This is a genomic window from Mucilaginibacter agri, assembly GCF_009928685.1.
Taxonomy (GTDB): domain Bacteria; phylum Bacteroidota; class Bacteroidia; order Sphingobacteriales; family Sphingobacteriaceae; genus Mucilaginibacter; species Mucilaginibacter agri.
The window spans coordinates 346029-403699 of the sequence record NZ_WWEO01000041.1 but is presented as its reverse complement, the minus strand read 5'-3'; the positions used below and the strand labels follow the sequence as shown (position 1 = coordinate 403699).

Sequence of the window (57671 nt, the reverse complement as noted above, 5' to 3'; positions counted from 1 at the left end):
GATTCATCCCGTAACTTGCCGTGCCCGGATTGTTGAAATAGTCGATACCCTGCGCAACGGTTGCACCGGTTAAACTGGTTTCCGGGTCAATGCCCTTATAGGGTGTCCAAATGATAATGTTTCGGGCAAATGCACCGAAGGTGAAGCTCTTAAGCGCCTTGCTTCCCTTTCCAAAGAGTAGGTCTTTGAAATCGTAACTAAGCGAAACCTCACGCAGCTTAACAAATGAACCATTTTCTATAAAGGCTTCATTTAAGTTACCGAAACCACCACCATCGCCCTGATACCAGGCTTGGTCTAAAACTACACTTGTATTATTTATGCCGCCTGGGCCGGCAACTTCGTTGCCGCTGCCATCATAGTGAGCTAAATTCCCGTTAGCATCAATGTGGCCATTAACACCCTTAAATACAGTGCTGGTACCGCGGTTATTGGTAATATCTGATGTACCGATAGCGGCTAATGAGCCTCTTGTACCATTCCAGATATCGCCTTTAAATTTCCAATCGACCAAGCCGTATAATGATATTTTTTGATAGGTAAACGTGTTACCGAAACCCATTCTAAACTTAGGGTTGGTATCTCCGATTTTTTCCTGAACGTTTGGATTGGCTAACGGATAGCCTTTTGACGCGGCATCATCTATTACGATGTTACCACTAGCATCTCTGGTATAACCAAAGCCATAAATCACCCCGGCTGGCTGACCCGGAAGCTCTGCAATTACAGTACCTGTAAAGCCATTGAGTGTGATTTGGTTTACGCCCTCGGCTAATGCTAAAACTTTGTTTCTGTTTAAAGCGAAGTTTACAAAGCTATTCCAGGTAAAGTTGGTGCTTTTGACCGGGGTGCCCGAAAGCTGGATTTCTAAACCTTTGTTACGCAACGAGCCCGAATTTAAGGTTAACGAATTATAACCTGACGACCCCGCAATCGGCGCCGGAACAATCAGATCTGTTCCTTTGCTATAATACGCAGTAACATCTAACCCTAACCTATTTCTGAAAAACTGCAATTGGGTACCAATCTCGTACGAGGTGGTTTTCTCCGGTTTCAAATTGGCGTTACCTAAATTAGAGTTAAGACCATAACTTGCTAAGCCGTTTGCCGGGAAACTGATACCCGTTGTTGCACCATCGGCAAAAGCTGTTGGCACAAAAAATGATTGGGTTTGATATGGTGGCGGCGCATTACCCACTTGTGTGGCCGAAAAGCGGATTTTACCAAAACTTAAAACGTTGCTGTTTTTAAGTTCCCCTAATTCAGAGAATACAAAGCTTAAATTCGCTGATGGGTAAAAGAAGCTGTTTTTACCAGACGGCAGCGAAGAAACCCAGTCGTTTCTACCTGTTGTTTCGAAATATAACATAGAGCGGTAGCTCAAGTTTAAATCGTAATAAACAGATGCAGTTCTGTAATTTACAATAGGATTGGTTACGATAAGAGAGCTCGCATTAGCGACGTTATCAAATCCCGGTGCAACCAAACCGTCGCCCTGACTTGCCAGATTGTCAAGCTTCCTACCATAGAAGTTATTACCAATCTTTCCATCAAACTGGAAATCACTCGATATTTTCTTGGTATAATTCAAGATCAAGTCCGAGTTTAAGCTCTTGTAGGTGTAGCGGTCATCAATGATACGGCCTCCGAGAAATGTACTCGATCCAATTTCATAGTATTGATGCCGATTATCCTGATAGGTATCAGTACCTAACCTATACATAGCACTAAAGCCGCTGCCAATATTATAGTCTAACTGTATGTTACCTAAAATACGCGATATATTGGTAGTGAACGGTGCGTTGTTAATAATAAAATAAGGGTTATCATAGGTGGCACTATTTCGGTAATCGCGCTGGGTAGTACCGCTTAGATTGGTTTGCCCGGCGGGTAATGTGTAAGACAACGGATTGTTTGCCGGATCCTTTAAACCGTTTGAGTTGTCGAATGAGATAGGTGTCCGGGTTAAGGCTAGCATCAAACCAGAAGTATTACTACCCTGTTGAGGTAATTTACCGTCACTAGCGGTATACGTTAAGCTGGTAGACGCCTTTAACCTTTTAGAAATCTCTAACTGGCCAGAAAATGCAATAGACGTACGCTGGTAGTATTGCGTTGGCACAATAGAGTTTTGGTAATTGTTACTTACAGATGTACGATAAACTGCCTTTTCGTTACCACCGCTAACGGATACTGAGTTGGTGAAACTGGTACCGGTTTGGTAAAAATTGTTCAGGTTATCATACCCCTGAAACGGAATTTTAGCCAAAGAGCTCGATTTGCCAACAATATCACCGTGCAAATCATATCCGTTAGGTACACCAGTCCACGCCAGTGTATCAGCTTTTGCACCCCATGAATACCTGCTGGTGCTGTTTCTGCCTGCAATTGATCCGTTTTCACCCCGTACCCATTGATTTTGCAATTTCGGCATCCTGTTGACCACGTCGAAAGAAACACCCGTACTAAAATCAACCTGAGTTTTACCGGCTACACCTTTTTTTGTAGTAATAACAATCGCACCATTGGCTGCCTGAATACCGTACAAGGCCGCCGCCGCCGGGCCTTTCAAGATCGAAACGCTTTCAACGTCATCCGGATTAACGTCCATAGCCCGGTTACCATTGCCAACGCTTGCCAGCGGATCCATAGTTTGATTTTGGGAGTTATCAATCGGCACACCATCAATTACAAATAGCGGGCTATTGTTACCCGTTAAAGAGTTGATACCACGCAACTGGATGTTAGTAGATGCACCTGGCGTACCAGATGAAATAGTAATTGATGCACCGGCTACCTTACCCGCCAATGCCCTCACCGGGTCTGTTTGGGCACCCGCGGTTAATTCGTCCGATTTAACGTCCTGCACAGCATAACCCAAAGCCTTTTTTTCGCGCCGAACGCCTAAGGCGGTTACAACAACCTCGCCAAGCTGCTGATTATTGCTTAGCAACACCGCATTAATTTCGGTTCTGCCACCAACCGGTATTTCTAATGTAGTGTAGCCAATAAAAGAGAAGGTTAGTGTAGATCCGCCTGGGACTTTTAGAGAATAGGTACCGTTTGCGTTGGTTTGCGTTCCGATGCTGGAACCCTTAACCTTTACGGTAGCGCCTGGGATTGGCAATCCATCCTCCTTGGCAGTAACGGTTCCTGTAACCGTACTGCTTTGCGCGTAAATTTGTGTAATAGAGCACACAAAAAAGCACAAATACGCAAGTAAATGTTTTTTCATTTTTTTCGAGAAATAATATCAGTTAATAGTTAATTACTTAAAAATAGGTTGTAAAACTGAAATATTAGTTAAATGAGAGAAAATGAATAAGGATTTATCAAAAAAACATACGAATAAGTCATTTTAATAAAAATTAATTCAGTACTATGTATTGCATAATACAATCTAAAACATATATCTTTGTATTATGATAATCGAGAACACCCAAACCCAAATGCGGAAAGGTATACTGGAGTACTGTATACTTTCTATCATAGCCAAGGGGGAGATATATGCATCTGACATTATCGCAGAGTTGCGGAAAGCACAATTACTTGTGGTTGAAGGCACTTTGTACCCCCTGCTAACCCGGCTTAAGAATAACGGCCTGCTCACATACACCTGGGTAGAATCAACCTCAGGGCCACCTCGCAAATACTATCTTCTTTCCGAAGAAGGCAAGATAGTTTTAGCTCAATTAGATAAAACCTGGCAAGAACTCGCCTTTGCGGTACAAACATCTATCGAGGCACGAAACAAGAACTGACCAAAATCACTATAAATCATGAATAAGACAATCATTATAAATATAAACGGCACCGTGTTTCATATAGAGGAGAACGCCTATGAAATACTGAAGCAATATATGACTGCCGTTAAAAGGCACTTCTTCGATTCGGAGGATAGGCTTGAGATTACAACCGATATTGAAAACCGAATTGCCGAACTGTTTACAGAAATACTTCAGCGCGAAGGCCGTCAGGCTGTGATTGACCAGGATGTAAACTTTGTAATTGAACAAATGGGCGCGGTTGAAGATTTTGATAATACAGCTGCCGAGGGTGCCGAAACAGGTTACACCTACAGTAACCGCGAGACCAAGCGTCGCCTTTTCCGCGATCCGGACGACCATCTGGTAGCTGGAGTCTGCTCTGGCATTGCCAATTATTTTGACACGCAGGCCGTTTGGATCAGGCTCGCTTTCGCTGTAGCGCTTGTATTTGCAGGCACAGGCCTGTTCTTATACATTGTGCTTTGGCTGGTATTACCTAAAGCAGTAACCCGTGCTGATCGTATGGCCATGAAAGGCGAAAAACTAGACCTGCAGGGCTTTAAGCGTAATTTTGAAGAAGAACTGGTAACCGTTCGTGGTCGTTTGGCTGATGCACACGAGGGAGCACAACCTTTTATTTATCGCTTCCGCGATTTTGTGCGTGAATTTGTCACCTTCACGGCCTCATTTATCCGCCAGTTTGGCAAGATCATATTAAAGATTATAGGCATAGCTATTATGCTGGGCTTTTTTGGTGCAGCGATAGGCCTTATTATCGCCTTTGTTGCTGCCGTTGCATTCGGGCAAGATCTTCATCTCATATTTCCGTTTAGCATTGCAGGCGAGCGCTACGGCACATGGTTGTACCTGTCGGCCTTTACCGTGCTAATTGTGCCGCTTTTGGCGTTGATACTCGGCCTGGCAACATTCGTATTTAATACCCGTGGCATAAACCGTTCAACCGCTTCTACACTTTTAATTATATGGGTTTGCGCGTTGAGTACGCTTATTTACTTTACAACAAGGGTGATGTCGGGCTTTAAATCATCGGCTAGTTTTGATCAAACCATCAGTTTAGCTCCGTCCAGCATCAATACCTATCATCTTAAATTAGACAAAACACGTTTTTTTACTGCCGAAGACAGCGCGCGCCTTGATATTAAAGCACAATTTCACGGCCTGATTGTAACCGACGATGAAGACGATGATGAGCATACCGAACCTCAAAACCTAAATATCAACATCGAGAAAAGCGATGTAACCCAGCCCGTATTGGTTGAGCGTTACCACGCCAAAGGCTCTACTTATGAGAAAGCCCTGGTAAACGCACGCAATACCAAATACAATTTCTCGCAAAAAGATTCGGTTTTAACTTTCGATTATAAGCTGCATCGTTTAAACTCCGATCAGTGGCATGCCGAGGAAATAGAACTAACCCTAAAGGTGCCGTTAAACACCAAACTGGTAATTGACAGGAACCTCGATCGCTATGTGCATTTCAGCATCTATGATTGCGCTAACACTAATAAATTGCCCGATGCTCCATCTGCCAACTTTATTATGACCGACAATGGTTTGCAATGCAAGGTTGATACCTTGGTTGCCGACACTGTAAAGGTTCACGCCAATGCGAAAAAGTTTTAAATGTTTAAGCCCGGTAATAGTTACCGGGCTTATTATTTTCTGTTCATCCTGCGGGCAACATCCCCCCTGCAATGCCGCTAAGTGCCCCTGCGCCAGCACAAATACTATGTGTGCAGATTATACCGTATATGATGATTTCCTCGACTTTCTGATACCGGGAATAAAAAAGTAAAATTTATCTGTAACCTTTCCGTGTTTTTGCACATCTAACTAACAAAACACAACAATCCGGCAAAATATTGCAGTATAGCCGGAAGCACTAAATTTTAATTAACCATTTAAAAAAGAACTAAAAAATCTTTACCTGGAATTCTATTGCCCAAATTTTACACTACCAATCACACATCTCATGAAACCGATCATCAATAAATTTATATGTTTTATATGCCTCGTTACCGGATTTTCCGCAGCGAGGGCCCAAAGCTCCGTATCTGCCGTAAAGGTATCGGGCTCGCTTGTTAACGAACAGGGTAAACCTGCCGACTTTGCTACCGTAAGCCTGCTAAAAGCAAAAGATTCTGTTGTGGTTAAAGGTGGGCTCTCTAATGAAAGCGGCGCTTACAGCTTTGCCGGTATCCGTCCGGGCAACTATGTGATCAAAGCAACCATGGTAGGCTACCAAAAAGGCCTAACACCTATAACCGTTGGTGCGGTAAACGTTATTGTACCCGTTATTAAAATGCTGCCAGCCAGCAAAACCTTAAGTGCAGTTAACATTGTGGCTACCAAACCCTTAATTGAACGCCGCAGCGACCGCACCGTAGTAAACGTAGAAAACAGCGTTTTGGCTGCGGGTAATTCAGCAATGGAAATTCTGGAAAAAGCTCCGGGCGTTAGTGTTGATAAGGACGATAACATCAGCTTAAACGGCAAACAAGGCGTTACCGTAATGATCAATGATAAGCTTACTTATTTGTCGGCAGCCCAATTAGCCACGCTACTGCGCTCTACAGACGGTAATACCATCCAATCATTGGAGATCATCAGCAACCCATCAGCTAAATATGATGCTGCGGGTAATTCTGGTATCATCAACATTAAACTTAAAAAGAACCGCGAAAGTGGTACAAATGGCAATTTAACAGCAACCGCAGCTTTAGGTAAATATTTTCGCGATAATACCAGCTTAACGCTAAATCATAAGCAAGGTAAATTTAGCTTCTTCGGAACATTGAGCCGCGGCGACAACAAACGCGAAAACAACATCCGCATAGATCGCAGCGTACCCGGCGCAGACAGCACTACCTATTTTAGCCAGAAAACTAAAATGTTGGACGACAACCACTACAACAACTATCGTGTGGGCGCAGACTTCGCCATGACTTCAAAAAACACGCTTGGATTTGTTGCCAGTGGTTATTATAATCCAGATGGCAGCAACAACAACAATACTACTTATATCGGTAGCCAACCTTCGGTATTTTCTTCTTATCAAAACACGCTGACAACCATCAGCCAAACTTATAAGAACTTTGCTTTCAACATTAATGATAAATTAGAGATAGACACCGCCGGACAGGCCTTAAGTGTAGATTTGGATTATTCTAAATTTAACAACAACTCCAACGCCCAATACGACACTTACTATTATAATATAAACGGCACCCCGGCAGGCACGCCATCGATGCTAAGAAACCAAACACCATCAACTATCGACATCCGCACAGCTAAGGCAGATTACACACTCCCATTCAACAAAACCACTAAACTGGAATTTGGCGCCAAATACAGTAACGTAAAAACCGACAATGATCTGGAAGCCCAGATTAGCACCCCGACAGGATATGTTAATGACAGTACCCGTACCAACCACTTTATTTATACCGAAAAAATTGGTGCCGGCTACTTAAATTTCAGCAAAAGCTTTAAGAAAACATCTATCCAATTTGGCGTAAGGGCTGAGAATACTACTTCAAATGGAAATTTAGTTAGCAGCCACCAGGTGGTCGACCGCAGTTATCTTAACTTTTTCCCAAGTGCGTTTATTAACCACACCATCAATGATAAAAACGAAATTGGATTTAACTACAGCCGCCGTATCGATCGTCCAAGTTATGAAGATCTTAACCCCTTTGTTTATTACCTCGATCAATACACTTATATGCAAGGTAACCCGTTTTTAAAACCCCAATACACCAATTCTTTCGAGGTTAACTACACCTATAATCATAACATCAACGTAACTTTTGGTTATAGCCATACCACCGATGTAATTACCGAGGTTATTGTAACCGATACTGTTAAAAAAGCAACTTACCAAACAACGTTGAATCTACAGTCGCAAGATTCTTACAATTTAAATCTTAACGTTCCTTATACTTTTACTAAGTGGTGGAGTGGCAACGTTAATTTCACAGGCTTTTACCTGGGCTTTAAATCTGGTAATGATACCCCGCAACCCGGTTCTGTTTACAATGGATACTTAAACGGTGGCAAAGCAGCCTTCCAGCTTAAAACTACCAGCACGTTTAAAATAACCAAAACCTTTAAAGCCGAGTTTATGACTAATTATCAGTCAGAACTACAATACGGTTATTATACCATTAAACCACAATATAATTTTGATGGAGGATTAAGTAAATCATTCGCAGATAAAAAGCTGAACATAAAATTATCTGTAAGCGACATATTTAACACCCGCAAAAACAATGTGATTGCCCGTTCTAATGATAACATTATCGATATACACCAAAAGAACGAAACCCGCGTAGGGCGCTTAACTTTTACCTACAACTTTGGCAACAGCAAAATCAAAAGCCGCGATCATCAAACCGGCGCAGATGATGAAAAGAACCGCGTGAAAAACCAATAAAAGAGAGTCAAGAATCGAGAGACAAGAATCAAGACTTTCTTCAAAAAGAAGAGAATTACAAGAATTAAGATGATCTGTATAAATTAAAAGGGAAGGAAGATTAAATCTTCCTTCCCTTTTGTTTATTCGCCTAACAAAACATCTTGATTCTTGTCTCTCGATTCTTGATTCTGGCAGCTTACTGTCCTACCATAAACACCGCGTTGCTGAACATCAGTTTTCCGTTTTCCCAGAAACTGCGGAATAGTGGATCGTCAACAAAATAAACTACCGAGCCTCGCCCCATGCTTTCAACACCAATCAACATACCATCTACAATTTTGGCTTTTGATTTCTGCCCCACAAAACCCGATACATAATTGTCTTTTTTAACAGTACCCACGTTCCAGCCCTCGTCGCCAAAAAAGTCGTAAACATCGTCACTAAGTTTAAGGGTATAATAGTAGTTAGGGTAACCAAAACCAAGCGGATGGGTATTGTCGAGATTAATCTTATAGATAGCCCCGGGTACGGATGATTTTAAATCGTCTCGATTGCGGGCTTCATAAGTACGTATTGGTTTGCTTTTAGCGTCGTCCTTTTTATCCTCTTTGCGTTTTATGCCGAATGAGCCTTTGCCAACCAACGCACCAACGGCGTCGCCAAGGGCAATTAACCGACCACCATCGCGAATCCAGCCTTGCAGTTTATCCAAAGGCAAATCGTTATAGTTACCGTCGGGGAAGATAGCGACGTCGAAATCACTGATCTTAATCCGGTTCAAATCCTGCACCCGCACCAAGGTAACAGGGTAATTAATCTGTTGCTCAAACAGATGCCAGATCTCGCCCATTTCTTCTGAATTTATCTGATCGCCGGTTAACAACATTACCTTTGGTTGGCGCATGCTGCGGATAGACGACGAACCCAGATCGGCTCCCTTTTCAACAAAACCCGAAGTTAAGGCAACCGGTTTGCGGTTGTTGCGAGCTGCTATATCGGTTACCATTTTATCAAAATCGGCCCGGTTATTCCCGGCACGCTCAACAACCAGCGAACCTGCGCTAAACTTTTTACCACCCGCTTCAAACGGGGTTTCAGAGTAGCGAACTTTTATATGATTCTTATATAACTCGGCTAAAAACTTCACGTCCGTTACCGATTGCCAAGGCAGGGCATAGGCGTAAGCATGCGTAAGAGTTACCTGCGCCGAGGCTGATTCGGGTGTCATACTTTTTGGCGAAGGGTTAGCAAGTGGTTCTTTCAAACCATAGGCTTTTAACCCATACGCGTAGGGTAAAGACCAAGCAGTAATATCATAGGTATTAGAGTCGGGAATAAAAGTTTTAGGCTCCAGCAATACATTTAGCAAAACCGCTTTCGGTTGGTATGCACTGATCACCATGTCCTTCGGCTTAACATCGAAGTTCTCTTGCTTACCGTTAAAATAGTTATAACCAGCGGCAGTATGATTCAAGCCAAAGCTGTATTTGATTCCGTTTTTGGTAAGCAATTCCGCCAGCATATCCATTTTGTCGTCGTTATCATTTTTGATCACGTAGCCTTTGTATTCGCCCGGCGGGTTGGTGCGGCCGTTATCAAAAAACTTTTTGTATTCGGTAAGCAATTTGGTGGCGTAAGCGGAGGCCATTTCGATGGTACTTAAACCTGTAGTATGGTGGTGCTCTATACGGTCGGCCAGGGTTAGCGTATCGCCACTGCGGGTTAGTACAGCCAGACCAGCGCTAATACCGCCCTGCTCAAACGTCATCCCTATGGAGCCGTTGTAAATAGGATAGGTGTCGCCGTAAGATGGGTATAGGAGGTCAAACTCCTCCTTGGTAAAATAAGTCCAACCGTGCTGATCAAAATATTTGGCGTTGTTTTTACCGATGATGGTTTGAAACTCGCGCTGCCAAACGGTGATATCTTTGTGAAAAGGCTCTGCAGCTGGGGCAAAATAGTATGGGTTATTATAACCTTGTTCGTGGTAATCAACGTGAATTTGTGGCAGCCATTGGTTAAATACTACCAAACGGGCCTGAACTTCTTTTTGCGTTTGCCATGCCCAGTCGCGGTTAAGATCGAAGTAATAGTGATTTACCCTACCACCCGGCCAGGGCTCCATGTGTTCGCGAGCCTGGTTATATGGGTCGGGCGTAACGCCGCGTACCGAATTATAGAAGTTAACGTAGCGGTCGCGTCCATCGGGGTTTAAACACGGGTCTATAATGATCACCGTGTTTTTTAGCCACTGTTGTGTTTGTGCGTTGCCGGTATTCACCAAGTCATACAGCGTTTGCATGGCAGCCTCGCTTGATGCCGGCTCATTGCCATGCACATTGTAACTTAACCACAAAACCACCGGTCCGCCGGTCGAGCCGGTGCCGGGTGTAAGGCCGGCAAGTTTCATATTGTTATCGCGGATCTCGTCCAACCGGCCAATGTTTTCGTCGGATGCTATGAAAGCCAGCATCAAAGGGCGACCCTCGTTGGTAGTGCCATATTGCTGCAGCTTAATGTTTTTAGAAACGCCAGCTACATACCTAAAATATTCGGCAATGCGATAGTGAGGGGTAAACTGGTCGCCAAGTTTGTAACCCAGAAATTCGGAAGGCGATTTGATCTGCTGAGCAAGTGCAGCAAGGCTAAAGCTCAGCATTAAAACAAGTGAGTAAAGTTTTTTATGCATAATGTTAAGCTAAAGCTAAATAAAGAATTTAAAAGTTAGTGTATCTGGGTTGAATAGGATTGATTTTTATAGATTTAGCTACATCATAAGATCTAAATGAAAATTATCGGATTGCACATAGCCCACTCTCATTAGTTATAATTGCGTTAACCTAATTTCTAACAAATTTCAAGCTCCATAACTCTGGTTTTGTTTCCATTTCGTTGTATACAGCATTTATAAGCTTATTCTCCTTGATATCCAATACTAATGTGGCCTGTCTTTGTTCAAACATCAATTGATTAATAATTTCAGGCTGATTTAACGTTTTGTACTGAATTACGTTAGCATGTTTAAGATAACTATTAATCAAAGAGAATCTCATTTTATTAGACCCTATAAATAATCCATTCCCAACAAGACGCTTTTTTAATGTGTCATTTTTAAGAATATCGATATCCATAAAAAAAGCATTATTATTATTCGTGATAAACGCAGTCCCTATCTTTTTGCTGCCCCTCCATATTACCCAGCTTCCAGAATTAAAGTTGATATTCATCTTATTATTAAAATAATCATAGGTAAGCCTTAAACGTCTGATATGATCATATTTTCTGGAGTTAAACTCCTGCAATTTTTGCGCATAAAACATCGCGCTATCTATCAAGCTGTTAGCAAATTTCTTGTTATTAAAGTTGTTATACTCGTCACCTGCCCAGATTTCGAAAGACGACATAGTGTTTTCAATACCATACTCCCCTAAATATGATTTGGTAAGTTTCAATGCGGCATTTCGATAAAACCTACTTTTGATCAAACTTTGGCTATCCCCTGGTAAACTATATAAATTTCCCAACGACCGCATTACAGTAACCTGAGTATATTTTTCTTTGTCTTTTTTAGAGGTTTGACTTTTAGGACTTAATTTGTTATAGGCCAAAAGATTCATATCAATAGCATCTCCAATTTGACCAATTGATGCTAAATACCTTGCATAATCATTTAAAGCTGTTGGCTCCAACATTGCTGCAATTTTATCAGTCATTTTTTTTGATATATCAAAAGTTACCTGATTAATCTTAGAATAATAAATCCCTGAAAGGCTTGCTTTTATATTATTGTCTACGTAAGCATTTGACATCTGTTGATAATACTCCTTCTCAGCATTTTTCAGATCATTTATCTCATTTCTTATACTACTTGCCGCAGAACTGATAGCTGTTTCCTGCTTCTCTTTTTTATTAGAATAAACTGTATAAAGGGAGTTAGCAGCCGTAAATAAGAAGGCAATAACACTTAAGATAAACGGATAGTTTTTATACCACTTTTTACTATCTTGTAGCTTTTCGACTTTGGCCTGAACCTCATTTAGTTCATTTTTTAAATCTCGCAACCCTTCTTCATTGTTGTGTCCATTGGGCGTATTTTCAGAAATATCCATTGTGGCAACTTTAGGTAATTAAATATCTATCAATTAAATATAGTGTTTTTTGCTCCCCATGTACTTGTTCAATCTCAAGTATTTAAAAGAAAGTTCTATTTGGAAATAAAGCTTAATCAGCCCAATAAAACACCCACTTAATTAACCATTATTTACCTTTGTATAATGACACCCCAACAGGCCTTACACAAATATTTTGGTTATACCGAATTCCGACACGAGCAGGAAGCTATTGTTCAGCAGATACTCGATGGCGGAGATGCCCTGGTACTCATGCCGACGGGTGGGGGTAAGTCGCTATGCTATCAGTTACCTGCGGTTTTGCTTAGTGGCCTAACCATCGTAATATCACCGCTGATAGCCTTGATGAAAGACCAGGTGGATGCGCTGAATATTAACGGCATACCTGCAGCTTATTTAAATTCCACTCAGAACCCAAACGAGCAACAACAGATTGTTAGTCGGCTGCAGTCGGGCGAAATCAAATTACTTTATCTGGCTCCCGAACGTTTGTTTGGATCAGAAAGCCGGTTGGTATCATTTCTGAAAACATTGAATGTAAGCCTTATCGCTATAGACGAGGCACACTGTATCTCGCATTGGGGGCACGATTTCCGGCCGGAATATCTGATGCTGGCCAACTTTAAAACAGAGTTTCCGCAAACGCCCGTTATTGCGCTAACTGCTACCGCCGATGATCTGACCCGGAAAGATATTCGCGAAAAATTAGCACTGCGTAAGCCCCGGGAATTTGTATCCTCATTTAACCGGCCGAACATCAGCTACAAGGTAGCGCCTAAACGCGATGCCTACAATCAGTTACTCGACTTCCTGGATGAGCACAAAGAAGATTCGGGCATTATCTATTGCCTGAGCCGCCAGAATACCGAAGACCTTGCCGCTGACCTGCAAAAGCAAGGCTACGCGGCTAAGGCATACCATGCTGGTCTCGATAATGAAACCAAGGCCCGCAACCAGGATCAGTTTCTACGCGACGAGGTTAAAATTATGGTAGCTACGATTGCCTTCGGCATGGGCATCAATAAATCTAACGTGCGCTATGTGGTGCATTACGATCTGCCTAAAAATATAGAAGGTTATTACCAGGAAACCGGTCGCGCCGGTCGTGATGGCTTACCCTCCGAAGCCTTGTTATTTTACTCGGGTGGCGATGCATTTAAATTGCAACGCTTCGCGAAAGTCGACGGTAACGAAGAGCAAAGCCGCATTATGCTGAAAAAGCTGGACGATATGGTAAAGTATTGCCAACTACAAACCTGCCGTCGCCAGTATCTGATGCATTATTTTAACGAGCAGTTTCCCGACCATTGCGGCTCGTGCGATGTTTGTTTAACCGAATTCAAGAAGGTCGACGGAACTGTAATTGCCCAAAAAGCACTCTCGGCTGTATATAGGCTTAATCAGCGTTTCGGTACCGGTTACGTGATCGATTTTTTGCGCGGGTCGCGGAGTGAGAAAATTCGCGAAGAATTTAAACAACTCAAAACTTACGGTATTGGGGCCGATATGAGCAAAGCAGAATGGCAGCGTTATATTGGTCAGTTAGTTATACAAGGTTATTTACAGGTTACCGACGATGCCTATCCAATACTTAAACTCACCGCCGCAAGCGAGCCAGTTTTAAAGGGACAGCAAAAGGTAGAATTCTCTATTTCCGAGGCTATGGAGTTAGAAGTTGCCGAAAACCAGCCGTCGGTTTACGAAGCGGGTTTATTGCACCAATTAAAAACTACCCGTTTTAACCTGGCCATGAATGAGAATGTGCCGGCTTACATTATCTTGTCCGACGCTACATTACAGGAAATGGCAACTTACCTGCCGCAAAGTTTGCAGGAGTTGAGCCGCATTTCAGGCTTCGGTGAGGTAAAACTGCAGCGTTACGGCGATGCTTTTCTAAAAGATATATTAGCCTACTGCCACCAACATGGACTGGCATCTAAGATCAGCACCAGGAAGGTTAAGGCAACCAAGACTAAAGCTAAAAGTCCACGGGCTTCATCCGGAGGTACACAACGCGAAAGCCTGGACATGTATAAATCGGGCATGGATATAGTGGAAATTGCAGGTATCCGCAACTTATCGCCCATGACCATCGAAGGCCATTTATGTTCCTTTATTCAGTCAGGTGAAATTGAAGTGACCGAGTTTGTAGATCAAAAAAAGATCCCAGTCATAAAAGATGCCGTAGAAAGCTATGGCGGAGATCGATTAGCACCCCTAAAAGAAGTATTAGGCGACAATTATAGTTACACAGAGATCAAAGCCGTGGTAAGCTGGCTGAAGCGGGAAGCATAATGTAAAGAACCTTTTTACGGGATGTTTTCAAAATAATCCTTATATATGCCCCAATTTTAAATAAGCTGTTATGGTTATAGAACCCAAAATACGTGGATTTATCTGTTTAACTGCCCACCCTGCGGGATGCGAGCAAAACGTGATCAACCAAATCAATTATATCAAATCTAAAAAAGCGATAGACGGTGGTCCGGCTAAAGTATTGGTTATCGGCGCTTCTACCGGTTTCGGGCTGGCTTCGCGCATTACCAGTGCCTTTGGTTCTGATGCGGCTACTGTTGGTGTATATTTCGAAAAACCTCCTGCTCCGGGTAAACCGGGTTCAGCTGGCTGGTATAATACTGCTGCATTCGAAAAGCAAGCTCACGATGCTGGCCTGTACGCCAAAAGCATCAACGGCGACGCTTTCTCTGACGAGATCAAAGAAAAAACTATCGCCCTGATCAAAAAAGAACTCGGTCAGGTTGATTTAGTAATATATAGCCTGGCATCGCCACGCCGCACCAACCCAAAAACCGGTGTTGCACACAACTCGGTTATTAAACCAATTGGCGAGGTTTTTACCAATAAAACGGTTGATTTTCATACCGGCGTAGTTTCCGAAATTTCGATCAACCCGGCTACGGAAGAAGAAATTGCCAACACGGTTGAAGTTATGGGTGGCGAAGATTGGGCAATGTGGATTGATGCCATGAAAGAAGCTAATGTTTTAGCTAACGGTGTAGTTACTGTTGCTTACTCTTACATAGGCCCAGCTTTAACCGAAAAAGTATACCGTAAAGGAACCATTGGCCGTGCAAAAGACCATCTGGAAGCTACTGCTTTCGAGATCAATGACAGCTTAAAAGCTATCGATGGCAAAGCTTTGATCTCGGTAAACAAAGCATTGGTTACCCAGGCAAGCTCGGCAATTCCGGTTATTCCATTGTATATCTCCCTGCTTTACAAAACCATGAAAGCAGAAGGAATTCACGAAGGTTGCATAGAGCAGATCCAGCGTTTATTCGAACAGCGTTTATACAATGGTAGCACCATCCCTACAGATGATAAAGGCCGTATCCGTATAGACGATTGGGAAATGCGCCCGGATGTGCAAGCCAAAGTTGACGAGCTATGGAAAATTGCCGATACGGAGTCGCTTAAATCAATTGGTGACCTGGCTGGCTATCACGGGGACTTTATGAACCTATTCGGGTTCGAAGTTCCGGGTGTTGACTATACTGCAGATGTTAACGAAGTAGTAGAAGTATCAGGCTTAGTTAGCTAAATGCTTCCTGGCGTAAATAATAAAAGAGGTTGTCTCAAGCATATTGAGGCAACCTCTTTTTTGTATAGCTTTGAATATAACCGAAACACGTGAGCACTATAAACACTTCGCAACAGCAAAAGGCAGAAACCTTTAAACTACTCCATCAACGCAGTGGCTTATTTGTAGTGGCAAACGCCTGGGATGCCGGCTCGGCCAAAACATTAACAAGTTTGGGGTTCGAAGCTATTGCTACCACCAGTGCTGGTTTAGCCTTTTCGATGGGCCGGGTTGATGGCGAGGGTTTAGTTTCCCGTGAGGAAACCTTGTTAAATGCACGAAGTGTTGTTGAGGCTACCCACTTACCGGTATCAGCCGATTTAGAAAACTGTTTTGGCGACGATCCAGAGTTTTGTGCAGAAACTATCTTAATGGCAGCCAAGGCGGGTTTGGCCGGAGGTTCGATAGAAGATGCAACAGGCAATCCGGCTGGCCCTATCTATTGTTTCGAACATGCGTTGGCGCGTGTGAAGGCAGCGGTCGCCACAGCCAAAAGTTTGCCTATTCCCTTTACTCTTACGGCCCGTGCCGAGAATTTAATTCATGGCAGTACCGATTTAAAAGACACCATCCGCAGGTTAGAAGCATTTGCCGAAGCAGGCGCCGATGTGGTATTTGCTCCCGGATTCAAAACAATAGAAGATATAACAGCGGCAGTAAAAGCTGTAGCACCATGCCCTATCAACGTAGTTATGGGCATACCTAACACCAATTTTTCGTTAAACATGCTGGCCGACATCGGTGTGAAAAGGGTAAGTGTAGGCGGTGCATTTTTCCGTGCAGCTTATTCATCCTTTCTTACCGCTGCCGAAGAAGTACGTCAGCATGGTACATTTGGCTTTGGCAACATGGCTACGCCAACAACCGAGTTGAACAAGATCTTTAAATAAAAAAAGGTCCCCCTAAAAACAGAAGACCTTTTACCGTATATATAGAAACGCTTACGCGTTGACGAAGAAATTATTTACCCGCCGACTGATATTGCTCAAACTTCATGGCACGCTGCCTATGTGCATAAGCCGACCAAATATGGTACCCGATACCCACCAAGAAGCATTGCGCAGCATAATCCCAGGTTATGGCCTGAGTAGCCAAAAGGTGCCAGTTAACAAAAATGGCGAATGGCAGATACAAAAATACTGCGGTGATCTCGCCGGGCGAATAAGTTTTGGTTCGGCCGCTACCCACGACATGAAAGATGGCGTTTACTGCCAGTATAGATGTAATAGCCAGCAACCAGGATATGCCTTGTGTGCATGTGCCAAAAAACAAGGGTATAAAAGAAGCTATCACTAAAACCAGATTAATCAAGGTTAACCGGCTTGTGGTAATGCTCGATGCTATTTCGGGTTTGTAATCCCGGTACCATTTGATAAAGCCGCCGGGGAAAACAAACTCTTCTATTATATGTGCTATGATGGCGAGCGGTAGTAACCATGCCATTAAAAAAAACCTATCCATCGCTGAGTAATTCTGTATTACTCAACAAAAGTACCCTGCCCGCGCTCCTGCAACAATGGGCTTGCGGTTAGGCTAATTCTATTTGCGGTGAACGGCCTGAAATACTCGGTGAAAAGTTTTTAGTTTTCCCTCAGGGTCCTCTCCGAGAGACGCTGAGTTTTAAACAGCGCAGGGTCCTCTATCGAGAGACCCTGCTGGAACATCAAAAAATATCATTAATCTTTATATCAAAATAACCTTTTTACTTTTAGCCTGTATATTTACCACATGGTTACCGAACAACTTTATGAGCTGTTTTTGCAGCACCCCGTAATTAGTACCGATACCCGCAAAATTGTACCGGGCAGCTTATTCTTTGCGCTTAAGGGCGATAATTTTGATGCCAACAGCTTTGCACAGCAGGCCATTGAGGCCGGCGCTGCCTACGCTATTATTGATAACGCTCATTATCGCTTAAGCGACCAATATATTTTGGTAGATGATGCGCTAACCCAACTTCAGGATCTTGCCCGCTACCACCGCAAGCAATTGCAGATTCCGGTTATTGGCCTTACTGGCACTAACGGTAAAACCACAACAAAAGAGCTGATCAAAGCCGTATTATCGCAGCGCTTTAATACTTACGCCACCCAAGGTAATCTGAACAATCATATTGGTGTTCCGTTGAGCATTCTGTCGGTTACCCCGGAACACGAAATGGCCGTAATTGAAATGGGCGCCAACCATCAGAAAGAAATTGAGATGCTTTGCACTATTTCGCAACCAACACACGGATTAATCACCAACGTCGGTAAAGCGCATCTAGAAGGATTTGGTGGAACCGAGGGAGTAAAAATTGCCAAGGGCGAACTGTACGATTATCTTAAGGCCAACAACAGAACGATATTTATTAACACCGACAGCCCGGTTTTAGCCGAAATGGCGGCTGCCCGGGATCTGCACGGAACCATTGGCTACGGCACTAAAAACGCAGGGAATTTAATCAGCGGCCACGTAACCAAAAACGCCCCTTACGTTTCTTTGGAGTGGATTAGCCCATCCGGAAAAAGTCACGAGGTCGACTCGCATTTAACGGGTGCTTACAACCTGGATAACATGCTCGTAGCTATCTGCATTGGCACTCATTTTAAAATGGAAGATGCAGAGATCAACGCCGGTATTGCCGGTTATCAGCCAACCAACAACCGTTCGCAAATTATGCAAACGGCCGATAATACGTTAATCTGCGATTACTACAACGCCAACCCGAGCAGCATGGCGGTGGCGATAGACAATATCAGCACCATGGATGCTAAAGACAAAGTTTTGGTTTTGGGTGATATGTTTGAACTAGGTGATGAGTCTGCCGCCGAGCATAAGGCCATTATTCAAAAAGCTATCGCCGCGCCGGTTAACCATCGCATATTTATAGGAAAGGCTTTTTTCGAACAGAAAAATGGATTTACTGCCGATTTTTATGAGACTACAGAGGAAGCTATTAATGCGCTGAAAGAAAATCCTATTAAACATGCTACGGTGTTAATCAAGGGTTCGCGAGGCATGGCTTTAGAGCGATTGACGCAGTTGTTTTAAGGATTGGGGCCTCTTACAGATTATCGAGGGTGTCCCACTGAGGCACTCGAAGTGTATCGCGTAGAGGCCAACCCACTATGTTTCGAGTGCCTCAACATGACACCCTAATTGATTAGTTATTGTCAGCAAAATGACTTTTAAGTAGGAGCATTGTAGTGCATTTGAATCCCTCTACGAAGGCACACGTTCTACAATTAATTATATACCAATCAGATATATAATTAATTTAGTCGAAAATGACTTTTAAGCAGGAACACAGTGGTGCATGTGGTGCTTTGCACCACGCACCACTTACTTAGCTCTTCAATACCAAATCCGCCACTTCTTCGCCAACCAAACTGCCCATGGCTACACCCATGCCATTGCATCGTACGGCACAAAAAACATTGGGTTCAAGTTCCTTAATTATAGGGCTAAGCTCTTCACCAAAACCCATAATGCCGCTCCACCAATAATCTATTTCAACATCTTGATTGGGCAGGATCATTTCGTGAAGATATTTTAGTAAGTGATTTTTGATTTGCTCGGTATTTCCGAAATCGATAGTTTCTTCGGCCTTAAAATTGAGGTTACGGCCACCGCCGAAAAGAATACGGCCATCTATGTTGCGGAAATAATAGTAGCCTTCGTTAAAATGGTAAGTGCCTTTCAGTTTTAAACCGTCTATAGGTTTGGTTACTAATACCTGGCCACGGCCTGGCACTACATCTAGATCAGAGTAAAGCTGTTTGGCGAAGGCATTGTTAGCTACGATAACCTTCTTTGCTCTGAAATTTCCCTGCGAGGTACTTAAACATATGTAATTATTGTTCGTTTCAATTCTATCAACCACACAATTATTCAGCACTAAAACTCCGGTCTCGTAAGCTCTGAGAAGGAGCGTGCGCATCATATATCCTGTATGGATCTGTCCTTCGTATTTATTAACCACCATTCGGTTAACTCCCTGAAAACCAAAGCCTGCAATTTTAGCATCCGCAACTGCATAAATGTCAGTATCACCAATAACTGTACTTAAAATTTTATTTAGGTACGAAATGTTGTCCGCAGCCATTTCCGCTTCCTGCTTTTCTTCGCGGGTAAATAACTCGTAACCGCCATTTTGCTCGTAGCGAATATTGGCATCTCCAAGATTTTTCCGCAGGCGTTGCAATCCCCGGTATTTGTAGTCAACCATGCGCAGCATCTCAACCTCCGACGAGCGACTGATATAAGCCAACTGCTCCGAAACGGTACCAAGACAGGCAAAACCCGCATTTTTTGTGCTTGCACCGCTTGGTAAAAAACCACGATCTAAAACTGTAACTTTAATAGCAGGTTGTTGCTGTTTCAGATGCAGTGCAGCACTTAGACCAACCAGTCCGCTGCCTATAATTAGCACACCGGCCTCGTCAATAAATGCGGTGCGTTCCCAATAAGAAAATGCCTGATCTGCGACTGTCATTTTTTAAAATGCGGAATACTTTTTGAATCACTTATTATAAACATATAAAGATGATACATTTCTCATTTATTACTGCATACATAGGCTACTCTTCTGCCTGGGTCTTGATGATCGGCGTGGCATTGGTGAGTTTTATTGTACAATCGCGTTTCAGGAACAAGTTTCAGAAATATGCTGAAGTGCCGCTTTCGTCTGGATTAACAGGTGCCGAAGTAGCTCAAAAGATGCTGCGCGATAACTACATTATGGATGTGCAGGTGATTTCTGTGGAAGGCCAACTAACCGACCATTACAACCCCGAAGATAAAACGGTAAACTTAAGCCCGGACGTATTTTACAGCCGAAGCGTGGCCGCTGCTGCTGTTGCAGCACACGAGTGTGGGCACGCGGTTCAACATGCCAAGGCTTACAGCTGGTTAAGTTTGCGCACAGCAATTGTGCCTGTAATTAGTGTGGCTTCCAAATTAGTACAATGGACGCTGATGATCGGTGTTATGCTGATGATTTTCTCCAACAGTCCCTATATATTAATGATAGGCATTGCGGCGCTGGCATTGGTTACCTTATTTAGCTTTATTACGCTGCCGGTTGAGTTTGATGCCAGTCAGCGTGCATTGGCTTGGCTAAACAATAACTATAGCGTAATGCAAACCAGCGAAGAGCACGAACAAGCTAAAGACGCCCTCTGGTGGGCCGCCATGACTTACGTTGTTGCAGCACTTGGTTCACTAGCCACACTGTTATATTACGTTTCGTTTTTAAATAACAGGCGCAATTAACCTATAGCTGCAATTAATTATATAAAATCCCTGGCCGATAATCCCGGTTGGGGATTTTTATTTTCCCCGTTTTTGGGCTACCTGGTGCGAAAACCGTATCAATTATTCCACAATTTTCTACACAAAAAACTACACAACTTAAGGGAATATGTATAAATGACTGAAATACAGCCATTTGGTTCAATTTTCAATTTTTGGAGTTTTTTTTGCCTTAACCGAAATCTCAAAAGAGAGATATTACGATAGGTTAAAACGTTATGAAAAAATTATTTACAATTTGTGCTTTGGCTTCTGTTGCAGCCTTTACATCATGTAAAAAAGACAACAATTCGGGAACAACTCCCGAAACAGGTTTAAACAAAATTGCTCCGGACGGTTTCAATTTTTCAACCACTAAAACTGTTAATTTAAATGTTAGCTTAAAAGACAATGTTGGTGGTGCCGTATCTGGCGTTATCGTTAGCGTTTATCTTCCAGGTAACACAGATGCTTCATCATCTATATTTAAAGGCGTTACCGATAAATCTGGTAACCTTACTGCAAAAGTAACTGTTGCTTCTTCAGTAGATAAATTAGTTATCGACCCTGCTTATGTAGGTTTAATGCGTAACGCGACTGCTGCGATTAACAATGGTTCAATAACGGCAGTTATTGGCGGTAAAGACGGCTATAGCGGCGATATTATTCCTGATGCCATTAATACTGTTGCGATTTCTGCAAACTCAACAAAAGCTGTAAATGGTACTACACAGGTAGATGTTGGTTACCCTACCGGTTACACATCTTCAAATGCATTTACCAGCCCAACCAATTTAGGCCGCCCAGCTTACCTTGAGGCTACAGGCGATGTTATCGATGCCTCTTTATTATCTTACATCAACGCATCATTGCCAGAAGGTAAATCAGTTCCGTCTACTCACCCTGAATATTTAGCATCAAGCGCGGTACATACCATAAACCTTACTGCAAAATCTGATGTATGGGTTACGTTCGTTGCAGAAGGTGCTGGCTACCAAAATACCCTGGCTTATTATACCTATAAAACAAGTAATCCTCCAAAACAGGTTACTAGTGGTACCAATTCTAACGGTATCGATAAGGTTACTTATATTTTCCCTAACGCATCTGGCTCGGGTTCGGGCGGCGGTTTAAAAGCTGGCGATAAAGTTAAATTAGGAACGTTTGATGCAGGTACATCAGTAGGCTTCATCTTGATTCAAAATGCATGGACCGGCAGTGGAGTTAACACCAGCAACCAGGCATTCTTTAGCCAGGACGACTTTAACCCAGAAAACACCAGCGCATTAAGAAAGCACAATGTGATGTTATATGATGATGTTCACAAGCTGTACCTATTCGGCTTTGAAGATCAAAACAGACAAAATGGTGGTTCTGATAACGACTTTAACGACTTAGTTATCTACGCTACTTCGAATCCTGTTACTGCAATCTCTAACAATGGCGTAGCTACAATTGATAAAGGTGGCGATACTGACGGCGATGGTGTTCCAGACGAATTAGATGCTTTCCCTAACGATGCTACTAAAGCTTACATCAGCTACTATCCATCAGCAAGCACTTATTCTACTTTGGCTTTCGAAGACAACTTCCCATCTAAAGGCGATTACGACCTGAACGACTTGTTAGTTAAATTCCGTTATACTTTCTACAGCAATGCTTCGAACGCAGTTGTTGAAATGAAAGGTGATTATACTATCGGTGCAGCAGGTGCTTCATTCCACAATGGTTTTGGTGTACAGTTACCAGTTGCTGCCTCTGCGGTATCATCTGTAACCGGTCAAAAATTCATCAGCAATTATATTACGCTTGCCTCTAACGGTGTTGAAGCCGGACAAACTAAAGCAGTTATTGTTCCTTTCGACAACCACGAAGCATTGATCAAAAATGCTGACGGTTCTTACCTGATCAATACGCTGACCAGCAAGGATAAAGTAACCAGCCAAACAGCTACTGTTGATGTAATGTTCAGCACTCCGGTTGCGGCTTCTACTTTAACTCCAACGGCATTCAATCCATTCCTGATCAGCAACCTGAGAAGGGGTTATGAAATTCACTTGCCAGGTTACCTGCCAACTGATAAAGCAGATACCAAACTGTTCGGTACTTATGATGATAACTCATCTGCATCTGCAAACCGTTACTACCTGAGCAAAGAGAACTGGCCATGGGCTATCGGCTTCACCGGCGACTTTGCATACCCTATAGAAGGTATTAACATTAACCAGGCTTATCCTCACTTTGCAGACTGGGCAAGTGGTGGCGGTGTTAGCTTCCTTGACTGGTACAGCAATACAGCTACAGGTTACCGCAATACAAGCAATATCTACAGCAAATAATTTTAACTATCTAATATATCCAGAAAGCCATCCTTTACCCGGGGTGGCTTTTCTTGTATTAAAGCACCTAAGGGTTTTTCACAAGAGAGCTATAACCCCAACAAACACTATAGACAAATTCTATAGCCTATCAAAACATTCAATTTAAGCCCTTGGGCTTTTTAGGCTATATTTGCAATACAATTAACAGATAATACATTATGATAACAATCGGTCAAAAATTCCCCGCTTTTAATAAAAAAGCTGTAGTTAGTATAGAAAAAGGTAAAGAGTTTGAAGATATTTCTTCTGACTATTTAGTTAATGACGATAACGTTTGGACTGTAATGTTCTGGTGGCCAAAAGATTTCACTTTTGTGTGCCCTACAGAAATTGCCGAGTTCAACAAAGCTTATGGCGAATTCCGCGACCGCGATGCACGCTTAATCGGTGCTTCTACAGATTCTGAGTTTGTTCACGCTGCATGGAGAAGAGATCACGACGATTTGCGCGATCTTAAATTCCCTATGTTAGCTGATACTTCAAAATCATTGGCTGAAGAGCTGGGTATTTTAGAGCCAACAGAAAAAATTGCTTACCGTGCTACTTTCATCGTTGATCCAACCGGTATCGTTCGTTGGGTTAGCGTTAACGATTTAAACGTTGGCCGTAACGTTAAAGAAGTTTTACGCGTACTGGACGGCTTACAAACCGACGAGCTTTGCCCTTGCAACTGGGAAAAAGGCCAGGAAACTCTAACTGTATAATTAACCCAATATGATCCCCGTGAGCAAACCTTACGGGGATTCTTATTTCCTGTCTACAAAAAAATTAAAAAAATGAGCGAAACTACCGAAGTAATCCAGGAACTGCTGGAAAGCGTAGCCTTAGATAAATCTTATCGTACCGAAGCCCTTACTTTGTTAGAGAATGGCGAATCGCGCTACGTACGTGACCTTAAATTGAATTTTAACAGCACTCTTACCTCTGAGCATCTTAGTACTAAAGAGTGCGCCCTGCTTGGCCTAAGCACCGCTGTTAACAACAACAATAAGGCACTTACAAACTACTATACGAAATATGCAGAAGAACAAGGCGCTACAGCGGCCGATATTGCCGAAGCTGTTGGCTGTGCTTCTTTACTGGCATCAAACAATATATTTTACCGTTTCAGACACTTCACTCAAAAAGAGAAGTACACACAAATACCTGCACGTATCCGCATGCAGTTAATGATGAAACCTGTAACAGGTAAAGAATTTTTTGAATTAATGAGCCTTGCCATTTCTGCTGTTAACGGCTGCGAAATGTGCGTTAATGCACACGAAGACTCTTTAATTAAATTAGGAACTACCGAAGAGCGCATCTTCGATGCGGTGCGAATTGCATCTTTAGTGACAGCCACAGGCAAGGTGGTTTATTAACACTTGTTAACAAAGCGCACGGCAAAGGCCTCTGTATATTCATACAGAGGCCTTTGCATTTTAATTACCTGTTAATAATTTTTTGTTTTTAACGGAATAAAATATTTAATTTTATAGAAGATTAAGCAACCTTCGTTTCCATTATACAAGTCGTGTGTGCTCGGGGGAAGACTATTTTTAATTGTATTTTTTTGATAAGCCGCTCAGAGGTCAACTGAGCGGCTTTTCTGTTTCTATACCTCGGTCGGTTTTTAACAAAAAATCCCGGCTACTTAGAGCAACCGGGATTTCGAAAATTTATTATCAATTTTTAGTGAGCATCTGCAACAGCCTTTAATTTCTTGAACGGCTGCAAGTACAGAAGCGGTATCGAGAACAGCATCACCAGGCCCGATAACCAATAAGCGTCATCATAAGTTAGCAGCAACGACTGCCGGGTTACAACGCCTTCCATGGCATGGTAGGCCATAGCTGTGGCATCCAGCATCGAACTTCCTTTTGCCATAAATGCATGTACGTAACCATTAAAACGCTCGGTGAAAGCCGGGTTGTATTGGTTAATGTTAACCAGCAGATTGTTTCTGTGTAAACCTTGACGAGTGTGGATGATGGTTGTTAATACCGCGATACCGAAAGAACCGCCTAACTGGCGCATCATATTATTTAAACCCGAACCCTGACCAATTTCTGCACCTTTAAGGTCGGCCATAGCCAATGTAGTTAAAGGTACAAATAGTAAGGCCATACCAACGCCGCGAATAAGCAATGGTATCAACACATCCTTTTCGCCGGTTGCCAGTGTAGAGTGGCTAAGCATATTGGTGAACACAAAGAACAAGAACATGCCTATTGTAGCCATAAACTGGGCAGGTATACCCTTGTTAAGCATTTTACCAATAAATGGCATCATGGCAATGGTACACAAACCACCAGGGAACAATAGCTCTCCTGTTTGCTGCGCATTAAAGCCTAACAAGTTCTGGCAAAATACCGGAAACACAAACACAGATCCATACAAGCCAAAGCCCAATATGAAAGATGTAAACATACCCACCGAAAAACTTCGGTGACGCATAATGCTAAAGTTTACAACAGGGTGATCCGTGCTTAACTCGCGCCATAAGAACAATAAGAACCCTATAACCGCTGCAATGGTAAGTACTAAGATGTAGGTTTTAGCAAACCAGTCTTCACTCTCACCTTTTTCTAATATTGTTTGTAAGCTACCTACAGTAATAGCCAGTAGGATAATACCCCACCAGTCTACCGGTTTACTCGTATCCTTAGGCGTATCTCGAATAAACGTTATAGTACAGAAGGCGGCCAATGCACCTACAGGAATGTTTACATAAAAAATCCATGGCCATGAGTAATTCTCTACGATCCAGCCACCAATGGTTGGGCCCACCGTAGGGCCTACTACCGCACCTAAACCAAATAAGGCAGTAGCGGTGCCTATCTGCTCACGCGGCCAGGTTTCTATCAGAATTGCCTGAGCGGTCGAAATCAAACCACCACCTGCAAAACCCTGCAATACCCTGAAAAGGATTAGCTCATCCATAGTATGCGCATTACCGCACAGGAATGATACGATGGTAAATACGATAATAGATGTCAGGAAGTATTGCTTACGCCCAAACCGGCTTCCCAGCCAGCCAGACATAGGTAATATAATAACGTTGGCAACCGCATACCCAGTCACCACCCAGGCTACGTCTTCGAGGGTAGCACCTAAGTTACCCTGTATGTGGGGTAGTGCTACGTTTACGATCGTGGTATCAATCAGCTCTAAAAGAGAAGCCGTGATAACGGTGATCGTAATGATCCATTTTTTAAAGCCGGTTTCAGCCATAGTTAATTGTAATTATTCTTTGATGTTAACAGAAACGTTTACACTCATGCCCGGACGCAGTTTATCCAAAGTAGCTTTGTCTGCGTTTAATTTAATTTTAACCGGTACACGTTGTACTACCTTCACAAAGTTACCGGTAGCGTTATCTGGTGGCAATAATGAAAACTTAGCACCTGTTGCAGGCGAAAAATTGTAAACAGTACCTTCAATTTTCATATCAGGGAACGCATCGACTTCTACATCTACTTTCTGACCATTTTTAATGTCAGTAAGCTGCGTTTCTTTAAAGTTTGCAGTAATGTAAAGGCTGTTATCATTAACAATAGAAAATAAGGTTTGACCTGCCTGAACTAACTGACCCAACTGAATGCTCTTTTTAGATGTTACGCCAGTAGCGGGTGCAGAGATAGTGGTGTATGATAATTGCAGTTTTGCAAAGTCAACATCAGCCTGACGTTGGTCTGCACTAGTATTGGTAACCTTTAACTGGTCGCGGGTTGTACCAATTTGCACTAATGCTGCATTGTATTGATCTTTTGCTGCCTGGTAGTTCGCTTTAGCAACATCTAAATCAGCTTTAGCCTGATCGTATTGTTGTTGGGTAATAGAACCGTCTTTTACCAGGTTTGCATAACGAGCGTAATCCTTTTGCGCTTTATCTAAATGCGCAGCAGTTGCCGCTACCTGAGCTTTATAGCTAGCAGAGTTAGCTGTAGATTGAAAAATTTGAGCCTGACCAACACCGATACTTGCACCAGCGCCCTTTTGCGCAGCAAATGCCTGCTCTAATTTTACTTTGTAATCGCGGTCGTCAATTTTAACTAACACCTGGTCTTTAGTAACGTGTTGGTTATCTTCAAAAGCAATGCTATCTACATAACCACCTACACGTGCAACAACCGGGCTGATATCGCCATCAATCTGTGCATCATCAGTATCAACGTGCTTGCTGAAGTATATATATTCTTTGATACCGAAAACGATACCTATCAGTAAAACAACACCTAATATGATAGGAACTACCTTATTTGGTTTCTTTTTTGTTTCTTGTACTTCTTGTTCCTGTGCCATTGTATTTCTTGAGTTTATTATTTGTTAAGTGTTCCGGTTGATTTAATTAAGTTATAATATGCAAGGCCGGCTTCGGCTTTGGCAAGCTCCAGGTTAATTTCTGCCTGGTATAACAATGCTTGCGCATCTACACGGTCGGTAACTGTACCGGTAGAGTTTTGATATTTCGATTCCTGTAACTTGTCGTTCTCAGTTGCCTGTGCAATTGATACCTGTAAAAGCGTGATCTTGTTAACTGCTGCAGCATAGTTCTGGTAGCTGCGGTTAACGTCGTCTTTCACGTTATCAATAGTGATGTTTTTGTTAATCACCACCTGGTCGCGTTGGATACGTGCTCCTGCTTCTTTGTTTTTATTAGTCCAAAGGGTACCGAAGTTCCATGAGAAAGATAAGCCTACGGTTAACGGAGTGATATATTTACCATCGGTAGGCAATGGGTTTCCGGCAACATCCAGGTAGTAAGCGGCAGCCGATGCCGATAATTTCGGCGACCTGTCTGCCCTGATACTTTTGATATTGGTTTCGGCAACTTGCGTGCGGATATCCAGCGTTTGCAGCTCCTTACGGTTAACCATCGCCGTGTCAAGGTAGTTTTGCAACGGAGAATTAACCATTGTTGGCGTGCTTAACTGATCGATGTTGATCTGGGTATCTTCTGGCAAGCCTAATAAAACGTTAAGGTTGTAGTTAACTATCTTACGGTTCGATTCCAGATCGATACCGTTAAGTTCGATGTTTGAGCGTTGTAATTTGAAACGCAGTACATCGTTTTTGGTTACCAAACCTTGTTCAAAAAAGCGTTGAGATTGGTGGATCTGCTGATCTACCGAAGTAATGTTTTGTGCAACCACCTTTTTGCTTTGCAATATGCGGTACAGGTTGTAGTATTCATTGATAATGCTAATAGCAATTTCGTCCTTGTCTTTTTCCGAATCAAGTTTGGCAACTTTTACCAGCAAATCTGTTGATTGCTGTGCCAGGCGTAATTTACCGCCGCCCCAAATCAATTCGTTGGCAGATACGGTACCAATGTACGCGTTAGCACCAGTAGGAAGTGCAAAAGAGCTCTCGCCAAATGCAAGGGTGTGCGCAGGGATTTGAGCGCGTGTATACGCCAAGCTTGAGCTTGCAGTAGGCAGGGCCTTGTCCTTTTCTTGTTTCAATTCAGACACGGCCTGATCTATCTTAGCTTGCGACAGTTTTAAAGTTTTACTGTTGGCAAGGCCTAGTTTAAGGGCCTCATCTAAAGTAAGGGTTCTGTCTTGTGCAAAGGCAGCCGTAAAAGTTAGCAGGGTAAATGCTGCCAGCGCCAAGCCATACCGGCCTAACGCTTTAAATTTAAGGTTGATGAGTTTATTTATTTGTGTGATCATGTTCTATTACTAAATAAGGTTTTAATAATGCCTTAAGGAAATTTTTAAGTCGGGGTTTAAATATATTGTTGAGGGCCTCTTCGTCTTTTATATCAAAGCCAAACATTACCGACGATACATATGGCGTATTCATAATATAATTTTTAACCCCGTACATGGTTGCCGTTACCATTTGCACGTCTACATCTTTTCTAAATTCGCCGCTGTCGATTCCCGATTGCACGATCTTGAAAAATTCGCTTACGTTGATCATCAAAATTTTGTTGATGTTATCTGTCAGCTCGCCCCGCTTGCCCATGCTCAACTCTTGATAAAGCATTTTTTGGAAGCAGTTATTGCTGAAGATCCGCTCAACATACATTTCGATGTACTTTTCTATTTTTTCCCAGGCGGTTGTATGCTCATCGCTGTTAATATCAACCAACAGGGTTTTAAATGTGGCAATGCGGCGTTCGAAAATTGCGAGGAAAAGCCCTTCTTTCGAGCCGAAGTAGTAATTAAGCATGGCCATATTTACACCAGCTTCGCCAGATATCATACGCGTCGAAGCTCCGTCGAACCCTACTTCAGAAAATACCCTTTCGGCTACATCCAAAATATGGTCTTTCTTATCTATCTTCTCTTTATCCATTTTTAATTCGGCACAAAATTAATCAAACGATTGATTAATTCAGAATGGATTTGTCTGTTATGTGTAAAGTATTAGCTGGCTATCAATAATTTTTAATCGGTTGATTAACTTTAATTTATACTATTAGCAACAGATTTTGTTTTTCTTTGTGGCAATAAAATTTAGCGCCCCCATATCTTCGATACATAATAATGAAACGTTTTATATCTCTTCTTACTTTATTATTAAGCTTACAACAAGTTTTTGCCCAAACTGCACCCGCATCTAGCATAGCCAATGTTGAACAAGACCTTAAAAAATTAAATGTTTTAGGCAGTGTTTTATATGTTGCCGCACACCCCGACGATGAGAACACACGGCTACTAGCTTACCTCGCCCAGGAGCGCCATTACCGCACCGGTTACTTATCGCTCACCCGCGGCGATGGTGGCCAAAACCTAATCGGTACGGAGCAAGCCGAACTACTGGGCGCTATCCGCACGCAAGAATTATTAGCCGCCCGCCGCACAGATGGTGCCGAGCAGTTTTTTAGCCGCGCTAACGACTTTGGGTTTTCCAAAGGACCTGATGAAACCTTAAAGATCTGGGATCGGGAAAAAGTATTGAGCGATGTAGTTTGGGTGATCCGTAATTTCAGACCCGATGTGATGATCTGCCGCTTCCCAACAACGGGAGAGGGCGGCCATGGCCACCATACATCATCTGCTATTTTGGCGCAGGAGGCATTTACCGCTGCTGCCGATCCCAAACGTTTTCCGGAACAGTTAAAATATGTACAGCCATGGCAGGTTAAACGATTGTTGTGGAACACTTTTAATTTCGGCTCAGTAAATACCACCGACCCAAGCCAGCTTAAATTGGATGTAGGTGGCTATAACCCTTACCTCGGCAAAAGCTACGGCGAAATAGCCGCCGAAAGCCGTTCTAATCATAAAACACAAGGCTTTGGTTCGGCTCGTCAAAGAGGCCAGGCGTTTGAATACTTCAAAACCATTTTGGGTGATGCCCCGCAGACTGATCTGATGGATGGTATTAACACAGGCTGGAAACGCGTACCTGGAGGTAACGAAATTGAAGCTAACCTATCGGTGATCAGTAAAACTTTCGATGCAGCCAATCCACAGCACTCAGTTGCGCCACTGGTTAAGTTATTGGGTATGGTCGAAAAAGTATCAGATGTTTACTGGAGAAATCAAAAAGCCACCCAGCTTAAAAATCTAATTGCCGAATGTGCAGGGCTGTGGTTCGAGAGCTATTGCAATGCACCGGCCTATGCTAAAGGTGATAATGTTGATGTAAGCACCCAGATGATCGTTCGTTCGGATGCGCCGGTAACTTTAACTTCTGTTAGTTACAAAGGAGATGCCGACAAAGCAGATGGCCACGAGAACCTGGCGCCCAACATTTTAAAAACCGTTAATCAAAACATTAAAGCCACCGAGCTTACCCAACCTTACTGGTTAAAATATCCACACGGCATGGCTATGTATAACACAGGCTACCTGGATTCGATAGGTAATGAAGCGCAAAAAACTTTGCCGCAAAACATTCCGCCAGCTATGCAAGCGGTATTTACTATCGCAGGCAAACCAATTACCTATAACGTGCCGATACAATATAAATACGTAGACCCCGCACGCGGCGAAATTTATCAGCCGATTATTGTTGCACCAGTGGTTACGGCCAACATTGTAAGCAAGGATTATATTTTTAACACCACGCAGCCGCAAAGCGTACAGGTTAAACTTAAAGCCTTTACCAAAGCAAGCGGAAGTATCAGCCTTAAACCGGTTAACGGGTGGAAGGTTAGTCCTCAAAGCATTGCGTTTAGCGATAAAAACAAAGGCGATGAATGGACCGCGGTATTTACCGTGAGTCCTGCCGATGGGCCAATTACCAGTATACTGGAAGCAGTGGTTAATGCCAATGGCGAAAAAAGCTCATTAGGCTTTGAGCAGATTCACTACGAACACATTCCAACCATCACGTTATTTCCACCGGCACAGGCTAAGCTGGTGAATATAGACCTTAAAACGGCGGGTAAAAAGATAGGTTATATTGCAGGCGCAGGCGATTTAGTGCCTGATGCATTACAGCAGATAGGATATGAGGTGCACCAATTAACCGAAAATGAAATTGTTAATGACGATCTGTCGAAATACGATGCCATTGTAACCGGCGTACGAGCTTACAACGTAAACCAACGTTTGGCCTTTGAACAACCACGGTTAATGGAATACGTTAAAAATGGCGGAAATCTGGTTGTGCAATACAATAACAACGTTGGGGTGTTAGTAAATCCGGGACCCTATCCCTTCAGTGTAGTTAACCAGCGTGTAACTGACGAAAACGCTGCGGTTACGTTTGCCGAGCCATCTAGCCCCTTATTAAATTACCCGAATAAGATCACTTCAAAAGATTTTGATGGCTGGATACAGGAGCGGGGCTTATACTTTGCTACTAATATAGATGCCAAATACAGCGCACCGCTACTGATGAATGACCCTGGCGAAGCACCTAACAAAGGCTCATTAATTACAACAGATTATGGTAAAGGCAGGTTTGTTTATACCTCGCTAGCTTTCTTTAGAGAGTTGCCAGCAGGGGTACCGGGGGCTTATCGTTTGTTTATAAACTTATTGAGTAACCCAAAAAAGTAAAAAACTCGTTATTTATATCGCAAACGTATTGCTACAGAAATTTTTATGCACTACTTTTGCCCACACTACTTTTAAAAGTTATGACACAACACGAAGAAGAAAAAAATTTCAACTATATCTATTATGTAGTTGCCATGATAAGCGGCATGTTTGTAGGCGCTATTATTGAAAGAGGAGTGATCTACATTTTAGTTGGCGCTATTTTAGGCTTACTAACTGCGGGTTTGTTCCTTAAAACTCTTGCTAAAAGCAGCCACGACTAATTCGCGCTTTGCGTCTTTAATTTAAATCCACGATTGCTGCTCGCAATCAAACAATACAAAAAAGGTATGCTGTATCAGCATACCTTTTTTATTCCCGGCTCTCTTGCCTGTTAGCTTTTTGCCTGAGCAATTACCGCTTCATTTAAACGTACATACTCGTCGCTTTTGTCGGCTTTGGCAAGGGTCACACCTTGGGTGGCAGTAGCAATGGCGCCTGCTTTATCGCCCATTTTTAACTGGATGCGTGCCTTCCATACATTATAATAATAAGCCTTCGGATCGGTTTTCATCACTTCATTCATCCAGCCTAGCGCTTTGCTTAAATCCTTGTTGTTCTCATAATAGTATTGTGCAGCAGCAAAATATGGCTTCTTTTCGCCTTTCATGGCTTCATCTATGCTTGCCATAACACGGGCGTCAATATCCGTTGTTAGGTGCATAGTTACGGCAGTATGCTCCCAGGCAAAGCCAAGTTCGCAGGTGGTAGGCTTAACGTTTGTAAACTGCATGGTAAAGGTTTCTACCAGATCTTTAACAGCCGTTGGCTTCACGGTAAAACGCAAAACATCATCGGCCTGTTTATATTGATATGCGCCCCATTGTTTAGCAGTTTTATTTAAGATAATGGTCCATTCATTTTTACCCGGAATGCTGAACAGGCCATATTCGCCGGCGGGTACTTTATTACCTTCTATGGTTACGTCGTCACTAAATTTAATCACGGTTGCATAGTTAGCACCGGTGCGCCATACTTCGCCGTAAGGCTGTAGGGTGCCTTCGCCAAATATTTTACGGCCCTTAACATCCGGACGGGAGTAGGTGACGGTAACCGTACCCAACCCAAACTCTTGAGTAATCGTTTGCGCCGAACTAGCTTGTGGCATTTTAAACCCCTGTGCATAGGTTTGCAGCGAGCAGCATACAGCCACCAGCAGCATCAGGTATAATTTTTTCATGTTTGTAAAGTTTTATAATTGCTTAAACGAAGATATAAATTCCCCCCAACCCCCTAAAGGGTGAGCAGGAGATAATTTTGCTAAATAAAAAGGCCCAATAATTAGAGCCTTTTTATTTATGTTGTCACTCCCCCTTAGAGGGTCGGGGGGGGGGTTAAAGCACCTTAAAGCCAACCGTCAGAGCCCACATATTCTGGCGTTGGTCATAATCATTATTTACCTTGGTAAGGCCACCTTCATATCTCAAATCAAGAGTAAATGCTGCAACATCAATTCCGATACCGCCTTGGTACCCAAAGATGTTGTTTTTATATTTGGTGAAATCCTGATAAATGAAATCTATATTGTCGGACAGGTTTTTGTCTTTATCCAACACTGCGGTGTAAACCGGGCCAGCCATAATACGGAAATTGAGATTTCGCGGACCGAATGATTTACCTACCAGCAGCGGAATGCTAAGGTTAGTAAAACGCACACTACCCTGTTCGCTGTTTACAGATGGGCTGCTGCTGCCGACTTCAGGAAAGTCAAATTTACCGCCGCCGCTGCCGATATAAATCTCTGGTTGAAAAAAGAGACCGTTGCCTGCACGCATAAATACACCTGCTTGATATCCGGTTATTGGCGACTCCTTAAGATTACTCGTATTGAGTTTAGAAGTATTTACGCCACCTTTTATTCCTAATATAAATTGAGCGTGCGAGGTAAAAGTAATAGCAGTTATAAATAATATACTTAGCAGATGTTTTTTCATTGTTGATATTTTGCTTTAGGTGGTGTTTTTAAATAAAGGCGCAATATGATTAACTCTTTGAACGATAGCAAGCGCTATTTTTATATTTTTGTTTGAAATTTAGAATACAAAACTATGTCAGCTATAAGCATTTCTAACACCGACTGGAAAAGAGTTAAAATTAAACTGAAGCGCAAATATAATCATCTTACCGACGAACAGCTGCAATATAATGCCGGCGAAGAAGATCAATTGATTAGCCGTCTGGCCGATCTGGTTAATCGCGATAAAGAATATGTAATATTCACGTTAAAAAAGGCGTTAGTTAACATCGATAATAACCGACTGTAAAATTTAGTGATTAACTTTATCGTTAATCATTTATAATCTTTTAATTTTCAGGCAATGACGCAGAAAAACGTTTACCGAAAACTTGGTATTACTACCGCCACACTTCTGCTCGCTGTGCTGGTATGGAGCTTTAATGAAGACCTGTTTCAAATATCCAAAAATCTGGATGTTTTTGCATCGGTATACAAAGAGGTTAACATCAATTATGTAGATGATGTCAATTCGGCCAAACTGGTTAAAACCGGCGTTGATGCCATGTTAGACGGCTTAGACCCCTACACAGAGTTTGTGCCCGAATCTGAAATTGAAGATTATAAACTTAAATATGTAAGCACACAATACGGTGGCATTGGCGCTAGCATATTTAATCGCGATAAGAAGGTTTTTATATCCGACGTTTTCAGCGGTTTCCCTGCGCAAAAAGCCGATATCCGCCCCGGCGACCAGCTACTTAAGATTAACGATATCGACCTTACCGGAAAAACCAACGACCAGGTAAGCCAACTGTTAAAAGGCACCAAAGGTGCTGCTGTTAAGCTTTTAACCAAACGCGACGATGCTGCCCCTGTTGAAAAGAGCCTCATCCGCGATGAAATTAAACAGCCTAACGTAACCTATTACGGCATGGTTAGCGGAAATATGGGTTACATTAAACTGGATAAGTTTTTAGAAAACTCGGCCGATGAGGTAACCAATGCGCTGGTTTCCATTAAAAAGAATAATCCGCAAGGCATTATCCTTGATCTGCGCTCTAACGGTGGGGGTATATTACAGGAAGCGGTGAAAATAGTTAACCTATTTGTGCAGAAGGATGTAGAGATCGTTTCGCAAAAAGGAAAGATTAAAGAGAAAAATTTTACCTACCGCACCGTAAGCGCCCCTTTAGAACCTAATTTGCCTTTAGTAGTATTGGTAAACAGCCGCTCGGCGTCGGCATCGGAGATCGTTGCAGGTTCATTACAAGATCTGGACAGGGCCGTGATTATCGGACAGCGCAGCTATGGCAAAGGTTTGGTTCAACAAACATTCACTTTGCCTTACAACAGCTTAGTTAAGATCACCATTGCCAAGTACTTTATTCCATCGGGTCGTTGTGTGCAAGCTTTAGATTATACCCACCGCAAGGATGATGGTAGCGTTAATAAAATGGCTGACTCATCGTTGCACGAATACAAAACCAAGAACGGCCGTTCCGTATATGATGGCAGCGGCGTTTATCCGGATATTATGATCAAGCAGGAGCGTTTTGCCAACATTACGCAAGCGCTGGTAGGCAAGCTGATGATATTTGATTACGCCACTAAATACCGCAACACCCATTCAAAAATAAGTGATGCTTTATCATACAAAATGAGCGACGACGATTATAACGATTTCGTGAAATTTTTGGCGGGTAAAGATTACAGCTATAACACCAACAGTGAGCGTTTGCTTACTTCGTTAAAAACAGAAGCCACTAAAGAGAAACAGTTTAACGAAATACAAGGCGAGTATGACATTCTGAAGAACAAGCTGATGGCCAGCAAAAAGAACGACCTGCAAATCCACAAGGAAGAAATTGAGCAGGTGCTGGAAAACGAAATTGCCTCACGCTATTACAACGAAAGAGGCCGTTATGAGGTGAACTTTAAATACGATAAAGAACTTGCCCAGGCCGTTAAAACCATGCAAGACAAAAATCAGCTTGCTGCCGTATTAAAAGGCACCGGAGAGTACAAGGTTATCGGGAAACCTCAGCTTGCCGCCATGGCGCTTAAAAAGACCGATAAAGATAAAGGCATAGACGATAGCGATCAATAAGATCTCTTTTAACAAAACAAGAAAGGCGCTTTGTAAATAAAGCGCCTTTCTTGTTTATTTTACCTGCGTAGCTTATAAATTTTGTCATTTCGACGATAGGAGAAATCTTCTACCTCATGTCTACGAGTAAAAGGCAATTGCATACCCTTAAACAGCAGAAGATTTCTCCTATCGTCGAAATGACACGCCGGGTATTAATATTTAGAAACCTATAAATACTGGGTTCGCAAAAAAAGGCTTCCCGATAACCGGAAAGCCTTTAAGTTTTATCATGTATAACTGATTAGGTCAGTTTACGTTTAACTTCTACGTTTTCGTAAGCTTCTACAATGTCGCCCACTTCAATGTTGTTAAAGTTCTGGATGTTTAAACCACACTCGTAACCTGCGTTAACCTCTTTAACGTCGTCTTTGTAACGTTTCAGGGAAGCAAGTTCGCCTGTGTAGATAACCACACCGTCGCGAATAATACGGATCTTACTGTTACGGTTAATTTTACCATCTAACACCATACAACCCGCAATGGTACCAACCTTGCTGATCTTGAAGGTTTCGCGGATCTCAACGTTAGCAACGATCTTCTCTTCGTAAGTAGGGGCAAGCATACCTTCCATCGCCGCCTTGATCTCGTTGATCGCATCGTAGATGATAGAGTATAACCTGATATCGATTTGCTCCTGCTCGGCCAGTTTACGTGCACCAGCTGACGGACGAACCTGGAAGCCGATGATGATCGCATCTGAAGCAGACGCCAACAATACATCAGATTCTGAGATCTGACCAACACCTTTAGAGATAATGTTAACCTGGATCTGATCAGTAGATTGTTTCAATAACGAATCTGATAACGCTTCGATAGAACCATCCACGTCACCCTTAACAATAATGTTAAGTTCCTTGAAGTTACCGATAGCCAAACGACGGCCGATCTCATCAAGCGTGATGTGTTTCTGGGTACGTAAGCCTTGCTCGCGTTGTAATTGTAAACGTTTGTTAGCAATTTCACGTGCTTCAACTTCGCTTTCTAACGCGTTGAATTTATCACCCGCAGTAGGCGCGCCCTGCATACCCAAAACCTGTACCGGTCCGGATGGGCCAACCTCATCGATACGTGCGCCGCGTTCATTAAATAACGCTTTTACACGCCCGCTGTAGCAACCCGCTAAAATGGGATCTCCTACGCGTAATGTACCTGCCTGTACTAATACAGTAGTTACAATACCACGGCCTTTATCTAATGCTGCCTCAATAACAGTACCTACGGCACGTTTATTCGGGTTAGCTTTAAGTTCTAACAATTCTGCTTCAAGCAATACCTTTTCCAGTAACAGGTCTACATTTAAACCGGTTTTGGCAGATATCTCCTGGGTTTGATATTTACCACCCCATTCTTCAACCAAAATATTCATGGCCGATAATTGCTCACGCACTTTATCTGCGTTAGCACCCGGTCTGTCCATTTTGTTGAATGCGAAGATAATAGGTGCACCCGCAGCCTGGGCGTGGTTAATAGCCTCTTTAGTTTGCGGCATCACGCTATCGTCAGCAGCGATAACAATAATAACAATATCCGTTACCTGCGCACCACGGGCACGCATAGCGGTAAACGCTTCGTGACCTGGTGTATCCAGGAAGGTGATCTTGCCTTTATCGTTTGGCAGTTTTACCTCGTAAGCACCAATGTGCTGGGTTATACCACCCGCTTCACCGCCAATTACGTTGGTTTTGCGAATAAAATCGAGCAATGATGTTTTACCGTGGTCAACGTGACCCATGATGGTCACAATTGGCGAACGCGGAATCAAATCTTCCGGTGCATCTGGTTCGTCCAGATCCCACTCTTCATCCTCCGGTTTCACAAAGTCAACCTGGTAACCAAACTCTTCGGCCACAATGGTCAAAGTTTCGGCATCAAGCCTTTGGTTGATCGATACGAACATACCTAAGCTCATACAGGTGGAGATGATCTGGGTTACACCCACATCCATCATCGAAGCTAACTCGTTTGCTGTAACAAACTCGGTTACCTTCAATACCTTTGATTGTGCTTCGCGTTCTAATGCTTCCTCTTCCGCGTTGGCAGCAACGTCATCACGTTTCTGGCGACGGAATTTAGCACGTTGCGCAAATTTACCAGATTTACCTGCACCACTTAAACGGGCAAGCGTTGCTTTGATCTGATCTTGTATTTCTTTTTCTGTAGGTTCTTCTTTAGGGCCGGTGCTTGGTGCAGCATTACGGTTAAAGCCTCCACCCGGACGGTTGTTGCCACCTGGGCGATTATTAAATCCACCCGGACGGTTACCGCCACCCTGGTGCGGGCCGCGTTGCTGGTTATTACCAGGTCCGCCCTGGCCACCTTGCTGGTTACCCTGACCCTGTTGAGGGTTTTGGCCCGGCGGCGTATCCTTGCGTTTACGCTTACGGCGCTGATCTGCAGCATTAGTGTTTGACGACGATGCTACTGGCCCGTTGTTGCGTTTAGGTGGGTTTACCGGTAAGGTAATACGGCCTACAATATTTGGTCCGCTAAGGCGGTCGGCCTTAGCTCTTATTACTTCATCTTCCGGTGCTGCGGCTGGCGCTGCTGGAGCAGCTGGTGCTGCAGGCGGAGGTGTTTGTGCGGTCGGTGCAGCTGCTGGCTTAGCTTCAGGCGTTGGTGCGGCTGCAACAGGTGCCGGTGGTGTTACCGGTGCAGCTGGTGCCGGTGCTGGCTTAGCAACAGGAGGTTCAACAGCAGCTGGTGCTGGCGTTGGTTTAACTTCCGGTGCCGGCGCGGCAGCAGCAGGCGCAGGCGTTTCCTTCACAGGGGCAGCCACTTCAACCGGTTTTGATTCCGGTTGTGCTTTAACCTCAGGTTGCGCAGGTGCCTCTTCCTTAACTTCTGCGCGGCTATTTTTGCCGCTCAGATCGTTAAGATCAATTTTACCAATTACCTTAACACCGGGTAAAGAACCCTCGGTGCGGTCGGCAGCCGGCTCTGGCTGTACCTTCGGTTTTTCTGCAGATGGGGCAGGAGAGAAATTACCGGCATTTTTGATCAGTATTTCCTCTGGTTCAAAGTCTTTTGAACGCGTCTGCGGCTCCGCATGCTTTTCAGGGACAAAGCCTGGCTCGTCGCGGCGTATTTTGCCGATATTGATTTGCTTGGCTTCTTCCTTGATGATTTTGTCAGCGCCAAATTGCTTTAACAGGGTAGTGTACATATCGCTGTCGAGTTTGTAGTTCGGCTGCTTCTCTACTTTGAAGCCTTTTGAACCCAAAAACTCTACGATGGTACCAATACCAATGTTCAGTTCTTTAGCTGCTTTAAATAATTTTATCGATTTGTCTTCTGACATTTATTATAACTTTCTCTGTGCTATTTATGCAAAAATACGATTTTTAATTCTGCTTAACGATTTTATTCAAATTCGGCATTCAGAATAGATAAAACCTCTTTCACTGTTTCTTCTTCAAGATCAGTACGTTTAACCAATTCACCCACAGTAAGCGCCAATACAGATTTTGCAGTGTCTAAACCAATACGTTTAAACTCGTCTAGTATCCAGCTCTCAATTTCGTCTGAAAACTCTTCGATATCCACATCCTCTTCGTGCTCATCTGCTTCGCGGTAAACATCAATTTCATAACCTGTCAATTTACCTGCCAGTTTAATATTGTGTCCACCACGGCCAATTGCCAATGATACCTGATCCGGTTTTAAATAAACTGCGGCTGTTTTTTTCTCATCATCTAATTTAATAGAAGTGATTTTAGCAGGCGATAACGCACGCTGAATGTATAGCTGCAGGTTATTTGTATAGTTAATTACGTCTATGTTCTCATTCTTCAACTCACGAACGATACCATGAATACGCGAACCTTTCATACCTACGCAGGCACCAACCGGGTCTATACGGTCGTCATAAGATTCAACAGCAACCTTAGCTCTTTCACCCGGCTCGCGAACAATCTTTTTAATGGTGATCAAACCATCAAAAATCTCCGGTACTTCCAATTCAAATAAACGCTGTAAAAACTCTGGTGCAGTACGGCTAATGATGATCTTAGGATTACTGTTCATCATATCCACCTTGCTAACAACCGCTTTTACGTTGTCGCCTTTTTTGAAATAATCGGCAGGGATCTGCTCAGATTTCGGCAATAACAACTCGTTGCCTTCATCATCAAGCACCAAAGTTTCTTTTTTCCAAACCTGGTAAACCTCACCGGTAACAATCTCGCCTACGCGGTCTTTATATTTTTTGAAGATCTCGTCTTTCTCCAGTTCTAAAATTTTAGAAACCAGCGTTTGGCGCGCAGCTAAAATAGCACGACGGCCAAAACTTTCTAACGTGATCTGCTCTACATATTCATCACCAACTTCAAGGTCGGCATCAATTGTTTTGGCCTCTGCCTCTTCAATTTCCAGGTCATCATCTTCTGAGAAACCATCTTCAACCACTGCACGGGTGCGCCAAATCTCCAAGTCACCATTGTCTGTATTAACAATAACGTCGCAGTTTTCGTCCGTACCGTATTTCTTTCTGATCATGCTTCTGAAAACATCTTCCAGAACGCTCATCATGGTAGGGCGGTCAATGTTCTTGAAATCTTTAAATTCCTGAAAAGAATCAATTAAATTAATACTGGTTGTGCTCATCTTATTTAAATGATATTAAAACCTTTGTTTCTGTTATCTGATCGAACGGAATTACTGTTTCCGCTTCTTCAGCTTTTTTACCTTTAATTTTTATTTGTTCTGTTATCGTTATTTTATCAGCGTCAACAGCGGTTAGTTTACCTTCTTTTTTAGTCCCGTCGGCCAGTTTAAGCCCAACGCTACGACCAATATTTTTTACGTACTGGCGGTTTAACTTTAAAGGGGTATCTATACCCGGCGACGAAACCTCAAGATTATATGGGGTATCTATCACGTTTTCTTCCTCCAGTTGGAAGCCAACATAACGGCTAACCTGTGCGCAGGCATCAATGCCAGCTCCCTTATCACCATCAAGCAATATGATTAAATTGCCATTGGCGTGCATTTTCACATCAACTAAAAAAACTTCGGGTAGCTCGGCTAATTTTTCCTCCACCAGTTCGGTAACCCGTTTCTCAATATTCGCCATCGTAACGTTTAACTGATAAAACCAAAAAGAGGGGGCAATGTGCCCCCTCTTTTCAGATAATGCAAATATAATAACTTTTATTTGATTTTCAAGTAGTTTAAGGTGTAAAAGTGCATTCTGTGTACTGCGGGGTGCTATGTTTCCATTTACCTTTAAGCAAAGTCCACACATTGCTATCATCGTGCAGGCGATAGTAGCGTGCAAAATATCGGCTATGTTGCCGAAATGGGGTGTCTGCCAAAAAAACAAGCGTACTATCTTTAAGCTGGTACCTGCCTGGCTGGGGCTGCTGAAAGTCTTTCATATCCGAATCTGCCGGCATACGATAAACGGGCAGAATGGCCTGCCACTGAGCTGTAGTAAGGCTATCCTGCTGCAAATTTGCCAGCGCATTATAATCGACGTTGTTAAAGCCGATGGCGTTAGCCCCCATCACCTTCACGCCAAATGCTTGCTGATTGTCCTTTTTTACACATCCGCAACAAATTAAACACAATAACCAGACAGTTTTTTTCATATTTGGAAACAGCTACAAGATAAGCATTACCTACCATGAAATTGATACGACACGGGCAAGCCGGGCAAGAGAAACCCGGTGTGATTATAGATAATATCAAATACGATGTTTCGGCGTACGTAAATGATTACAACGAAGCTTTTTTTACTAACCATGGCATGGAGCAGCTAAGTGCACTAATTGCCAAAAAGAAACACAAACTTACCCCAATAGCCGACGATGTGCGTTTAGGCAGCCCTACCAGGCCGTCGAAAATAGTTTGCATTGGCCTTAATTATACAGACCATGCGATAGAGGTGGGCGCACCGATTCCGTCCGAACCGGTTATCTTTATCAAAAGCAATACGGCATTAAATGGACCGGATGATGAGATCATCATACCAAAAGGCTCCGAAAAAACAGATTGGGAATGCGAACTGGCAGTAGTTATTGGCAAAAAGGCTACTTACGTTGATGAGGCAGACATTGCAGATTATATAGCAGGCTACGTGCTGCACAATGATGTATCAGAACGCGCTTTTATGTTTGAGCGAAACGGCACCTGGGATAAGGGTAAAGGCTGCGATACCTTTGCACCAATGGGGCCATTTATAGCTACGCCAGATGAAGTAGACGATATCAACAATCTACGCGTATGGCTAAACTTAAACGGCAAGCCAATGCAAAATGGCAACACCGACGATATGATCTTTAAACCCCATTACCTCGTATCATATATCACGCAGTTTATGACGCTTTTACCCGGAGATATTGTATCAACCGGAACCCCGGCCGGATCGGGAATCGGACTAAAACCACCTGTATTTTTGAAAGAAGGCGATGTTGTTGAGCTAGGCATAGATGGACTTGGCTCGCAAAGGCAAACCGTGAAAGCGTATACAAGCATGTAATTTAAAAGCGATATCCGCCACCAAGCTGCACACTCGATGGTGACAACCAAACATCAGTTGGCATAAATTTATAGGCAAGTCCTATGGTAGCACGCTTAATATTTACAGCCGCGTTGAACCCAACATTATCGAAAGGCAAGCCGGAAATGTATTGTTTCTGGCCAGGGGTATTATTAAGGCCAACTTTAAATGCCAGTGACACCTTGGGTGATACTTTTGCCAAAGCCTCGGTAAAAATGCCGTAGGTAAATAAATCTGTTTTGCGATAAAAAGTATAGTTCTCCGTATTGATTCCCCTTTGCCTGAAAGCAGCATAATCGCCAAACTCCTTGGTGTAAACCAGGTCGAGGCCGATTAAATGCCAGTCGATCTTGTCACCTATAATATAGGGAGATATAGAGAAGTTGGTCCCAAAGCCATAAAAGCTCTTATCAAACCCGTCGGGATTATTTTCCTGATGTCCGTAATAATTGCCCGCAAATCCTAAAACCCCGTAACTGATACTTAATTTAGGATCTTTTAAAGTGTAGGATTGGTAAACGTTCAACAATCCCGCGTCTCCACTTTCGCTAATATTGCCCATGTTGAAGTTTCCTATAAACGCACCCGATGCATAGGTGCCATGCCGCACCGAATCACTTGAATGGGGCTTAGTCATATACTGTACATCATTTTGGAACATGGCAGATGGAAAATAGTGCTTAGCGCACGAAGAAAACATAAGCAGCAGGGCTGCAGCAATAAGGTAAGGTTTCATCAAAAAGTTTAATATCAGGTGTTCGAAAGATATCGCTTTTTTTAATAAAAAAGCCGACACCATTATTACGTGGCGCCGGCTTAATATGCTACAATTAAGTATTTGTCTATTAGAAGATAAAGTCGGTACTTAAAAAGTTAGAATCGTGGTTTTTAACAATCTCATTGATGAGCTGCTTGTTAGTGTCGTTTACTTTAGCAGCAACCAGCGAGCGGATAGAGAATGAGCGAAGAGCATCAAATACAGACAGGGTACCCTCGGCACTATCTTTCCGTCCTGTGAATGGGAAAACGTCTGGCCCGCGCTGACTTTGGCTGTTAATGTTTACCCGGCTCACCAGGTTCACAAAAGGGTCTATCAAATTAGCGACTTCCTGTGCATCATTACTAAATATACTCACCTGCATACCATGCGGCGACTCGATCTGATACTGGATTGGTTCTTCGATAGAATCAAAAGGCAATACCGGGATAACCGGACCAAATTGTTCCTCCAGATAAAGCTTCATCTCCTTTTTAACCGGATAAATTACCGCCGGGAATACGAACGACTCTACCGTTGTGCCGCCGTTTTCGTTAACCACGCGGGCACCATGTGCAATAGCATCAGTAATACATGCCTGTAAATACCCTGGTTTGGTTGGCTCGGCAACGGGGGTAATATTAACTCCCGGTGTCCAAGGCAACCCGGGTTTAAGATTGTTAACAGCTTCGCTTAGTAATTGCAAAAACTCATCGGCCACATCCTTGTGCACGTGGATGATCTTGAGCGCAGTACAACGCTGTCCGTTGAACGACAAAGCCCCTAAAATACACTCGCTAACGGCCAGTTTAAGATCGGCATGCTTTGTAACAATAGCAGCATTTTTAGCGTCGAGGCTCAATACCGCACGCAGTCGGTTGATCTTAGGATGACGTTTCTTCAAATCATTAGCCACTTTGCTGGAGCCGATAAAGGCCAGCACATTGATATTACCACTTGCCATTAGCGATGGGGTAACATTAGCACCACGGCCGTAAACCGTATTAACCACACCGGCAGGGAATGATTCCTGAAAAGCCCTTAACAAGGGATAATGTACCAGTGTACCGTGTTTCGGCGGTTTAAATAAAATGGTATTACCCATGATAATCGCCGGGATCAGCGTAGTAAACGTTTCGTTCAAGGGGTAGTTGAAAGGCCCCATGCACAACACAACACCAATTGGTGCACGGCGGGTTTGCGCCAACACGCCCTCAGCAATTTCAAACCTTGACGATTTACGATCGAGTTGCTTTAATGCGTCGATGGTTTGGTTAATATAATCAATCGTGCGGTCAAACTCTTTAGCCGAGTCGGCGTACGATTTGGCAATCTCCCACATAATGAGCCTAATTACCAGGTCGCGCTGTTCAATCATTTTATAGATGAACTTCTGCATACACTTAATTCGCCCTTCCACACTCATGGTTGGCCATTCGCCACGCCCATTATCGTAGGCCTTCATAGCGGCTTCTAATGCTTCATTCGCTTCCTTTTCGGTGCCGAGCGGGTAAGTTCCGATCAGCTTATGCTTCAGGCCATCGGCAGTAGGTATACATATTGGTGAGTACACCTGGCTAACCTCGCCATCCCATTTCTTCATTTCACCCCCGCTGAGGTATTCACGCTGGTGGAGTTCTTCGATACGGAACTGTTCCGGTATCTGGCTTTCCTCCACAAACAGCGATCTGATTTGATCTTGAAAACTCATTGTGTTTGGTTAATTGTAAAAGTTGATATAATGATTGATTGTTACACGAATTTTTAGCGAATGCAGGGCAATATTTTTTATAAATACCGTTAAACCCCGTGCGGGTCTTTTAGTCTAAATAACAGTTTTATATTTAAGACGATATAATTTTTTTGTAAAAAAGCTCGTTAATAATTCATTCATATCATGAGAACTATCTTAAAACCCCTATCTACCCTGTTTTTTGCAGGTTTACTTATCTTTTCTATTACACCTACAGCCAGCGCACAACGAGGTTTTCACGGCGGAGGCGGCGGCTTCAGAGGAGGCTATGGCGGCGGTTACCACGGTGGTGGCTATTATGGCGGTGGCGTGCGTTACAGCTATCCGCATGTGGGCATTGGTGTAGGAATTGGCATTGGCGGCTTCGGCGGCTACTACAGTTCTTTCGGCTATCCGCGCATTGGTTTTGTGGGCGCATTACCTTACGGGTACTATGGATTTTCATGGGGGCCTAACCAATATTACTATGCCGGTGGCATATTTTATCAACCAGGTGCAAATGGTGGCTACCAGGTAACAACCCCGCCTGTCGGCGCAGAGGTTCCTTCATTACCTAAAGGCGCACAACCCATAAATATAGACGGCATCCAGTATTATGAGTTTAACGGTGTTTACTATAAGGATGCCATTACCCCAGATAACAAACATGTTTATTTAGTTGCCGGAAAAGATGGTGTGTTAAACACCAATCCCGAAGGTATGAACCCAGACAGCACTGCTGTTGATAACAGCGTGCCGCCTATGCCGCATGTTGGCGACATGACAGATCAACTACCGGAAGGCTCACGAAAAATTACCCTGAACAACAAAAAGTACTGGGTAACGACGGATAATATTTATTTAGAAGAAGTTAAAAACGGCGACCGTACCAGCTACCGTGTTGTTAGCATTCCGGGCGACGATCAGGAAGATAAATAATTTTAATTTTTATCCAGAAAAGGGGGAGTGGCTTATGCCGTTCCCCCTTTTTATTTTAACGCTTTTTGAAACCAATCTTCATTTCAATTGTAATGAAAACATTACACACAATTGCATCAACTTAACTTAATCTCGAAATGAAAGCATTACAAATTAAATCAACGTTTTTAGCCCTTATCATAGCCGCATTCTGCATTGTTGCATCAGGTTGCGACTCATTTACCAAGACACAAAAAGGTGCAGCCATTGGCGCAGGTGCAGGCGGTACCGTTGGTGCATTAATTGGCCACGCCACTGGTCATACCGCATTAGGCGCCATTATTGGTGGTGCAGTAGGTGGTACAGCAGGCGCTTTTATCGGCCGTAAAATGGACCGCCAGGCAGCAGAAATTAAACAAAACGTACCGGGCGCTACTGTTGAACGTGAGGGCGAAGGTATTGTGGTTAAATTTGACTCGGGTATTTTATTTGATGTTGATAAAACAGCATTAAAATCAGCAGCCAAAACCAACCTGGATAACCTTGCAGCTTCGCTGGTTAAAAACCCGGAAACCAATATCCTGATCATTGGCCATACCGATAGTACCGGTACCGTTGCCCACAACATGGATTTATCTGTTAGACGTGCGGAATCTGTAAAAGGTGAAATTGTTGCCGGAGGCGTTAACGGTGCCCGTTTAAGCACCCAAGGTAAAGGTCCAACCGAACCAGTTGGCGATAACAAAACAGCAGACGGCCGCGCACTAAACCGCCGTGTAGAAATCGTAATCGTCGCTAACGACCAAATGAAAGCAGAAGCTAAACAAGCAAGCAATTAAGATATGTACTAATTAGAAAAGCCCGCTCTGCATAGAGCGGGCTTTTTTTTATGCTTTAATCACTGTTTATATTCTCAATACCTAAAAGTTCGACACCCTTCGCTAATGATAACTTATTTAATTTTATAGCCTCGTTGATAAATGGCGCTAAAGAAAGATATTCATTTTTAGCATCCAATCTAAAGTAGAACCCATACACCTCAGCATTTTGGTCTTTAAATTCCACGTAATTATTAACCCCTTGGGAAAGAAGGCCGTTAAAGCTCTTCCCAAGTCGAACAAGCCTCTCTCCATAAAAATTATTGAAGCGGAAATTGAGGTTGATAATATCCTTTAATTCGTATATTTTTTCATTTACCCTAATCTTGTCTTTTTCAAATTCAATTCTTCCTTCTAGTAGTCCCTCCAGCGGCTCGTAGAGCCAGAAAGCGCCAACCGTGAAATATAAACCAACTAAAAGCGCAGCTATTAAAAACAAATCTCTACATGTAATTAAAATGCTCTCTGTCGGAACACCTTGAATTAGCCAACTGTAGGCTATTAACAAAGTAGATGTGATGAGCATTATCCAATTAGGCGTGAACCGGAATTTCTTGTCGGGTGTAAATATTAAAAAGTAAATTCTATCCATAGAATCGGAAACTTGTTTAGATATGATCGCAATATACTTGTCCGCGTTCTCATTAATAAATTATTCTACATCACTTTATGGCATTGTATTTACATATCCATTACCTAACTTTGTATCAATGATTAAAAAGTCGATAGCATTGTCTTTGTCCTTACTGTATACAGTAACGGTGCTTGGCTTTGCCATTAACTTTCATTATTGCCTTAACCAGGTATCGTCTGTAAAAATTAACGAGCCGGTTAAAAAGTGCAGCAGCCTGCGCGTGGTTAAAGCCATGAAATGCTGCAAAGACAAAAAGGTTGAAGTTAAGGTAAAAGATGGCCACGAAGTTTCATCGTTGTCATTCTTAGCCAAAACTTTTGTTGTTGATCTGCCGAAGACCTCTTTTATTGATTTCGCCCCGGCCTTTACAGTCCAGCCAGCAGCTGTTGCTTTTAACCGCGGGCCACCGGGCGGGTTAAGCAGTCAGCCACCCATTTATCTCGCCAATCAAAATTTCAGGATCTGAGTAATTAATTATTGCCCAAAACTGGTCGCGCTTTCGCGCAGGCTAAAATCCACGCATTTAATTATTTATTCAAAATTTAAAGATCATGAAATTTCTTAAAATATTTGTAGCCTTATTGGTTACCACCATCAGCATAGCAAAAGCACAATTTACCAAGGCCGAATTACAGGTAAGCGGCCTTACCTGCTCTATGTGCTCAAACGCAACCGAAAAATCATTACGCAAACTCGACTTCATCGGTGATATTAAAACCGATCTTAACCGCAATCTTTTTATCATCACCTTTAAGAAAGATGTGCCCGTTAGCTTAGATCAAATTAGTCAGAAAGTGCAAAGCGCCGGCTTTTCGGTTAACAGCCTTAAAGCTACCTTCGATTTTAATAATGTTAAGGTGAGTAACAACTACCACTTTAACTATAACGGCGCCATGTACCACTTTTTAAATGTGGGCGATAAAACCCTCGATGGACCGGTTGCTGTTACCGTGTTGGATAAAAACTTCGTCCCTGCATCTACCTATAAAAAATACGCGGCCATGCCTATTGCCTGCTATAAATCTGGCACAATGGATGGCAGCCGCGTTTACCATGTAACTATTTAAGGTTCAAAAGTCAGCAAATACTGATTGATGAAGTACTTATACGTGTTGCTGCTGATATGGATATCGGCAGCAACTGCCTTTGCGCAGGAGTTGTATGTAAATACAGAGCCTGCCAGCAATATGGCAACTAACTCGCTTGGCGTACGACTGGAGAACCAAGGCTATTTTAAACCAGATTTTCGCAACCGCACCACGTTGGAACTGATGTACGGGGCAAGCAAAAATCTGATGGTGCATGGTTCGTTATATGCCTCGAACTTTAACACCCTTAATTCACATTTTGAGGGTGGGAGTGTTTATGCCAAATATCGTTTCCTTTCTGTTGATAGCGTTCAACGGCACTTTCGGGGGGCCATTTTCGCGAAAGTATCGGCCATCAACAACCCGATATTTAACCAGGAAATTTCGTTAGAGGGCGACAATAGCGGCGCACAGGGCGGTGTAGTATTTACCCAGCTATTGCACAAGTTGGCATTATCGGGCTCGGCAAGTTATATCCGTGGTTTTAACAATACGCAGAATGATATTCCCGATGGGAATGCGTATAATGCGGCAGCATGGTCGCTATCGGCAGGGTATCTATTGTTCCCCAAAAACTACACCAACTACAAGCAAACCAATTTAAATCTGTATTTCGAATTGTTAGGTAAAGCCAACCCTGGTTATGGGCAAGGGTATGTTGATGCCGCACCTGCCGTTCAGCTCATTTTTAATAGTGTGTTCCGGGTAGATTTTTCGTACCGAACCCCTCTCTGGAACGACATGACCCGCAACAGCGAAAACATGTACCTGGTTAGGCTGGAGTACAATTTGTTTAACATCTTTTAACCCTGCACTACACATGAAAGCATTACTCACACTTCTGCTGCTGACGCTGGGCCTCGGCGTTTCGGCACAGCATCAACATAAAACCGACCCTGCATCTACCAAAAGCAGCAGCGATACTACTATGAAAATGGACCACAGCAAAATGGACCACAGCAAAATGCAAAGCATGCAAATGGACGATATGCCCATGATGACAAGCCAGTTTTCGCGTTCGTTGCCCATGAACCGCGACGGCTCGGGCACTTCATGGCAACCGGACGAGTCGCCGATAAATGCCTACATGATCCACGGTAAAAAATGGATGACCATGATTCATGGAAATATCTTTTTTCGCTATAATAATCAGGATCTGTTTAACGGCGGCAGCCGCGGCAAATACAAATTTGATGCGCCCAACTGGCTGATGGGGATGACACAGCGCAAAGTAGGTGAGCATGGTTTATTCTCTATTAACACCATGTTTTCGCTCGATGCCTTTTTGGTTGGTAACGGCGGTTATCCTTTGCTGTATCAAACAGGCGAATCTTACAAAGGCAATAAACTGGTAGATAAGCAACACCCACACGATCTGTTTTCGGAGTTAAGCGTGGCCTATACGCAGCAACTCTCTAAGGCTTCCGATCTGTATTTCTCCTTCGGCTACCCTGGCGAACCGGCCTTGGGGCCGCCGGTGTTTATGCACCGGCTTTCGGCCATGAGTAACCCCGATGCCCCGTTAAGCCATCATTATGCCGATGCAACGCATATTACTTTTGGCGTTGCTACTTTAGGTTTCAGGGTCGATAATTTTAAAATAGAAGGCTCAACCTTTAAAGGCCGCGAACCCGACGAGTTTCGATACGGTTTCGATCCTATGAAGTTCGATTCGTATTCGGTGAGGTTATCCTATAATCCATCTCGTCAGTGGGCCCTACAGGTATCTAACGGCTGGATCCATAGCCCCGAAGAAATAGAACCACAGCAGAACGTGAAGCGCTTTACCGCCTCGGCCATCCACACCAAAATGCTGAGCGATGATAGTTACGTTAGCACCACGCTGGTTTACGGTCAAAACCATTACAGCGATAACGGCAAAACGTTACCCTCGGCTTTGTTAGAGAGCACTTTGCAATTGAGCAAAACTGCCATTTATGGCAAGTATGAATTTGTACGCAAAGATGCCGATGAATTAGACCTGGAAGACCACCATACCGGGTACAATCCAAACTATAACATTAATGCGTTTACTTTAGGCATTAATCGCACCCTCGGCCAGTTTATTAAAAATACTGATCTGCGCGCAGGCGTTCAGGGAACATTAAATGTATCGCCTTCTGCATTGAATTATCTTTATGGTTCAGCACCAGTTGGCCTAGAAGTTTATCTGCGAATCAGCCCTTCCATTATGAAGATGAACATGAAAAGCAAACATCATGATATGATGATGGACATGTAAGTTGGACGTTTCTTATCTAAATATAGAAAGGCGCGGGATATGTAACCCGCGCCTTTCTTTTTTATGCTTTATCTTAGAAACGTAAAACGGCCCACGTTTAACGTATAACCCTCTAAAACTTCGTATTCAGGATATGCGCCAAATGGTGCCTGCCGTGCCATGAATACATCCCCAGGTTTCTTTTCAACGATATTTCTATTTGTGCATCGGGGTGATAAAATGTGCGGTTCCAATCCGCTTCGGTAAGCGATTCGAACAAGGCTACCATCCGTTGGTGTAAGCCTTCCAATAACAGCAGCGAAGACTCGACCGGCAGGCCATAGTCGCCTAATTTAGCCCAACGATCTTCGTGATATGCCTTAATGGTTGGATTTTCTTCCGTCAAAGCCCATTTAAATCTGATGATAGAGTTCATGTGGCTATCGGCTATATGATGCACCACTTGCTTGATGGTCCAGCCACCCGGGCGATAAGGGGTATTTAGCTGATCATTGGTTAAGCCGATCACTGCCGCACGCAATTGAGCTGGTAGTGCTTTGATATCTGTAATCCATTGGCGGATATCTTCTTCGGTGTAATTAGTTGGCGGAACAAACTTTCCAATAGGGTATCTGAGGCTTTCGTCGGTCATTTTATTCAGTTGTTAATTGTGCTTATTGATTTGGGGACTAAAACAGTTATTAAAAATAATTTATAATATACTTGTGTGAAAAAATTGTTACGGTCGGCAAGTATTACGCCAAATTAGCGTTTTGATATTGCTATTATAAACAGAAATGACAAAAAAGATCCTGTTTTTCCTATTCCTGTATTGCATTAACACGGCTTTTGCCGAAACCATAAAAACGGATGTATTGGTAATTGGCGGCAGCGCCAGCGGAACGGCGGCTGCTTTACAGAGCGCACGCAGCAAACTTAAAACTATATTGGTTGAACCAGGCCCCTGGTTGGGCGGCAGCATGACGGCAGGCGGCATTTGTATACTGGATGCTAACAAAAATTTACCGTCTGGAATTTATGGCGAGTTCAGGAGAAAGGTGATTGAATTTTATAAAAAAACACCGGGTTATGATAGTACTTACAACGCAACGCTTCGGTTTGAGCCAGCCACAGGCGCCGCCATCTTAAAAAAGATGACCGACACAGCTAAGAACCTCACTGTAAAATTAAATACCCCCTGGACAAGCATAAAAAAATATGATACTGGTTGGGACGTTATCATCAACCAGAACGGCGTTACAGCCACCATCAGAACTAAGGTATTAATAGATGCCACCCAGTTTGCGGATGCCGCCACCAAAGCTGGCGCCTCATTAGATAGCCTGAGCGAAACCATGCACGATAAGGGAGAGTCACTCGCCCCCAAAACCGCTTCAAATACTTTACGCGATTTAACCTGGGCTGTAATATTAAAAGACTACGGCAAAGCGGCCAATAAAACTATCTCAAAGCCAGATGGCTATAACCCCAGCCAATACGCCTGCTTAAAAAACAAAGACGTTAAAAAGCTGCTGGCAGATGGTAAACTGCCCAACGACGAATACCTGATTAACTGGGCTGAATGTGGTAACCGCTATGCTGTAAGCGCCGAAGACTTGGTACCCACAAAAAGAGAAGAGCTTTTTAAGTCGCTTCGTCTGCAAACCCTTGGATTAGTTTATTTTTTGCAGACCGAGCTGGGTTACAAAAACCTTGGATTTGATGACACCTACAACACGCCAGACCACTTGCCGTTCGCTCCCTATATTCGCGAATACCGGCACACCATGGGCGACGTACATATGGTGCTGGATGATATTTACAAACCTTATAGCCGCGCCTCTAAACTATACCGCACAGCAATAGGCGTTGGTGATGCACATCCCGATCAAAATAGTAACGACACTTTTGCTTACCCACCGTTCCCCGCATATGGTATTCCATTGGGGGTAGTAGTTGTTAAGGGTTTCGATAACTTACTGGTTACAGAGAATGCCATTTCTGTTACTCACCTGGTTAGCGCAAGTACATGCAATCCTGCAGTGCAAATGGTTTTAGGACAGGGCGCCGGCACGGTTGCCGCGTTTTGTGCCTTCTTTAAAACTACCACCGATCATTTAAACGTGCGGGCCATACAGGGGGAGATTTTAGATTTTAAAGGATATATATTGCCATATAGTGATATTACCTGGGGCGATCCCGACTTTAGGGCGATACAACAAGTTAGCGCTACCGGCATGTTGCAAACCCAAACACAGCCATTAAGTGGTAACGCATTAAAGGTTGTCTTCAATGCTGACTCGTCCGTTCGCACGGCAGAAGTAAAACCGGTTATTAATGAAATTTACACACGGGGGTTTCTATGGTTCAATAAAAACAAACCGGGCGAATATTTTACTGTTGAGAACTTGTTGTCGTTCATCAGTGAGATCACTTTGCAAGAACCTAAACCCCTGCAGATAGAGGTTCAAAAACAATGGAAAACAGCCTATCACTTTAAAACAGATTTCGACCTGAAACAGCCAATAACCCGCCGCGAATTTGCAGTGCTGGCCAACAAGTATTTAAATCCGTTTGCGCGTCGTGTAGATTTGAGCGGAAAGCTTATTAACTAGCAGCCGGTTTCTGCAACTTGCCCGAAATTTCGGGATTTTGCGGCGGCAGGGTGGTTACATTTTGCTCAACCTCAGTTTGTTTTACATGTACCGCATAATCGGCTGGTTCTATATGGCTCCCGTTAGCCTCAGCATACACCTGCGTAAACTCGGCACCAATGTATAAAATGGCCGCCGTGTAATAGATCCATAGCAAGATAATGATAATAGAACCCGCGGCGCCATAAACCGATGTCTTAGCAGAGTATTCGATATAAAGCCCAATTACATATTTACCGAGCATAAACAACAGGGCGGTAAAGAACGCACCGGAGCGCACATCAGGCCACTTAATTTTAACATCGGGTAGCACCTTAAATATAATACCGAACAGCAGCGATATTACAATAAACGTAACACCCACCGTAATACCGTTGATAACCCAAACCGTTATCCCTGGCAGAAAGTGCAGAAGCTTACTGCTTAGCGCTAATATCAGAATATTCAGAATCATAGATACCAATAACAAAAAGCCCAGGCTCACTATTAAGGAGAATGATAAGAACCTGTTTTGCAGCAACTTAACCCAGCCTTTCTTAGGCTTGGCTTTTACACGCCAAATGATATTTAATGAGTCCTGAATCTCTATAAAAATACTGCTGGCACCCACCATCAGCGTTATAATGCCAAATACAACTGCTACGCCGGTTTTACCCGACAGCTCCATGTTTTTAAGCATGCTTTGAATTTGCGCGGCGGCTTCGGCACCTACGTAACCTTTAATTTGTGGGTATAAACTGTTAGTTATAGCATCGTGCCCTAAAAACAAACCAGCAAGCGAAATCACCAGGATAAGCAAAGGCGCTATCGAAAATACGGTGTAATAAGCCAGCGAGGCGCTTAGCTTTAAGCCATTATCACTTGTAAAGCTGGTAAAGGTGGTTTGCAAAACACACCACCACCTGCTTAAATATTTTTTGTTGAAAAACTTCATAAATGGTAGATTGCTATAGGGATGCCTTTAGATAAAGCACCGTAAGCCAATAAAAGTTTAGTTAAACTTCAATTTGTCAGCTTTTAGCAAAGCAATTTTAGTGCCTATCCTCAACGGAGAGCTTTAGGTTGTAGCAATGTGTTTTAAAGTGATACTTACCTGTGCGAAACGATCAGCAGATCGAGGTCTTTGCTGGGTACGTTAAAGCGTTCGCCAATGTATTTATTGGTTAAGTGGCCCTGGTAAATGTATACCGCATTACGCACACCCGCTTTTTGCCAGATCACATTTTTCAAGCCGCCATGTTCGCCAATATCGAGCAGGATGGGCGTAAAAATATTGGTAAGTGCATAAGTAGCAGTACGCGCTACGCGCGATGCGATATTAGGCACGCAGTAATGAATCACATCATATTTTCTGAAAACAGGGTTGGTGTGGTTGGTTACTTCGGAGGTTTCGAAGTTACCACCCTGGTCTATACTCACGTCTATGATTACCGAATTGGGTTTCATCCGGCTAACGATGTTCTCCGAAATTATGCAGGGGCTACGGCCATCATCTGCACGCATAGCGCCAATGGCCACGTCGCAGGTGGTTATTGCTTTTTCCAGTACAATAGGCTGTACTACCGAGGTAAATACTCTTGTACCAATATTATTTTGTAAGCGGCGAAGTTTATAAATTGAGGGGTCGAAAACCTTTACTTCGGCACCTAATGAAATGGCTGTACGCGCAGCATATTCGCCCACGGTACCGGCACCTAGTATTACAATTTCGGTAGGGGGCACGCCGGTGATGCCACCGAGCATGAGGCCCTTGCCATCGAAAACATTACTCAGGTATTCAGCGGCGATGAGGATAGAGGTTGCCCCCACAATTTCGCTCATGGCGCGGATTACGGTAAGCGAGCCGCCTTCGTCTTGCAAATGTTCGAAAGATAAAGCGGTGATCTTCTTATTAATCATCGCCTGCAGGCATTCGGCTTTGAGAGTTGAGAGTTGTAGGGTTGAGATGAGGATCTGACCTGGCTTCATCAGCTCGATCTCTTTCATGGTTGGAGGGGCTACTTTGATAATAATGTCGGCAGATTCGTAAACCTGTTTAACATCATGTACAATTTGCGCGCCCTGCTCGGCGTAATCTTTATCTAAAAAGTTGGCGGCTTTACCGGCATTGCTTTCCAGCATTACATCGTGGCCGTTGTTTACCAACAATGCTACCGACAATGGTGTTAATGTGATACGGTTTTCCTGAAAGGTAATTTCTTTAGGGATGCCTATGTAAAGCTTGTTTTTCTTGCTCTTTACTTCAAGCATCGACTCCTGGGGTTGCATCATTGCCTGCTTGGCAACATCCGAAAACCCACTATATAACCCTGAACTCATGCGCTATAATCCTCTGGTCGATGAAGATAGTAAATTTAAATATGTTCGGCAATAATTTCGCGGGCCGACTCGCTTATTGCCTTGATACTAATCTTTAGATAACGTTCTGGTAACAGGTCGGCAATTTTCTCGGGCCACTCTATAAAACAGTAGGCATCCGAATAAAAATACTCCTCATATCCCATGTCAAAAGCTTCGCTCTGACTTTTTAACCTGTAGAAATCAAAATGATAAACCGTATGCCCATGCCCGCGGTATTCGTTCACAATGGAAAAGGTAGGGCTGGTAACAGATTCTGTAACCCCCAACGCCTCGCACAGCGATTTAATGAATGTAGTTTTACCCGCACCCATATCACCAAAGAATAAAAATATGCGTTGGTTGGCTGCAAAATCTATCAGCTGCTGAGCGGCAGCAGCGAGTTCTGTAATAGAATCTATTTGAAGGTTAAGCGAGGGTTCGTTCATGATAGACAAAATTCAACCCTTTAATTCCATTAAATCCCTTATCTGATGAAACCAGGGGCAGATTATAATAAATAGCCGTTGCTGCTATTATAGCATCCGGCAGTTTAATTTTTTTTTGAGCACGAATGCGAATTACAATTTCCTTCATTTCTGGCAAATACTCTATCATCTGATATTCAGATAACAGGCCTTGAGCGTGTTCGTAACCACCTTCTTGAAACTGAATTCCAGAAAGCACCTCTAATTCTGAAATAAAAGAAAATCCAGGGAAGAAGTCCAAAAAATATTTCTGAACTTCTTTATCGCCGGCTAAAAATTTGATGATGATATTGCTGTCCATTAGCAAATTAATCCCATTCATTTCTCCACTGTCTTTGAAGTTCGAGCGGATCAATGTCGATCTTAATTGAGCCGAAATGTTTCATTATTCGTTCTTTTCGCTCAATATTTTTCTTTTCAGTTTCTTCACGTATGGCAAGAAGCTTCTTTTCCACCTCTTCTGGTGTATCTGTTTGTTTTATTTCTACAACCATACTCAAATATACTAAATATTACTTACTGCTATAAGTAGCTACCGGGATGATCATCTCTTCTAACGAGATCCCGCCGTGTTGGAAAGATTCGTTATAGAAATTAACAAACTGGTTATAGTTGTTAGGATATACAAAGTAGTTATCACTTTTGGCAAACACAAAACTCGAGCTTACATGTAGCTTAGGTAGCATAGCATCGTGCGGGTTACGGATGTGGAATACATCTTTAGCATTAAAATTAAGGTTCTTACCTTGCTTATAACGCAGGTTGGTGTTGGTGTTGCGGT

At 43.1% G+C, this 57671-nt stretch carries 48 protein-coding genes (2 of these 48 cut by a window edge); 23 read left to right on the top strand and 25 right to left on the bottom strand.

Going from position 1 to position 57671, the window contains the following annotated elements:
• Window positions 1-3235, bottom strand: the 5' portion of a protein-coding gene (locus GSY63_RS09100) for a SusC/RagA family TonB-linked outer membrane protein (protein ID WP_166585476.1). It extends 17 nt beyond the left edge of the window; 3235 of the gene's 3252 nt are visible here — the first part of the coding sequence; the start codon lies at window positions 3233-3235; its stop codon lies beyond the left edge, outside the window.
• A gap of 187 nt (window positions 3236-3422) precedes the next feature.
• Here GSY63_RS09100 and GSY63_RS09095 point away from each other — a divergent pair, with 187 nt between their 5' ends.
• From GSY63_RS09095 to GSY63_RS09085, 3 genes are all read left to right on the top strand, one after another.
• Window positions 3423-3761, top strand: coding sequence for a PadR family transcriptional regulator (locus GSY63_RS09095; RefSeq protein WP_166585475.1), 339 nt, complete (start codon window positions 3423-3425; stop codon window positions 3759-3761).
• 18 nt (window positions 3762-3779) lie between these two features.
• Window positions 3780-5411 (top strand): PspC domain-containing protein, encoded by a 1632-nt coding sequence (locus GSY63_RS09090; protein ID WP_166585474.1) that lies wholly within the window; start codon window positions 3780-3782, stop codon window positions 5409-5411.
• A gap of 349 nt (window positions 5412-5760) precedes the next feature.
• Window positions 5761-8223 carry an outer membrane beta-barrel family protein gene (locus GSY63_RS09085; protein WP_166585473.1) on the top strand — a complete coding sequence of 821 codons (2463 nt, stop codon included), beginning with the start codon at window positions 5761-5763 and terminating at the stop codon, window positions 8221-8223.
• Window positions 8224-8401: 178 nt separating this feature from the next.
• Here GSY63_RS09085 and GSY63_RS09080 read toward each other — a convergent pair whose 3' ends face one another.
• The gene (locus GSY63_RS09080; RefSeq protein WP_166585472.1) at window positions 8402-10894 is read right to left on the bottom strand and encodes a M14 metallopeptidase family protein; all 2493 of its coding nucleotides are present in this window, start codon (window positions 10892-10894) and stop codon (window positions 8402-8404) included.
• Between the two features lie 151 nt (window positions 10895-11045).
• Window positions 11046-12314 (bottom strand): transmembrane protein 258, encoded by a 1269-nt coding sequence (locus GSY63_RS09075; RefSeq protein ID WP_166585471.1) that lies wholly within the window; start codon window positions 12312-12314, stop codon window positions 11046-11048.
• 165 nt (window positions 12315-12479) lie between these two features.
• On the opposite strand from GSY63_RS09075, the gene recQ reads away from it, so the two are divergent.
• The 3 genes from recQ to GSY63_RS09060 all read left to right on the top strand — a co-directional run bounded on the left by recQ (window position 12480) and on the right by GSY63_RS09060 (window position 16826).
• On the top strand, window positions 12480-14630 hold the full coding sequence (gene recQ, locus GSY63_RS09070) for a DNA helicase RecQ (protein WP_166585470.1): 2151 nt from the start codon (window positions 12480-12482) through the stop codon (window positions 14628-14630).
• Between the two features lie 70 nt (window positions 14631-14700).
• Window positions 14701-15897, top strand: a complete 1197-nt coding sequence (gene fabV, locus GSY63_RS09065; protein ID WP_166585469.1) for an enoyl-ACP reductase FabV — start codon at window positions 14701-14703, stop codon at window positions 15895-15897.
• 89 nt (window positions 15898-15986) lie between these two features.
• Window positions 15987-16826 carry an isocitrate lyase/PEP mutase family protein gene (locus GSY63_RS09060; RefSeq protein ID WP_208094497.1) on the top strand — a complete coding sequence of 280 codons (840 nt, stop codon included), beginning with the start codon at window positions 15987-15989 and terminating at the stop codon, window positions 16824-16826.
• Window positions 16827-16896: 70 nt separating this feature from the next.
• Here GSY63_RS09060 and GSY63_RS09055 read toward each other — a convergent pair whose 3' ends face one another.
• The gene (locus GSY63_RS09055; protein WP_166585468.1) at window positions 16897-17379 is read right to left on the bottom strand and encodes an HXXEE domain-containing protein; all 483 of its coding nucleotides are present in this window, start codon (window positions 17377-17379) and stop codon (window positions 16897-16899) included.
• Window positions 17380-17664: 285 nt separating this feature from the next.
• Between GSY63_RS09055 and GSY63_RS09050 the strand changes: the two genes are divergently transcribed.
• Window positions 17665-18969 (top strand): UDP-N-acetylmuramoyl-tripeptide--D-alanyl-D-alanine ligase, encoded by a 1305-nt coding sequence (locus GSY63_RS09050; RefSeq protein ID WP_166585467.1) that lies wholly within the window; start codon window positions 17665-17667, stop codon window positions 18967-18969.
• A gap of 295 nt (window positions 18970-19264) precedes the next feature.
• Here GSY63_RS09050 and GSY63_RS09045 read toward each other — a convergent pair whose 3' ends face one another.
• A complete protein-coding gene (locus tag GSY63_RS09045; protein ID WP_166585466.1) occupies window positions 19265-20413 on the bottom strand; it encodes an NAD(P)/FAD-dependent oxidoreductase in 1149 nt (382 codons plus the stop codon).
• A gap of 50 nt (window positions 20414-20463) precedes the next feature.
• Here GSY63_RS09045 and GSY63_RS09040 point away from each other — a divergent pair, with 50 nt between their 5' ends.
• The 4 genes from GSY63_RS09040 (at window position 20464) to GSY63_RS09025 (ending at window position 24952) form a co-directional block, all read left to right on the top strand.
• Window positions 20464-21192 (top strand): zinc metallopeptidase, encoded by a 729-nt coding sequence (locus GSY63_RS09040; protein WP_166585465.1) that lies wholly within the window; start codon window positions 20464-20466, stop codon window positions 21190-21192.
• A gap of 257 nt (window positions 21193-21449) precedes the next feature.
• Complete coding sequence (locus GSY63_RS09035) at window positions 21450-23549, top strand: LruC domain-containing protein (RefSeq protein ID WP_166585464.1); 2100 nt, start codon at window positions 21450-21452, stop codon at window positions 23547-23549.
• A 200-nt stretch (window positions 23550-23749) separates the two neighbouring features.
• Window positions 23750-24295, top strand: coding sequence for a peroxiredoxin (locus GSY63_RS09030; protein WP_166585463.1), 546 nt, complete (start codon window positions 23750-23752; stop codon window positions 24293-24295).
• A gap of 72 nt (window positions 24296-24367) precedes the next feature.
• On the top strand, window positions 24368-24952 hold the full coding sequence (locus tag GSY63_RS09025; RefSeq protein ID WP_166585462.1) for a carboxymuconolactone decarboxylase family protein: 585 nt from the start codon (window positions 24368-24370) through the stop codon (window positions 24950-24952).
• A gap of 310 nt (window positions 24953-25262) precedes the next feature.
• Here the strand turns inward: GSY63_RS09025 and GSY63_RS09020 are convergent, their stop codons facing one another.
• From GSY63_RS09020 to GSY63_RS09005, 4 genes are read right to left on the bottom strand one after another with little or no spacing between them, the layout of a single operon-like run.
• Complete coding sequence (locus GSY63_RS09020) at window positions 25263-26804, bottom strand: DHA2 family efflux MFS transporter permease subunit (RefSeq protein ID WP_166585461.1); 1542 nt, start codon at window positions 26802-26804, stop codon at window positions 25263-25265.
• 12 nt (window positions 26805-26816) lie between these two features.
• A complete protein-coding gene (locus GSY63_RS09015; protein WP_166585460.1) occupies window positions 26817-27875 on the bottom strand; it encodes an HlyD family secretion protein in 1059 nt (352 codons plus the stop codon).
• A gap of 17 nt (window positions 27876-27892) precedes the next feature.
• A complete protein-coding gene (locus tag GSY63_RS09010) occupies window positions 27893-29248 on the bottom strand; it encodes a TolC family protein (RefSeq protein ID WP_166585459.1) in 1356 nt (451 codons plus the stop codon).
• Complete coding sequence (locus tag GSY63_RS09005) at window positions 29229-29879, bottom strand: TetR/AcrR family transcriptional regulator (RefSeq protein WP_166585458.1); 651 nt, start codon at window positions 29877-29879, stop codon at window positions 29229-29231. The genes GSY63_RS09010 and GSY63_RS09005 overlap by 20 nt, the downstream gene beginning before the upstream one ends.
• 191 nt (window positions 29880-30070) lie before the next feature.
• Between GSY63_RS09005 and GSY63_RS09000 the strand changes: the two genes are divergently transcribed.
• Window positions 30071-32539: a PIG-L family deacetylase gene (locus GSY63_RS09000; RefSeq protein WP_166585457.1), complete on the top strand. Its 2469-nt coding sequence runs from the start codon at window positions 30071-30073 to the stop codon at window positions 32537-32539.
• An 80-nt stretch (window positions 32540-32619) separates the two neighbouring features.
• Complete coding sequence (locus GSY63_RS08995; RefSeq protein WP_166585456.1) at window positions 32620-32802, top strand: hypothetical protein; 183 nt, start codon at window positions 32620-32622, stop codon at window positions 32800-32802.
• 110 nt (window positions 32803-32912) lie between these two features.
• Here GSY63_RS08995 and GSY63_RS08990 read toward each other — a convergent pair whose 3' ends face one another.
• Window positions 32913-33758 (bottom strand): DUF2911 domain-containing protein, encoded by an 846-nt coding sequence (locus GSY63_RS08990; protein ID WP_166585455.1) that lies wholly within the window; start codon window positions 33756-33758, stop codon window positions 32913-32915.
• 154 nt (window positions 33759-33912) lie between these two features.
• Complete coding sequence (locus tag GSY63_RS08985; protein ID WP_166585454.1) at window positions 33913-34512, bottom strand: porin family protein; 600 nt, start codon at window positions 34510-34512, stop codon at window positions 33913-33915.
• A 114-nt stretch (window positions 34513-34626) separates the two neighbouring features.
• On the opposite strand from GSY63_RS08985, the gene GSY63_RS08980 reads away from it, so the two are divergent.
• The gene (locus GSY63_RS08980) at window positions 34627-34842 is read left to right on the top strand and encodes a hypothetical protein (RefSeq protein ID WP_166585453.1); all 216 of its coding nucleotides are present in this window, start codon (window positions 34627-34629) and stop codon (window positions 34840-34842) included.
• Window positions 34843-34896: 54 nt separating this feature from the next.
• A complete protein-coding gene (locus tag GSY63_RS08975) occupies window positions 34897-36642 on the top strand; it encodes a S41 family peptidase (RefSeq protein ID WP_166585452.1) in 1746 nt (581 codons plus the stop codon).
• Window positions 36643-36925: 283 nt separating this feature from the next.
• Here the strand turns inward: GSY63_RS08975 and infB are convergent, their stop codons facing one another.
• The 4 genes from infB to GSY63_RS08955 form a co-directional block, all read right to left on the bottom strand.
• Window positions 36926-39982 carry a translation initiation factor IF-2 gene (infB, locus tag GSY63_RS08970; protein WP_166585451.1) on the bottom strand — a complete coding sequence of 1019 codons (3057 nt, stop codon included), beginning with the start codon at window positions 39980-39982 and terminating at the stop codon, window positions 36926-36928.
• A gap of 62 nt (window positions 39983-40044) precedes the next feature.
• Window positions 40045-41286 (bottom strand): transcription termination factor NusA, encoded by a 1242-nt coding sequence (nusA, locus tag GSY63_RS08965; RefSeq protein ID WP_166585450.1) that lies wholly within the window; start codon window positions 41284-41286, stop codon window positions 40045-40047.
• 1 nt (window position 41287) lies between these two features.
• A complete protein-coding gene (gene rimP / locus GSY63_RS08960; RefSeq protein WP_166585449.1) occupies window positions 41288-41755 on the bottom strand; it encodes a ribosome assembly cofactor RimP in 468 nt (155 codons plus the stop codon).
• Between the two features lie 97 nt (window positions 41756-41852).
• Window positions 41853-42272: a hypothetical protein gene (locus tag GSY63_RS08955; RefSeq protein ID WP_166585448.1), complete on the bottom strand. Its 420-nt coding sequence runs from the start codon at window positions 42270-42272 to the stop codon at window positions 41853-41855.
• A 35-nt stretch (window positions 42273-42307) separates the two neighbouring features.
• Here GSY63_RS08955 and GSY63_RS08950 point away from each other — a divergent pair, with 35 nt between their 5' ends.
• Window positions 42308-43162, top strand: coding sequence for a fumarylacetoacetate hydrolase family protein (locus tag GSY63_RS08950; protein ID WP_166585447.1), 855 nt, complete (start codon window positions 42308-42310; stop codon window positions 43160-43162).
• Window position 43163: 1 nt separating this feature from the next.
• Here GSY63_RS08950 and GSY63_RS08945 read toward each other — a convergent pair whose 3' ends face one another.
• Both GSY63_RS08945 and GSY63_RS08940 read right to left on the bottom strand, forming a co-directional pair.
• Entirely contained in the window at window positions 43164-43919 is a 756-nt protein-coding gene (locus tag GSY63_RS08945) for a hypothetical protein (protein ID WP_166585446.1), read from the bottom strand.
• A gap of 109 nt (window positions 43920-44028) precedes the next feature.
• Window positions 44029-45651 carry an NADP-dependent glyceraldehyde-3-phosphate dehydrogenase gene (locus tag GSY63_RS08940; RefSeq protein ID WP_166585445.1) on the bottom strand — a complete coding sequence of 541 codons (1623 nt, stop codon included), beginning with the start codon at window positions 45649-45651 and terminating at the stop codon, window positions 44029-44031.
• Window positions 45652-45837: 186 nt separating this feature from the next.
• On the opposite strand from GSY63_RS08940, the gene GSY63_RS08935 reads away from it, so the two are divergent.
• Together GSY63_RS08935 and GSY63_RS08930 are read left to right on the top strand one after the other, a co-directional pair.
• On the top strand, window positions 45838-46611 hold the full coding sequence (locus GSY63_RS08935) for a DUF6515 family protein (protein WP_166585444.1): 774 nt from the start codon (window positions 45838-45840) through the stop codon (window positions 46609-46611).
• A 137-nt stretch (window positions 46612-46748) separates the two neighbouring features.
• Window positions 46749-47429: an OmpA family protein gene (locus tag GSY63_RS08930; RefSeq protein ID WP_166585443.1), complete on the top strand. Its 681-nt coding sequence runs from the start codon at window positions 46749-46751 to the stop codon at window positions 47427-47429.
• A gap of 55 nt (window positions 47430-47484) precedes the next feature.
• Here the strand turns inward: GSY63_RS08930 and GSY63_RS08925 are convergent, their stop codons facing one another.
• The gene (locus GSY63_RS08925) at window positions 47485-48060 is read right to left on the bottom strand and encodes a hypothetical protein (protein ID WP_166585442.1); all 576 of its coding nucleotides are present in this window, start codon (window positions 48058-48060) and stop codon (window positions 47485-47487) included.
• 118 nt (window positions 48061-48178) lie between these two features.
• Between GSY63_RS08925 and GSY63_RS08920 the strand changes: the two genes are divergently transcribed.
• From GSY63_RS08920 to GSY63_RS08905, 4 genes are all read left to right on the top strand, one after another.
• Window positions 48179-48568 (top strand): HYC_CC_PP family protein, encoded by a 390-nt coding sequence (locus GSY63_RS08920; RefSeq protein ID WP_166585441.1) that lies wholly within the window; start codon window positions 48179-48181, stop codon window positions 48566-48568.
• Between the two features lie 85 nt (window positions 48569-48653).
• Window positions 48654-49169: a heavy-metal-associated domain-containing protein gene (locus tag GSY63_RS08915; protein ID WP_166585440.1), complete on the top strand. Its 516-nt coding sequence runs from the start codon at window positions 48654-48656 to the stop codon at window positions 49167-49169.
• A gap of 27 nt (window positions 49170-49196) precedes the next feature.
• On the top strand, window positions 49197-49997 hold the full coding sequence (locus GSY63_RS08910; RefSeq protein WP_166585439.1) for a hypothetical protein: 801 nt from the start codon (window positions 49197-49199) through the stop codon (window positions 49995-49997).
• A 13-nt stretch (window positions 49998-50010) separates the two neighbouring features.
• Window positions 50011-51432 (top strand): hypothetical protein, encoded by a 1422-nt coding sequence (locus tag GSY63_RS08905; RefSeq protein ID WP_166585438.1) that lies wholly within the window; start codon window positions 50011-50013, stop codon window positions 51430-51432.
• 112 nt (window positions 51433-51544) lie between these two features.
• Here GSY63_RS08905 and GSY63_RS08900 read toward each other — a convergent pair whose 3' ends face one another.
• The gene (locus tag GSY63_RS08900; RefSeq protein ID WP_166585437.1) at window positions 51545-52063 is read right to left on the bottom strand and encodes a YfiT family bacillithiol transferase; all 519 of its coding nucleotides are present in this window, start codon (window positions 52061-52063) and stop codon (window positions 51545-51547) included.
• A gap of 145 nt (window positions 52064-52208) precedes the next feature.
• On the opposite strand from GSY63_RS08900, the gene GSY63_RS08895 reads away from it, so the two are divergent.
• Complete coding sequence (locus tag GSY63_RS08895; protein ID WP_166585436.1) at window positions 52209-54026, top strand: FAD-dependent oxidoreductase; 1818 nt, start codon at window positions 52209-52211, stop codon at window positions 54024-54026.
• On the opposite strand, the gene GSY63_RS08890 is transcribed toward GSY63_RS08895, so the two are convergent.
• From GSY63_RS08890 to porX, 6 genes are all read right to left on the bottom strand, one after another.
• Complete coding sequence (locus GSY63_RS08890; protein ID WP_166585435.1) at window positions 54019-54999, bottom strand: YihY/virulence factor BrkB family protein; 981 nt, start codon at window positions 54997-54999, stop codon at window positions 54019-54021. The two genes, GSY63_RS08895 and GSY63_RS08890, sit on opposite strands and share 8 nt — an antisense overlap.
• Window positions 55000-55154: 155 nt before the next feature.
• Window positions 55155-56384 (bottom strand): alanine dehydrogenase, encoded by a 1230-nt coding sequence (locus tag GSY63_RS08885; RefSeq protein ID WP_166585434.1) that lies wholly within the window; start codon window positions 56382-56384, stop codon window positions 55155-55157.
• Window positions 56385-56419: 35 nt separating this feature from the next.
• A complete protein-coding gene (tsaE, locus tag GSY63_RS08880; RefSeq protein WP_166585433.1) occupies window positions 56420-56851 on the bottom strand; it encodes a tRNA (adenosine(37)-N6)-threonylcarbamoyltransferase complex ATPase subunit type 1 TsaE in 432 nt (143 codons plus the stop codon).
• Window positions 56832-57191 carry a type II toxin-antitoxin system VapC family toxin gene (locus tag GSY63_RS08875; RefSeq protein WP_166585432.1) on the bottom strand — a complete coding sequence of 120 codons (360 nt, stop codon included), beginning with the start codon at window positions 57189-57191 and terminating at the stop codon, window positions 56832-56834. The genes tsaE and GSY63_RS08875 overlap by 20 nt, the downstream gene beginning before the upstream one ends.
• A 7-nt stretch (window positions 57192-57198) precedes the next feature.
• On the bottom strand, window positions 57199-57384 hold the full coding sequence (locus GSY63_RS08870) for a hypothetical protein (protein ID WP_166585431.1): 186 nt from the start codon (window positions 57382-57384) through the stop codon (window positions 57199-57201).
• A gap of 18 nt (window positions 57385-57402) precedes the next feature.
• On the bottom strand, window positions 57403-57671 hold the final stretch of the coding sequence (porX, locus tag GSY63_RS08865) for a T9SS response regulator signal transducer PorX (RefSeq protein ID WP_166585430.1). 1285 nt of this gene lie beyond the right edge of the window; the window shows 269 of its 1554 coding nt (coding positions 1286-1554); the start codon falls outside the window, past its right edge; its stop codon occupies window positions 57403-57405.

Excerpts from the sequence above, each read along its gene's own strand:
- GSY63_RS08890 (WP_166585435.1), bottom strand. The coding sequence starts at position 54,999 with ATGAAGTTTTTCAACAAAAAATATTTAAGCAGGTGGTGGTGTGTTTTG.
- GSY63_RS08930 (WP_166585443.1), top strand. The coding sequence starts at position 46,749 with ATGAAAGCATTACAAATTAAATCAACGTTTTTAGCCCTTATCATAGCC.
- GSY63_RS08870 (WP_166585431.1), bottom strand. The coding sequence starts at position 57,384 with ATGGTTGTAGAAATAAAACAAACAGATACACCAGAAGAGGTGGAAAAG.
- GSY63_RS08875 (WP_166585432.1), bottom strand. The coding sequence starts at position 57,191 with ATGGACAGCAATATCATCATCAAATTTTTAGCCGGCGATAAAGAAGTT.
- GSY63_RS09075 (WP_166585471.1), bottom strand. The coding sequence starts at position 12,314 with ATGGATATTTCTGAAAATACGCCCAATGGACACAACAATGAAGAAGGG.
- nusA (WP_166585450.1), bottom strand. The coding sequence starts at position 41,286 with ATGAGCACAACCAGTATTAATTTAATTGATTCTTTTCAGGAATTTAAA.
- GSY63_RS08990 (WP_166585455.1), bottom strand. The coding sequence starts at position 33,758 with ATGAAAAAATTATACCTGATGCTGCTGGTGGCTGTATGCTGCTCGCTG.
- GSY63_RS09000 (WP_166585457.1), top strand. The coding sequence starts at position 30,071 with ATGAAACGTTTTATATCTCTTCTTACTTTATTATTAAGCTTACAACAA.
- GSY63_RS08935 (WP_166585444.1), top strand. The coding sequence starts at position 45,838 with ATGAGAACTATCTTAAAACCCCTATCTACCCTGTTTTTTGCAGGTTTA.
- GSY63_RS09025 (WP_166585462.1), top strand. The coding sequence starts at position 24,368 with ATGAGCGAAACTACCGAAGTAATCCAGGAACTGCTGGAAAGCGTAGCC.
- fabV (WP_166585469.1), top strand. The coding sequence starts at position 14,701 with ATGGTTATAGAACCCAAAATACGTGGATTTATCTGTTTAACTGCCCAC.
- GSY63_RS08945 (WP_166585446.1), bottom strand. The coding sequence starts at position 43,919 with ATGAAACCTTACCTTATTGCTGCAGCCCTGCTGCTTATGTTTTCTTCG.
- GSY63_RS09045 (WP_166585466.1), bottom strand. The coding sequence starts at position 20,413 with ATGACAGTCGCAGATCAGGCATTTTCTTATTGGGAACGCACCGCATTT.
- GSY63_RS09015 (WP_166585460.1), bottom strand. The coding sequence starts at position 27,875 with ATGGCACAGGAACAAGAAGTACAAGAAACAAAAAAGAAACCAAATAAG.
- GSY63_RS09055 (WP_166585468.1), bottom strand. The coding sequence starts at position 17,379 with ATGGCATGGTTACTACCGCTCGCCATCATAGCACATATAATAGAAGAG.
- GSY63_RS09035 (WP_166585464.1), top strand. The coding sequence starts at position 21,450 with ATGAAAAAATTATTTACAATTTGTGCTTTGGCTTCTGTTGCAGCCTTT.
- GSY63_RS09005 (WP_166585458.1), bottom strand. The coding sequence starts at position 29,879 with ATGGATAAAGAGAAGATAGATAAGAAAGACCATATTTTGGATGTAGCC.
- GSY63_RS09020 (WP_166585461.1), bottom strand. The coding sequence starts at position 26,804 with ATGGCTGAAACCGGCTTTAAAAAATGGATCATTACGATCACCGTTATC.
- GSY63_RS08905 (WP_166585438.1), top strand. The coding sequence starts at position 50,011 with ATGAAAGCATTACTCACACTTCTGCTGCTGACGCTGGGCCTCGGCGTT.
- GSY63_RS08975 (WP_166585452.1), top strand. The coding sequence starts at position 34,897 with ATGACGCAGAAAAACGTTTACCGAAAACTTGGTATTACTACCGCCACA.
- GSY63_RS08900 (WP_166585437.1), bottom strand. The coding sequence starts at position 52,063 with ATGACCGACGAAAGCCTCAGATACCCTATTGGAAAGTTTGTTCCGCCA.
- GSY63_RS08950 (WP_166585447.1), top strand. The coding sequence starts at position 42,308 with ATGAAATTGATACGACACGGGCAAGCCGGGCAAGAGAAACCCGGTGTG.
- GSY63_RS08980 (WP_166585453.1), top strand. The coding sequence starts at position 34,627 with ATGTCAGCTATAAGCATTTCTAACACCGACTGGAAAAGAGTTAAAATT.
- GSY63_RS08940 (WP_166585445.1), bottom strand. The coding sequence starts at position 45,651 with ATGAGTTTTCAAGATCAAATCAGATCGCTGTTTGTGGAGGAAAGCCAG.
- GSY63_RS09085 (WP_166585473.1), top strand. The coding sequence starts at position 5,761 with ATGAAACCGATCATCAATAAATTTATATGTTTTATATGCCTCGTTACC.
- GSY63_RS08885 (WP_166585434.1), bottom strand. The coding sequence starts at position 56,384 with ATGAGTTCAGGGTTATATAGTGGGTTTTCGGATGTTGCCAAGCAGGCA.
- rimP (WP_166585449.1), bottom strand. The coding sequence starts at position 41,755 with ATGGCGAATATTGAGAAACGGGTTACCGAACTGGTGGAGGAAAAATTA.
- GSY63_RS09050 (WP_166585467.1), top strand. The coding sequence starts at position 17,665 with ATGGTTACCGAACAACTTTATGAGCTGTTTTTGCAGCACCCCGTAATT.
- GSY63_RS08995 (WP_166585456.1), top strand. The coding sequence starts at position 32,620 with ATGACACAACACGAAGAAGAAAAAAATTTCAACTATATCTATTATGTA.
- GSY63_RS08895 (WP_166585436.1), top strand. The coding sequence starts at position 52,209 with ATGACAAAAAAGATCCTGTTTTTCCTATTCCTGTATTGCATTAACACG.
- GSY63_RS09095 (WP_166585475.1), top strand. The coding sequence starts at position 3,423 with ATGATAATCGAGAACACCCAAACCCAAATGCGGAAAGGTATACTGGAG.
- GSY63_RS09030 (WP_166585463.1), top strand. The coding sequence starts at position 23,750 with ATGATAACAATCGGTCAAAAATTCCCCGCTTTTAATAAAAAAGCTGTA.
- GSY63_RS09040 (WP_166585465.1), top strand. The coding sequence starts at position 20,464 with ATGATACATTTCTCATTTATTACTGCATACATAGGCTACTCTTCTGCC.
- GSY63_RS08985 (WP_166585454.1), bottom strand. The coding sequence starts at position 34,512 with ATGAAAAAACATCTGCTAAGTATATTATTTATAACTGCTATTACTTTT.
- GSY63_RS08915 (WP_166585440.1), top strand. The coding sequence starts at position 48,654 with ATGAAATTTCTTAAAATATTTGTAGCCTTATTGGTTACCACCATCAGC.
- GSY63_RS09090 (WP_166585474.1), top strand. The coding sequence starts at position 3,780 with ATGAATAAGACAATCATTATAAATATAAACGGCACCGTGTTTCATATA.
- GSY63_RS08920 (WP_166585441.1), top strand. The coding sequence starts at position 48,179 with ATGATTAAAAAGTCGATAGCATTGTCTTTGTCCTTACTGTATACAGTA.
- tsaE (WP_166585433.1), bottom strand. The coding sequence starts at position 56,851 with ATGAACGAACCCTCGCTTAACCTTCAAATAGATTCTATTACAGAACTC.
- GSY63_RS09010 (WP_166585459.1), bottom strand. The coding sequence starts at position 29,248 with ATGATCACACAAATAAATAAACTCATCAACCTTAAATTTAAAGCGTTA.
- GSY63_RS08925 (WP_166585442.1), bottom strand. The coding sequence starts at position 48,060 with ATGGATAGAATTTACTTTTTAATATTTACACCCGACAAGAAATTCCGG.
- recQ (WP_166585470.1), top strand. The coding sequence starts at position 12,480 with ATGACACCCCAACAGGCCTTACACAAATATTTTGGTTATACCGAATTC.
- infB (WP_166585451.1), bottom strand. The coding sequence starts at position 39,982 with ATGTCAGAAGACAAATCGATAAAATTATTTAAAGCAGCTAAAGAACTG.
- GSY63_RS08910 (WP_166585439.1), top strand. The coding sequence starts at position 49,197 with ATGAAGTACTTATACGTGTTGCTGCTGATATGGATATCGGCAGCAACT.
- GSY63_RS09080 (WP_166585472.1), bottom strand. The coding sequence starts at position 10,894 with ATGCATAAAAAACTTTACTCACTTGTTTTAATGCTGAGCTTTAGCCTT.
- GSY63_RS08955 (WP_166585448.1), bottom strand. The coding sequence starts at position 42,272 with ATGAAAAAAACTGTCTGGTTATTGTGTTTAATTTGTTGCGGATGTGTA.